This is a genomic window from Pseudomonas huaxiensis (assembly GCF_003231275.1).
Lineage (GTDB): Bacteria > Pseudomonadota > Gammaproteobacteria > Pseudomonadales > Pseudomonadaceae > Aquipseudomonas > Aquipseudomonas huaxiensis.
This window is the reverse complement of record NZ_QKVL01000008.1, coordinates 57362-112968: the sequence shown is the minus strand read 5'-3', so window position 1 is coordinate 112968 and position 55607 is coordinate 57362. Positions and strand designations below refer to the sequence as shown.

General features: G+C 64.3%; 54 protein-coding genes (2 of these 54 running past the window's edge). 29 read left to right on the top strand and 25 right to left on the bottom strand.

Annotated elements, in window-relative coordinates; all coding sequences use genetic code 11:
• From DM374_RS12220 to DM374_RS12205, 4 genes are all read left to right on the top strand, one after another.
• Positions 1-466 carry the 3' portion of a 2-hydroxychromene-2-carboxylate isomerase gene (locus DM374_RS12220; RefSeq protein WP_110970035.1) on the top strand. 134 nt of this gene lie to the left of the window's left edge, so the window shows 466 of its 600 coding nt (coding positions 135-600); its start codon lies off the left edge, out of view; the stop codon is at positions 464-466.
• 2 nt (positions 467-468) lie between these two features.
• Positions 469-1173 (top strand): SDR family NAD(P)-dependent oxidoreductase, encoded by a 705-nt coding sequence (locus tag DM374_RS12215; RefSeq protein WP_110970034.1) that lies wholly within the window; start codon positions 469-471, stop codon positions 1171-1173.
• 67 nt (positions 1174-1240) lie between these two features.
• The gene (locus tag DM374_RS12210) at positions 1241-1828 is read left to right on the top strand and encodes a TetR/AcrR family transcriptional regulator (protein ID WP_110970033.1); all 588 of its coding nucleotides are present in this window, start codon (positions 1241-1243) and stop codon (positions 1826-1828) included.
• Positions 1829-1933: 105 nt separating this feature from the next.
• A complete protein-coding gene (locus DM374_RS12205; protein ID WP_110970032.1) occupies positions 1934-3457 on the top strand; it encodes an FAD-dependent monooxygenase in 1524 nt (507 codons plus the stop codon).
• Here DM374_RS12205 and DM374_RS12200 read toward each other — a convergent pair.
• The gene (locus DM374_RS12200; RefSeq protein WP_110970031.1) at positions 3424-4641 is read right to left on the bottom strand and encodes a sugar transporter; all 1218 of its coding nucleotides are present in this window, start codon (positions 4639-4641) and stop codon (positions 3424-3426) included. The genes DM374_RS12205 and DM374_RS12200 overlap by 34 nt on opposite strands.
• 456 nt (positions 4642-5097) lie before the next feature.
• Here DM374_RS12200 and DM374_RS12195 point away from each other — a divergent pair, with 456 nt between their 5' ends.
• From DM374_RS12195 to dsdC, 3 genes are all read left to right on the top strand, one after another.
• Positions 5098-5790, top strand: a complete 693-nt coding sequence (locus DM374_RS12195; protein ID WP_110970030.1) for a GNAT family N-acetyltransferase — start codon at positions 5098-5100, stop codon at positions 5788-5790.
• A 207-nt stretch (positions 5791-5997) separates the two neighbouring features.
• On the top strand, positions 5998-7335 hold the full coding sequence (gene dsdA / locus DM374_RS12190; protein WP_110970029.1) for a D-serine ammonia-lyase: 1338 nt from the start codon (positions 5998-6000) through the stop codon (positions 7333-7335).
• A complete protein-coding gene (dsdC, locus tag DM374_RS12185; RefSeq protein WP_110970028.1) occupies positions 7335-8264 on the top strand; it encodes a DNA-binding transcriptional regulator DsdC in 930 nt (309 codons plus the stop codon). Before dsdA ends, dsdC begins: the two co-directional genes overlap by 1 nt.
• A 79-nt stretch (positions 8265-8343) precedes the next feature.
• Here the strand turns inward: dsdC and DM374_RS12180 are convergent, their stop codons facing one another.
• Genes DM374_RS12180 through DM374_RS12165 form a run of 4 tightly spaced genes read right to left on the bottom strand, consistent with a single transcriptional unit; the run spans position 8344 to position 12557 of the window.
• Positions 8344-9462, bottom strand: coding sequence for an agmatine deiminase family protein (locus tag DM374_RS12180; RefSeq protein WP_110970027.1), 1119 nt, complete (start codon positions 9460-9462; stop codon positions 8344-8346).
• Positions 9463-9499: 37 nt separating this feature from the next.
• On the bottom strand, positions 9500-10594 hold the full coding sequence (locus tag DM374_RS12175) for an extracellular solute-binding protein (protein WP_110970026.1): 1095 nt from the start codon (positions 10592-10594) through the stop codon (positions 9500-9502).
• Complete coding sequence (gene aguB / locus DM374_RS12170) at positions 10591-11499, bottom strand: N-carbamoylputrescine amidase (protein ID WP_110970025.1); 909 nt, start codon at positions 11497-11499, stop codon at positions 10591-10593. Before aguB ends, DM374_RS12175 begins: the two co-directional genes overlap by 4 nt.
• The gene (locus DM374_RS12165; RefSeq protein WP_110970024.1) at positions 11496-12557 is read right to left on the bottom strand and encodes an agmatine deiminase family protein; all 1062 of its coding nucleotides are present in this window, start codon (positions 12555-12557) and stop codon (positions 11496-11498) included. Before DM374_RS12165 ends, aguB begins: the two co-directional genes overlap by 4 nt.
• Before the next feature lie 135 nt (positions 12558-12692).
• Between DM374_RS12165 and DM374_RS12160 the strand changes: the two genes are divergently transcribed.
• Entirely contained in the window at positions 12693-13562 is an 870-nt protein-coding gene (locus DM374_RS12160) for a LysR substrate-binding domain-containing protein (protein WP_110970023.1), read from the top strand.
• 12 nt (positions 13563-13574) lie between these two features.
• Here the strand turns inward: DM374_RS12160 and DM374_RS12155 are convergent, their stop codons facing one another.
• The 4 genes from DM374_RS12155 to DM374_RS12140 all read right to left on the bottom strand — a co-directional run bounded on the left by DM374_RS12155 (position 13575) and on the right by DM374_RS12140 (position 17607).
• Complete coding sequence (locus DM374_RS12155; RefSeq protein WP_110970022.1) at positions 13575-14306, bottom strand: CPBP family intramembrane glutamic endopeptidase; 732 nt, start codon at positions 14304-14306, stop codon at positions 13575-13577.
• A gap of 335 nt (positions 14307-14641) precedes the next feature.
• Positions 14642-15250: a 3-isopropylmalate dehydratase small subunit gene (gene leuD / locus DM374_RS12150; protein WP_110970021.1), complete on the bottom strand. Its 609-nt coding sequence runs from the start codon at positions 15248-15250 to the stop codon at positions 14642-14644.
• 1 nt (position 15251) lies between these two features.
• Positions 15252-16673 carry a 3-isopropylmalate dehydratase large subunit gene (gene leuC / locus DM374_RS12145; protein WP_110970020.1) on the bottom strand — a complete coding sequence of 474 codons (1422 nt, stop codon included), beginning with the start codon at positions 16671-16673 and terminating at the stop codon, positions 15252-15254.
• Positions 16674-16833: 160 nt separating this feature from the next.
• Positions 16834-17607 (bottom strand): AraC family transcriptional regulator, encoded by a 774-nt coding sequence (locus tag DM374_RS12140; RefSeq protein WP_110970115.1) that lies wholly within the window; start codon positions 17605-17607, stop codon positions 16834-16836.
• A 166-nt stretch (positions 17608-17773) separates the two neighbouring features.
• Between DM374_RS12140 and DM374_RS12135 the strand changes: the two genes are divergently transcribed.
• The gene (locus tag DM374_RS12135; RefSeq protein WP_110970019.1) at positions 17774-18991 is read left to right on the top strand and encodes an MFS transporter; all 1218 of its coding nucleotides are present in this window, start codon (positions 17774-17776) and stop codon (positions 18989-18991) included.
• 55 nt (positions 18992-19046) lie between these two features.
• Here DM374_RS12135 and DM374_RS12130 read toward each other — a convergent pair whose 3' ends face one another.
• The 3 genes from DM374_RS12130 to DM374_RS12120 form a co-directional block, all read right to left on the bottom strand.
• Positions 19047-20717: an MFS transporter gene (locus DM374_RS12130; RefSeq protein ID WP_110970018.1), complete on the bottom strand. Its 1671-nt coding sequence runs from the start codon at positions 20715-20717 to the stop codon at positions 19047-19049.
• A 693-nt stretch (positions 20718-21410) separates the two neighbouring features.
• Complete coding sequence (locus DM374_RS12125; protein WP_110970017.1) at positions 21411-21725, bottom strand: AzlD family protein; 315 nt, start codon at positions 21723-21725, stop codon at positions 21411-21413.
• A complete protein-coding gene (locus DM374_RS12120; RefSeq protein WP_225422484.1) occupies positions 21715-22431 on the bottom strand; it encodes an AzlC family ABC transporter permease in 717 nt (238 codons plus the stop codon). The genes DM374_RS12125 and DM374_RS12120 overlap by 11 nt, the downstream gene beginning before the upstream one ends.
• A gap of 145 nt (positions 22432-22576) precedes the next feature.
• On the opposite strand from DM374_RS12120, the gene DM374_RS12115 reads away from it, so the two are divergent.
• The gene (locus DM374_RS12115; RefSeq protein ID WP_110970016.1) at positions 22577-23440 is read left to right on the top strand and encodes a LysR family transcriptional regulator; all 864 of its coding nucleotides are present in this window, start codon (positions 22577-22579) and stop codon (positions 23438-23440) included.
• 10 nt (positions 23441-23450) lie between these two features.
• Here the strand turns inward: DM374_RS12115 and DM374_RS12110 are convergent, their stop codons facing one another.
• Positions 23451-23906: an NUDIX hydrolase gene (locus DM374_RS12110; RefSeq protein WP_110970015.1), complete on the bottom strand. Its 456-nt coding sequence runs from the start codon at positions 23904-23906 to the stop codon at positions 23451-23453.
• Between the two features lie 133 nt (positions 23907-24039).
• On the opposite strand from DM374_RS12110, the gene DM374_RS12105 reads away from it, so the two are divergent.
• On the top strand, positions 24040-24720 hold the full coding sequence (locus DM374_RS12105) for a B3/B4 domain-containing protein (RefSeq protein ID WP_110970014.1): 681 nt from the start codon (positions 24040-24042) through the stop codon (positions 24718-24720).
• A gap of 175 nt (positions 24721-24895) precedes the next feature.
• Here the strand turns inward: DM374_RS12105 and DM374_RS12100 are convergent, their stop codons facing one another.
• Complete coding sequence (locus DM374_RS12100) at positions 24896-25549, bottom strand: hypothetical protein (protein WP_110970013.1); 654 nt, start codon at positions 25547-25549, stop codon at positions 24896-24898.
• Positions 25550-25657: 108 nt separating this feature from the next.
• Between DM374_RS12100 and DM374_RS12095 the strand changes: the two genes are divergently transcribed.
• On the top strand, positions 25658-26464 hold the full coding sequence (locus DM374_RS12095) for an NYN domain-containing protein (protein WP_110970012.1): 807 nt from the start codon (positions 25658-25660) through the stop codon (positions 26462-26464).
• Between the two features lie 7 nt (positions 26465-26471).
• Here the strand turns inward: DM374_RS12095 and DM374_RS12090 are convergent, their stop codons facing one another.
• Genes DM374_RS12090 through DM374_RS12075 form a run of 4 tightly spaced genes read right to left on the bottom strand, consistent with a single transcriptional unit; the run spans position 26472 to position 29606 of the window.
• On the bottom strand, positions 26472-26780 hold the full coding sequence (locus DM374_RS12090) for a hypothetical protein (RefSeq protein ID WP_110970011.1): 309 nt from the start codon (positions 26778-26780) through the stop codon (positions 26472-26474).
• A 45-nt stretch (positions 26781-26825) separates the two neighbouring features.
• A complete protein-coding gene (locus tag DM374_RS12085) occupies positions 26826-27527 on the bottom strand; it encodes a helix-turn-helix transcriptional regulator (protein ID WP_110970010.1) in 702 nt (233 codons plus the stop codon).
• A 4-nt stretch (positions 27528-27531) separates the two neighbouring features.
• The gene (locus tag DM374_RS12080; RefSeq protein WP_110970009.1) at positions 27532-28389 is read right to left on the bottom strand and encodes a TIGR03915 family putative DNA repair protein; all 858 of its coding nucleotides are present in this window, start codon (positions 28387-28389) and stop codon (positions 27532-27534) included.
• Positions 28386-29606, bottom strand: a complete 1221-nt coding sequence (locus DM374_RS12075) for a putative DNA modification/repair radical SAM protein (protein WP_110970008.1) — start codon at positions 29604-29606, stop codon at positions 28386-28388. The genes DM374_RS12080 and DM374_RS12075 overlap by 4 nt, the downstream gene beginning before the upstream one ends.
• 530 nt (positions 29607-30136) lie before the next feature.
• Here DM374_RS12075 and DM374_RS12070 point away from each other — a divergent pair.
• The gene (locus DM374_RS12070; RefSeq protein WP_110970007.1) at positions 30137-31642 is read left to right on the top strand and encodes a tail fiber protein; all 1506 of its coding nucleotides are present in this window, start codon (positions 30137-30139) and stop codon (positions 31640-31642) included.
• A gap of 74 nt (positions 31643-31716) precedes the next feature.
• Here the strand turns inward: DM374_RS12070 and DM374_RS12065 are convergent, their stop codons facing one another.
• Positions 31717-32493 carry an IclR family transcriptional regulator gene (locus DM374_RS12065; protein WP_110970006.1) on the bottom strand — a complete coding sequence of 259 codons (777 nt, stop codon included), beginning with the start codon at positions 32491-32493 and terminating at the stop codon, positions 31717-31719.
• A 454-nt stretch (positions 32494-32947) separates the two neighbouring features.
• Here DM374_RS12065 and DM374_RS12060 point away from each other — a divergent pair, with 454 nt between their 5' ends.
• The 6 genes from DM374_RS12060 (at position 32948) to DM374_RS12035 (ending at position 40139) form a co-directional block, all read left to right on the top strand.
• A complete protein-coding gene (locus tag DM374_RS12060; RefSeq protein WP_110970005.1) occupies positions 32948-34318 on the top strand; it encodes an aminotransferase in 1371 nt (456 codons plus the stop codon).
• Positions 34315-35469, top strand: a complete 1155-nt coding sequence (locus tag DM374_RS12055; protein WP_110970004.1) for an ABC transporter ATP-binding protein — start codon at positions 34315-34317, stop codon at positions 35467-35469. Before DM374_RS12060 ends, DM374_RS12055 begins: the two co-directional genes overlap by 4 nt.
• A gap of 89 nt (positions 35470-35558) precedes the next feature.
• Positions 35559-36608, top strand: a complete 1050-nt coding sequence (locus DM374_RS12050; RefSeq protein ID WP_110970003.1) for an ABC transporter substrate-binding protein — start codon at positions 35559-35561, stop codon at positions 36606-36608.
• Positions 36609-36626: 18 nt separating this feature from the next.
• On the top strand, positions 36627-37844 hold the full coding sequence (locus DM374_RS12045; RefSeq protein WP_110970002.1) for an ABC transporter permease: 1218 nt from the start codon (positions 36627-36629) through the stop codon (positions 37842-37844).
• The gene (locus DM374_RS12040; RefSeq protein WP_371929280.1) at positions 37844-38641 is read left to right on the top strand and encodes an ABC transporter permease; all 798 of its coding nucleotides are present in this window, start codon (positions 37844-37846) and stop codon (positions 38639-38641) included. The genes DM374_RS12045 and DM374_RS12040 overlap by 1 nt, the downstream gene beginning before the upstream one ends.
• Before the next feature lie 280 nt (positions 38642-38921).
• Positions 38922-40139, top strand: coding sequence for an OprD family porin (locus tag DM374_RS12035; protein WP_177431547.1), 1218 nt, complete (start codon positions 38922-38924; stop codon positions 40137-40139).
• Positions 40140-40320: 181 nt separating this feature from the next.
• Here DM374_RS12035 and DM374_RS12030 read toward each other — a convergent pair whose 3' ends face one another.
• The 4 genes from DM374_RS12030 to DM374_RS12015 all read right to left on the bottom strand — a co-directional run bounded on the left by DM374_RS12030 (position 40321) and on the right by DM374_RS12015 (position 45732).
• Positions 40321-41121, bottom strand: a complete 801-nt coding sequence (locus DM374_RS12030) for an IclR family transcriptional regulator (RefSeq protein WP_095158811.1) — start codon at positions 41119-41121, stop codon at positions 40321-40323.
• Positions 41122-41195: 74 nt separating this feature from the next.
• Positions 41196-42536, bottom strand: coding sequence for an MFS transporter (locus tag DM374_RS12025; RefSeq protein ID WP_110969999.1), 1341 nt, complete (start codon positions 42534-42536; stop codon positions 41196-41198).
• 46 nt (positions 42537-42582) lie between these two features.
• On the bottom strand, positions 42583-44169 hold the full coding sequence (locus DM374_RS12020; RefSeq protein WP_110969998.1) for a GMC family oxidoreductase: 1587 nt from the start codon (positions 44167-44169) through the stop codon (positions 42583-42585).
• 132 nt (positions 44170-44301) lie between these two features.
• Positions 44302-45732, bottom strand: coding sequence for an NAD-dependent succinate-semialdehyde dehydrogenase (locus tag DM374_RS12015; protein ID WP_110969997.1), 1431 nt, complete (start codon positions 45730-45732; stop codon positions 44302-44304).
• A 189-nt stretch (positions 45733-45921) separates the two neighbouring features.
• Here DM374_RS12015 and DM374_RS12010 point away from each other — a divergent pair, with 189 nt between their 5' ends.
• From DM374_RS12010 to DM374_RS11995, 4 genes are read left to right on the top strand one after another with little or no spacing between them, the layout of a single operon-like run.
• Positions 45922-46314, top strand: coding sequence for a cupin domain-containing protein (locus DM374_RS12010; RefSeq protein WP_110969996.1), 393 nt, complete (start codon positions 45922-45924; stop codon positions 46312-46314).
• Positions 46311-47078 (top strand): HpcH/HpaI aldolase family protein, encoded by a 768-nt coding sequence (locus DM374_RS12005; RefSeq protein WP_110969995.1) that lies wholly within the window; start codon positions 46311-46313, stop codon positions 47076-47078. The genes DM374_RS12010 and DM374_RS12005 overlap by 4 nt, the downstream gene beginning before the upstream one ends.
• Before the next feature lie 33 nt (positions 47079-47111).
• Positions 47112-48044 carry a DUF6282 family protein gene (locus DM374_RS12000; protein ID WP_110969994.1) on the top strand — a complete coding sequence of 311 codons (933 nt, stop codon included), beginning with the start codon at positions 47112-47114 and terminating at the stop codon, positions 48042-48044.
• Positions 48045-48055: 11 nt separating this feature from the next.
• The gene (locus DM374_RS11995; protein WP_110969993.1) at positions 48056-49099 is read left to right on the top strand and encodes a beta/alpha barrel domain-containing protein; all 1044 of its coding nucleotides are present in this window, start codon (positions 48056-48058) and stop codon (positions 49097-49099) included.
• Positions 49100-49300: 201 nt separating this feature from the next.
• On the opposite strand, the gene DM374_RS11990 is transcribed toward DM374_RS11995, so the two are convergent.
• Positions 49301-50488 carry an NnrS family protein gene (locus DM374_RS11990; RefSeq protein WP_110969992.1) on the bottom strand — a complete coding sequence of 396 codons (1188 nt, stop codon included), beginning with the start codon at positions 50486-50488 and terminating at the stop codon, positions 49301-49303.
• A 13-nt stretch (positions 50489-50501) separates the two neighbouring features.
• The gene (locus DM374_RS11985) at positions 50502-50945 is read right to left on the bottom strand and encodes a CopD family copper resistance protein (RefSeq protein WP_110969991.1); all 444 of its coding nucleotides are present in this window, start codon (positions 50943-50945) and stop codon (positions 50502-50504) included.
• Between the two features lie 166 nt (positions 50946-51111).
• On the opposite strand from DM374_RS11985, the gene DM374_RS11980 reads away from it, so the two are divergent.
• The 6 genes from DM374_RS11980 to DM374_RS11955 all read left to right on the top strand — a co-directional run.
• Positions 51112-51969: a hypothetical protein gene (locus DM374_RS11980; RefSeq protein ID WP_110969990.1), complete on the top strand. Its 858-nt coding sequence runs from the start codon at positions 51112-51114 to the stop codon at positions 51967-51969.
• Between the two features lie 98 nt (positions 51970-52067).
• Positions 52068-52679, top strand: a complete 612-nt coding sequence (locus DM374_RS11975; protein WP_110969989.1) for an NAD(P)H-binding protein — start codon at positions 52068-52070, stop codon at positions 52677-52679.
• Positions 52680-52683: 4 nt separating this feature from the next.
• Positions 52684-53037, top strand: a complete 354-nt coding sequence (locus DM374_RS11970; protein ID WP_110969988.1) for a hypothetical protein — start codon at positions 52684-52686, stop codon at positions 53035-53037.
• A gap of 113 nt (positions 53038-53150) precedes the next feature.
• Positions 53151-53663, top strand: a complete 513-nt coding sequence (locus DM374_RS11965) for a sigma-70 family RNA polymerase sigma factor (RefSeq protein ID WP_095159685.1) — start codon at positions 53151-53153, stop codon at positions 53661-53663.
• A complete protein-coding gene (locus DM374_RS11960; protein WP_110969987.1) occupies positions 53660-54583 on the top strand; it encodes a FecR family protein in 924 nt (307 codons plus the stop codon). The genes DM374_RS11965 and DM374_RS11960 overlap by 4 nt, the downstream gene beginning before the upstream one ends.
• A gap of 76 nt (positions 54584-54659) precedes the next feature.
• Positions 54660-55607, top strand: partial view of a TonB-dependent siderophore receptor gene (locus DM374_RS11955; RefSeq protein ID WP_110969986.1) — the start only. Its footprint extends 1422 nt past the window's final position; only the first 948 of its 2370 coding nucleotides appear in the window; it begins with the start codon at positions 54660-54662; the stop codon falls past the right edge of the window.

The window sequence follows — 55607 nt, the reverse complement described above, 5'->3', positions numbered from 1 at the left end:
GCCTTCCCCTGCCTGCCCGCCGAAAGCCCGTTATTCGGGCGTCGATGCCGGGCGCTGGGCGGCGCTGTATCAGGTGCCGTTCGCGCCCAACGGCGCGCTGTTCCAGGCGATGCGTGACGGCCAGTTCGACGGCGCGCTGCTGGTTCGGGCCGCGCTCGCCGCCAGCGAAACCGGGGTATTCGATGTGCTGCACCCGGCGTTGTTCAAGGCCGTGTGGGCCGGCAACGACGATCTGGCAAGCGCCCAGGGCCGCACCGATTTCCTCCGTGCCCTGGGCGTGGACGCGGATATCTGGCAGCGCGCCGACAGCGCCGCGATCCGCGAACAATTAGCCGCCAACGATGACGCCGCCGCGCAACGCGGCGTATTCGGGGTGCCCACGTTTTTCTGTGATGACGAAATGTTTTTCGGCAACGACCGCCTAGAGTTCGTTCGCGCCGCCCTCCAACAGGCAACAGGAGCTTGATCATGACCACGAAGAAAACCGCAATCGTCACCGGCGTCGGCCCAGGCACCGGCGCTTCCATCGTGCGCCGCCTGGTGGCGGACGGTTACCAGGTGGCGATGATCGCCCGCGACGCCCAGCGCCTCGACGACCTCGCCCGTGAGCTGCCGGACACCCACGCCTTCCCCCTCGACGTGACCGACATCCCGCAACTGGAGCGGACCCTGGAGCAGATCGAAGCCCGCCTCGGCCACGCCGATGTGCTGGTACACAACGCCGTGGGCGCCACCTTCGGCACCTTCATGGAGATCGATCCGCAGGCGCTCGAGGTCAATTTCCAGACCAACGTCCTCGCGCTGCTGCACCTTGCCCGCAAGCTCTCGCCAGCCATGGTCGAGAAAGGCCAGGGCGCGATCATCATCACCGGCAACACCTCGGCGCTGCGCGGCAAAGGCCACTTCGCCGGCTTCGCCCCGACCAAGGCGGCGCAGCGCATTCTCAGCGAATCGATTGCCCGCGAGCTGGGCCCCAAGGGCGTGCACGTCGCTTATCTGGTCATCGACGCGGTGATCGACGTGGCCTGGACGCGCAAGCTGCACCCCACCGCGCCGGACAGTTTCTTCATCCAGCCGGCGGACATCGCCGCCGAAGTCGGCCACCTCATCCAGCAACCGCGCAGTGCCTGGTCCTTCCTGACCGAAGTCCGCCCATACGGCGAGACCTGGTGAGGTAAGCCGGGCGCCGGGGACGGGTGTTATCATCCCGCCCCCGGATCACGCTTGAAGGACAGCGACAATGGGCCATTCCCAAGCCAGCAAACAGACCACCCATGACCGCATCGTCAGCATCGCGGCCGAACGCTTCTGCGAGCTGGGGATCGACGGCCTGAGCATCTCCAACCTGATGAAGGAAGCCGGCCTCACCCACGGCGGCTTCTACAAGCACTTCGAATCCCGCGATCAACTGGTGGCCGAGGCGCTGACCGCAGCGTTCCAGCGCTCGGAAGACCCGCAACGCAGCCATCGGGCGGACTTCACCAGCCTGGTCGACGAATACCTGAGCCCCGAACACCGCGACGGCGTCGGCACGGGTTGTGCGGTTGGCGCACTGGTCAGCGATATCGGCCGGGTGCAAGGCGAGGCGCGCGAGCTGTACACGCGCAAGCTGCGGGCGAATTTCAGCGGCATCGCCGCCCTGCTGGGCGATACCCAGGACAGCGAAAAGCGCGCGCAAGCGATCGTCGCCTTCAGCGCGATGGTTGGCGCCCTGGGGCTGGCCCGCGGCGTGGCCGACGAGGCACTGTCCCTGGAAATCCTCTCGACCGTGCAACGTTTTCTGCTCGACAGCTTCGGCGGTGACGGCGAGGCACCCGCGCCAGCCTGATCGCGTCGTTTCCTTCCCCTCACAAAGCATCACAACTGCATCGCAACAGCACATTCCCACCGCCCCTCTACACTGAGCTGACGATCCCAGCGCGGAGGGTGTGGCATGAGCAGCACTGAAGTCCTGATCATCGGTGCCGGTCCAACCGGGCTGGCATTGGCCTTGTGGTTGAGCAAGCTGGGCGTGAGCATCCGCATCATCGATCAGGCCAACGGACCCGGCACCACCTCCCGTGCACTGGCGGTGCAGGCGCGGACCCTGGAGCTGTACCGCCAACTCGACCTCGCCGACACGGTGGTCGAACGCGGCCATCAAGTCCCGGCCGCCAACCTCTGGGTCAAGGGCCGGCAGGCTACCCGCCTGTCCTTGCAGGACATCGGCGCCGGCCAGACGCCCTATCCCTTCCTCGAAATCTTCCCCCAGGACGAACATGAACGCCTGCTGATCGAGCGTCTGCAGAGCTTTGGCGTAGAGGTGCAATGGCAGACCGAATTGCTTGCGGTCAGCCAGGATGAGCAGCGGGTCCAGGCCCGCCTGCGCCGGGCCGACGGCAGTGAAGAGGACTGTGAGGCACGTTATCTGGGCGGCTGCGACGGCGCCCGTTCGGCAGTGCGCAAGGCGCTGGGCATCGGCTTTCCCGGCGGCACCTACCAGCAGGTGTTCTATGTCGCCGATGTGCAGGCGTCGGGGCCGGCGATCAATGGCGAGCTGCATGTGGACCTGGACGAAGCGGACTTTCTGGCGGTGTTCCCGCTGGCCGGCGACGGTCGCGCGCGGTTGATCGGCACAGTGCGCGACGAGCGCGCCGAACACCCTGAAGCCCTGCGCTTCGAAGACATCAGCCGCCGCGCCATCGAGCACATGCAAGTCACGGTCGAGCAGGTCAACTGGTTCTCCACCTACCGCGTCCATCACCGCGTCGCCCAACAGTTCCGCCGCCACAACGCCTTTCTGCTCGGCGATGCCGCCCACGTGCACAGCCCGGCCGGCGGCCAGGGCATGAACACCGGCATTGGCGACGCCATCAACCTGGCCTGGAAACTGGCCAGCGTGCTGCACGGCAAGGCCAGCGAGGAATTACTGGCGAGCTACGAGATCGAGCGCAAGGCCTTCGCCGAACGGCTGGTGGCGACCACCGACCAGGTCTTCAACTTCATCACCGCCGACAACCGCCTGGCCAGGCTGTTGCGCACCCGCGTCGCGCCGGCGCTGCTGTCGCGGCTGACCGCCATGGGTACGGTGCGCAATTTCATGTTCCGCACCGTCTCGCAGATCGGCCTGAACTACCGGCTGATGCCGCTGAGCTTCGGCAGCGCCGGCCATGTGCATGGCGGCGACCGCATGCCCTGGGTAAGTAACGAGACGGGAGACAACTTCGCCGAACTGCGGCGGCCATGCTGGCAGGTGCACGTCTACGGACTGGCCAGCAAGGACCTGGTGGGCTGGTGCGCGGCGCGGCAGATTCCCCTGCAGGTGTTCGCCTGGAGCCCGGCGCATGAAGCTGCCGGGCTGGCGCGCAACGCGCTGTACCTGTTGCGTCCGGACAGCTACGTGGCGCTGGCCGAGACGTCATCGTCCACCGCAGTGCTGGAGCGTTACTTCGCCGAGCGCTCGCTCAGGCCCTGCTGAGCCGGCGCGCCCGCCACGACGAAATAACGCCGGGTGGCATACAGGCACAGCAGCAGCCCGGCCACCGCCAGCGCGCCGCCGACCAGGCCGATATCGCCGAGGGCGAGGTGGGTCGCGACAATGCTGCCCAGCAGCGCGCCGCCGCCGATACCGACGTTGAACAGGCCGGAGAACATCGCCATGGCCACGTCGGTGGCATCCGACGCCAACTTCAGCACTTTCGACTGCAACGCCAGGCTGAAGCACATGATGCCCATGCCCCACAGCGCACTCATCGCGCACAACAGCCACGGCACGCCGGCCAGCGGCAGCAGCATCAGCAGGCAGAAACCCAGCGCAGCGATCGAGGCGATCAGGAAGCTGTGGGGGAACCGTTCGCTGAAATGGCTGAACAGGATCGAGCCGAACACACCGGCGCCGCCGAACACCAGCAGCAGAATGGTGGTCATCTCGCCACTCATGCCCGCCACCTGCTGGGTAAACGGCTCGATATAGCTGTAGGCGGTGAACTGCGCGGTGATCACCAGCACCACCAGCGCATACACCGACAACAGCGCCGGACGTTTGAGCAACACCGGCAGGCTGCGCAACGAGCCGGAGTTCTGGCTCGGCAGCAGCGGCAACGAGCGCAGCAGCCAGAGCAGGGTCAGCACCGCCACCCCGGCGATACCAAAGAACGTCGTGCGCCAGCCCAGCGCCTCCCCGACCACCCGCCCCAGCGGAATCCCCAATACCATCGCCAGTGTGGTGCCCGTAGCCAGCAGCCCCAGCGCCTTGGCCTGCTGGCCCGGCGGCGCTACGCGCACTGCCAGCGATGCGGTGATCGACCAGAACACCGCATGCGCCAGGGCAATCCCCACCCGGCTGACCAGCAACAGGCCGAAACTGGTGGCCAGCCCCGACATCACATGGCTGAGGATGAACAACACAAAGAGGAAGCCCAGCAGCCGGCGGCGCTCGATATTGCGGGTCAGCAGCATCATCGGCAGCGACGTCAGCGACACCACCCAGGCATACACCGTGAGCATCAGCCCGACCTGGGCGCTGGGCATGTCGAAACTACGGCCGATATCGCTCAGCAGCGCCACCGGGACAAACTCGGTGGTATTGAAAATAAAGGCACCCAAGGCCAGCGCGAAAACGCTGAGCCAACTGCCGGTACGGGGTTCAACGGGGCTATTCATGCGGTGCCTGGGGCTCCTGAAGGCTGGGCAAAACACGGACGTGACAAAAGCACCCATGAACCGGTGGTTCGGGTGTGCCAAGCGGGCTTTGTAAGGAAAAGTGAATAGGCCGCAGTCTACGTGAGCCGAACCCGCGTCGCAAACGCTTGCACGACGCTTCGCCAGCGGCAGAGAAAAACCGGCGCCAGATTACCGTCAAAAAACCACCATCGTTTTCCGACCATCTGTAGCCTGGACGAAACCCGCAAAATAGAGCGATAAATCATAAATTACACAATTTGAAACAACTACACCGTTGGCTTTTTGACACGATGGCAAAACGCTGCGCTATACCATGAAAAAAGTTTCATCTTCGCCGCGTTCCCTTGCCGGGCCACCGCCAACGCTGACATCCAAGCACGCCGCCATCGCCCGCATCGATACACCCGAGTCGCCCGAATCCGGGCAGGAGGCAACATGCGTGCACTCAACGAAATCCACGATCGAATCAAACGAAAAGGCCTGCGCCGGACTTTCGCCACCCTCTGGCAACGCTACGTGTTTTTCCACTGGGAGTTGTTATGGATGGAACGCGACCTGACCACCCCGGTCGGCCCGCACAACCTCAAAGACCACCCGCCGGTAAGCCTTGCCCTGATCACTGAAGCCAACGCCGACGCCTTTGCCCGTCATTTCGGCGACCGGGTGGAAACCATGCGCGAACTGGCCCGCGAGGGCCATACCGGACATATGTACCTGGACGAAGCCGGCGACGCGGTGGCATTTATCTGGGCCAGCACCCGCGACTACCACGACCGGCATTACTACGGCTGCACCTTCCCCGTGGCGCCGGGGGATTTCTTCGAATTCGGCGGCGAAATGATCCCCGCCTTCTTTGGCAGCCGGCTGTCGGTGGACGCCCAGGTCAACCTGTGGAACGCGCTGCTGGCCAAGGGCTGCACCCGGGTGGTGGATGTGGTGGAAACCCACAATGTGCCAGCGCTCAAGCTGCACCTGCGCATGGGTTACCACGAACAAGGGCGCGTGGTGCATGTGTACGGGCTGTTCGGGCGTTGGAAGCTGTTCCGCCACGGCCAGTACAACGGCTCGCGGGTGAAACCGCTGTGCGCTCCGCGCTCGACGCCGGTGCCGAAGGCGGAGCTGGCCTGAGAGTGATTATGTGGCGGACAGATGATGTGAAATCACCTGTCCGCTGCCGGGATATCCCTTGTTGTCTGGCGGTGCACTGGCGCTAAATGGCAACCACCGTGGGATAGCACCCGATCTGGCAACAGCGTTGTTCCGGCCGGCCTCATCGCCGGCAAGACCGGCTCCCACAAGGTTCCGCGCCTGCCCCAAAGATGAGGCCTTACACCGATGCCCCTGGAAAAAACCGCTCAAGACTGGTGCAACGCTCACCCCTTGCTTGCCGACCTCGTCGCCCTCAAGGAAAGCACCTGGTTAAACCCCGCCATCGCCCCGTGCGCCGAAGCGCTGGGCGATGTGCCGCTGACCCGCGCCGACATGGATGACGCCAGCGCACGTCTGCAACGTTTCGCGCCCTTTATCCAGTCCGCCTTCCCGCAGACCCGCGAAGCCGGCGGCCTGATCGAGTCTCCTCTGCATCCCCTGCCCGCCCTGCAGAAACTGCTGGGTGCCGACCAGGGCCAACTCTGGCTGAAAGCCGATAACGAACTGCCGATCTCCGGCTCGATCAAGGCCCGCGGCGGCATCTACGAGGTGCTGGCCCACGCCGAGCGCCTGGCCCTGGAGGCCGGCTTCCTGCAGCCGGGCGACGACTACGCGGCGCTCGACAGCGACGCCGCTCGGGCGTTCTTCGGTCAGTACCGCATCGCCGTAGGCTCCACCGGCAACCTCGGTCTGTCGATCGGCATCATCAGTGCGCGGCTGGGCTTCCAGGCCACGGTGCACATGTCCGCCGACGCCAGGCAGTGGAAGAAGGACAAACTGCGCGCCCACGGCGTGACGGTGGTGGAGTACCCGACCGACTACAGCGTCGCCGTCGCTGAGGGTCGCCGCCAGGCCGAGGGCGATCCGTATTGCCACTTCGTCGATGACGAGAACTCCCATCAGCTTTTCCTCGGCTATGCCGTGGCCGCCCTGCGCCTGCAGGGGCAACTGCAACAGGCCGGGATCCGCGTCGATGCCGAGCATCCGTTGTTCGTCTACCTGCCGTGCGGGGTTGGCGGTGGTCCTGGCGGCGTGGCGTTCGGTCTCAAGCAGGTGTTCGGCGACGCCGTGCACTGCCTGTTCGCCGAACCGACCCATTCGCCGTGCATGCTGCTGGGGGTCTACACCGGACTGCATGACGCGGTTTCGGTATACGACTTCGGCATCGACAACGTCACCGCCGCCGACGGCCTGGCAGTGGGTCGCCCATCGGGCTTCGTCGGCCGGGCCCTGCAGCGCCTGATCGACGGCTACTACACCGTCAGCGACGAAAACCTCTACCGTCTGCTGGCGCAACTGGACGCCAGCGAAGGCCGGCGCCTGGAACCCTCGGCCCTGGCCGGTGTGCCGGGCATCCTGCGGGTGCTGCACGAGCAACAGGGTTACCGCGAGCGCCTCGGCCTGACCGGGCGCCACCTGGCCAACGCCAGTCACCTGGTCTGGGGCACGGGCGGCAGCATGGTGCCGGAGGCCGAAATGGCCGCCTACCTCGCCACCGGCCGCCAGTACCTGGGCGCGCACTGATGCTCAACCTTCCGCCGCGGCTGGCGACGCGACTGGGCAGCAGCCAGTTCGCCAACCTGCACACCTTCCTCGTCGCCGCCCGGCACCTGAGCTTTGCCCTAGCGGCGGAGGAGCTGTGCCTGACCCCCAGCGCCGTGAGCCACCGCATCGCCCGCCTCGAACAGGCGCTGGAACTGCGTCTGTTCGAGCGCCTGGCCCGGCGCATCCGCCTGACCGCTGAAGGCGAACGGATCTTCGCCATCCTCGATGACGCCATCGAAGCCCTGGACACCGCCCTGCACAGCCGCGACGCGGACCTCAGCGGCCCGCTGGCGCTGTATGCCCGCCCGTCCATCGCCAATGACTGGCTGGTGCCGCGGCTGGCGGATTTCCACCGCCGTTACCCGCGCATCGCCCTGGATGTGCGGGTCGGCAATGACCCGGTGGACTTCCGCACACAGAACCTCGACCTCGCGCTGGTCTACGCCCGCGGCGAGACGGCCGGGCTGGTCAATCATCACCTGATGGACGAAGCCGTCACCCCGGTGTGCAGCCCGCGCTATGCCGAGGAACACCGGTTGCACGACGCCCCGCACAACCTGCGCCAGTGCACCTTGCTGCACGATGCGCTGGCCTGGGAACACGCGCCGTTCGATGCCGAATGGCGCCGCTGGGCCGAGGCCCGCGACCTGGCGCATTGCCTGCCGGAACGGCGCATGACCTTCGACCGTTCCGACCTCTGCGCCAATGCCGCGATCCATCACACCGGCATCGCCATGGGGCGCCAGCGTCTGGTGCAGCGTTATCTGGATGAGGGGTTGCTGGTGACGCCTTTTGGTGGTTTTGCGCAGCCGGGGGCGTTGGGTTATTACCTGCTGCATCCGCCTTGCCGGGTGCTGCCGGCGCGGGTGGGGGTATTGCTGGAGTGGTTGCTGGAGCAAGGTGGATAGCGCATCGCGAGCAAGCTCGCTCCTACAGCACCTGTAGAAGCGAGTTTGTCGGGGCGCCGAACCGTCGCGATAGGTCAATCTATACCCAAGGCATCTGATGCGTCACACAATGAATCCCCCCACCACCCGCCGCGATCGCGTCGATCTCCACCTGCACGATGTCCCGGTCCGGGTACAGCCCCGAGAGCAATTCAAACGCCGCCTTGTCCGCCTCACGATCCCCAAACTGCGGCGCGATCACCGCGCCGTTGATGACGAAGTAGTTGATGTAGCCCGCAGCGAAATCCGGGTTGTTGCGGCTGAACGGGCTCTTGCGCGGTTTCAGCGGTGGCGACACGGTGTGCACGGTGAGCTTGCGGCCCTCCGCATCCGTCGCGTTGCGCAGGATCTCCAGGTGCGCGCGGGTCACCTCATGGTCATAGGACTGCGGATCGGTATCGAGGTTGGCGATCACCACGCCGGGGCTAACGAAGCGGGCGTAGAAATCCACGTGGGCATCGGTGATGTCCTTGCCGCGAATGCCCGGCAGCCAGATGATCTTGCGCAAGCCCAGACAGGCTTTCAGTTCCGCTTCCACGTCGTCCCGGCTCCAGCCGGGGTTGCGGTTGCCGTTGACCCAGCAGCTCTCGGTCATGATCCCGGTGCCGTGGCCGTCCACTTCGATCCCGCCGCCCTCGCCCACCAGCTCGCTGCGCAGATGCCTCGCCCCGCTTTGCCCGGCCAGTAACGCGGCGACCCGCGCGTCCTTGGAATGGCGTTGTTTGTTGCCCCAGCCGTTGAAGTTGAAGTCCAGCGCGGTCAGGCCTCCTTCCTCGGTGGTGAGGAAGTTGGCGCCGATGTCGCGCATCCAGATGTCGTCCAGTTCGGTGACCAGGAACCGGGTGTTGTCGCTGCCACACAGTTCCTCGGCCAGTTCCCGCTCGTCTTCACGGCAGAGCACGGTCACCGGCTGGTAACGGGCGACGGCGCGGGCGATACGGCCGAGGGCCGCCTGCACATCGGCGGTGAAATCTTCCCAGATCGCCTCCTGCGCACCAAAGGCGATGAAGGCGTGGCGCTGACGTTCGCCCTCGTCGGGCATGAACCAGTCGTCGTCTCCTGCGGCAAAGGCCCGCAACGGCAGCAAACCGCTGCTGGCAATCAGGCCCAGGCTGCTGGCCACGGAAACCTGCCGGATGAACTGGCGGCGTGTCGGCATTTCGTTGTCTCTCACTTCGAGTTGGGGGTACGTGGGGCTAACCGCCGCTGGCGGTCTTGAACTTGGTCCAGGTGCGCATCCGTGCACGCATCGCCGACTGCGCGATGTCCTTGCCGGGAATCAGGCGCTGGAAGCCCGCTTCATCAGGATAGATATCCGGGTTGTCGCGCATCGCCGGATCGACCTGCGGTCGCGCCTTGGCGCTGGAGGTCGGGTAGCCGGTGAAGTTGCTGATGGCCGCCATGTTCTCCGGGCGCATGACGAAGTTGATGAAGGCGTAGGCGTATTCCGGGTGTTTGGCATCCACCGGGATCGCCATGTTGTCCATCCACACCGTGGTGCCCTCGCGCGGGATGCGGTACTGGAAACGCACCGGCTTGCCGGCGGCATCGGCGGCGCGCTGGGCCTGGGTCATGTCGCCGCTGTAGCCGAGGGACAGGCACAGGTTGCCGTTGACCAGGTCGGTGACCGGCTGCGACTGGAACTTGCGGATGTAGGGCCGCAGCTTCAGCAACAACTCGCTGGCCGCGGCCAGGTCTTCCGGTTTGGCACTGCGCGGCTCGCGGCCCAGGTAGTTGAGCACCACCGCCAGCACTTCGTCGGGCGAATCGATGATGGAAATCCCGCAGTCGGCGAACTTCGCCGCCAGCTCCGGCTTGAACAGCAGGTCGAGGCTGTTCACCGGCGCGTCGGCGAGGCGCTGGCGGACCATCTCCTCGTTGTAGGTCAGGCCGATGGTGCCCCAGGTGTACGGCACGGTGGCGCCCGCAGAGTGGGGATAGTGCTTGCGCAGTTGCTGCAGGCCCGGTTCGATATCTGCCAGCGCGGTGATCCGCGCAGCGTCCAGGGCCTGCAGGCTGCCGGCGCGCATCAGCCGTTCGGCCACGGTGTCGCCGGGGAAGATCAGGTCGTAACCACTGCCGGCGGTCATCAGCTTGGCCTCCAGCACCTCGCTGCCGTCCATCACGTCGTAGATCACCTTGATCCCGGTTTCGGCGGTGAAGCGCGACAGGGTGTCTTCGGCAAAGTAATCGGCCCAGTTGTACAGGCGCAGGGTCTTGCCCGGGTCGTCAGCCTGGGCAGTGCCAACCACCAGGCCCAGGAATGCGGCGCACAGCCAGTGACGATTCATCGCGCACCTCCCTGACCCCAGACGCTGTTCTGGCGGCCGTCCAGGCCCAGCAAGGAGCCGTACATTTCCGGGCGACGGTCGCGGAAGATGCCCCAGGTCAGCCGCTCGTCGCGCATGGCGGCGAGGTCGAGGGTCTGCACCCAGACACCGGAGGTCTGGCGATCGGCTTCGCTCAGCAGCTTGCCTTTGTGGTCGCTGATAAAGGATGAGCCATAGAAATCCATGTGCAGTTCCGGGTCGCCGGTCGCCACTTCACGCCCGACCCGGTTGGCCGCCACCACCGGCAGCAAGTTGGCCGCCGCGTGGCCGCGCATGGTCATCTGCCAGTGGTCACGGGAGTCCAGCGCTGCGGCGCCGGGCTCGGAACCGATCGCGGTGGGAAACAGCAGCACCTCGGCGCCCATCAGCGCCAGGCAACGCGCGGTTTCGGGGAACCACTGGTCCCAGCAGATGCCCACGCCGAGACGGCCGAAGGCGGTGTCCCACACGCGGAAGCCGGTATCGCCGGGGCTGAAATATTCCTTCTCCTGATAGCCGACGGCGTTGGGGATATGGGTCTTGCGGTAGACCCCCAGCAGGCGGCCATCGGCGTCGGCCACGCTCAGCGAGTTGAAGAAGGCGTTGCCGGCCTTCTCGAACCAGCTCAGCGGCAGCACCACCCCCAACTCGCGGGCCAGCGCGGCGAAGCGCTGGAGCACACGGCTGTCGCGGTACTCCTCGGCCAGGGCGAGGTGCTTGTGATCCTGCTCGATGCAGAAATACGGCGTGGCGAACAGCTCCTGCAACAGGATGACCTGCGCGCCTTGCGCGGCGGCTTCGCGGACCCGTTGCTCGGCGCGGTCGAGGTTGTCCTGGAGGTTCCAGGTGCAGTGCATCTGAGTGGTGGCGACCGTCAACAGGCTCATGGTTTCACCCCCGCTACCGGCCAGGCCGGCTGCTGCTGGGTAATGCAGTGCACCCCGCCGCCGCCGTGGGCCAGGTGGTTGATCTGCACCGGCACCACTTCGCGCCCCGGGAACGCGGCGGCCAGTACCTGGGCGGCTTCGCGGTCGGCGTCGATGCCGTAGGCCGGCATGATGATCGCGCCGTTGGCGATGTAGAAGTTGGTGTACGAGGCGCAGAACACTTCGGCGGACGGGTCCACTGCGGCGCTGGCTTCATACAGTTCGATCAGTTCGAACGAGCGGCCTTTGGCATCCCGCGCCAGCTCCAGGGCACGGCGGTTTTCCCGCACCACTTCGGCGTACACCGAATCCTGCTCGCGGGTCGCGTCTACCAGCAGCACGCCGGGGCGGGCAAAGGCGCAGACGCCATCGACATGACCGTCAGTCATGTCGCCAGTGACGTAGTCGGGATCGCCCGGCAGCCAGATGGTCTTGGTGATCCCCAGCAGGCGGCTGAAAACCTCTTCCATCTCCGCCTTGCTCACCCCCGGGTTGCGGTTGGGGTTGAGCAGCACCGACTCGGTGGTGATCAGGGTGCCTTCGCCATCGACATGAATGGCACCGCCTTCGTTGGCCAGCGGCGTGCCGAAACAGTCCAGGCCGAGCTGATTGAGCACGCGGCGGGCCAGGCTTTCGTCGAGGTCATGTGCCGACTTGCCGCCCCAGGCATTGAAGCGCCAACTGACCCCGGCCAGGCCATGTTTCGGGTGGCAGACGAAGCTTGGCCCGGAGTCTCGGCACCAACTGTCATTGACCGCATGTTCGATCAGTTCGACGTTGGGTCCGCAGAGATCGGCAGCGCTGGCCCGGCCACTCGGGTCAACCAGCAGCTTCACCGGTTCGAAGCGGGCAATGGCATTGGCGACCCGGGCGAAATCCGCCTGCACATCGGCCAGGGTCACACCCCAGATGCCTTCCCACAGCGCCTGGTTGTGCGGCCAGACCATCCAGGTCGCCGCATGAGGAGCCCATTCTGCGGGCATCGTCCAGCCGCTCGATCCAACGCCATTGCACAGCATGTTTTTCACCTTTCAGTTAAGTATTTTTTATGACTGAAATCCGCTGAGTGCGGAATGGGGTTCATGCTATGGCTTCAACTACGGCGCAACAAACGATAGATTTAGCGCACAACTGATTAGCCGAACTTATCGATAATGCTGAAACACTGGCCCCCATTGAACGCCCTGCGCGGCTTCGAAGCCGCAGCCCGCCTCGGCAGCTTCCACAAGGCTGCGGATGAACTGCACCTGACCCAGTCGGCGATCAGCCAGCAGATCCGCAGCCTGGAAACCTTCCTCGAACAACCGCTGTTCTTTCGCACCGGCCGCAGTGTCAGCCTGACCGATGCCGGCCACGACCTGCTCAGCACCACCCAGGCGCTGCTGCAGGACCTGTCGGTGGGTATCCGCCGCCTGGAGCAGTACCGCAAACCCAACCAACTGGTGGTCAACACCACGCCGGCCTTCGCTCGCCACTGGCTGCTACCGCGTCTGGGTGACTTCCATCGCCAGCACCCGGAGGTGGATCTGTGGCTGTTCACCACCTTCGAAGCGCCGGACATGGCCACCCAGACCATCGACCTGAGCCTGCGCGATGACCTCGAACCGCAGGTGGAATGCAGCTATCAGCCGCTGTTCGACGACCGGCTGTATCCGGCCTGCCACCCCGACCTGATCGACCAGCCGCCTGCGCAGCGCACCACCCTGCATGGCGAGCGCAACATGGACTGGAGCCGCTGGCAGGTATTGGGTGGCGAGGATGTCGGCCAACGCGGCAACGGCCTGAACTTCTCCGATCCGGGGCTACTGCTGGATGCCGCCTGCGAGGGTCACGGGATCGCCCTGGTCAGCCAGTTGCTGGCGGCGCGGGCGCGGGAAAAAGGCTTGCTGCAGCCGCTGAGCGAACGCAGCGTGGCCGGGGCGACATGGGCGTGCCTGATTCATCAGGACAGCGAAAAAAGCGCGATGACCCGGGCGTTCAGCCAGTGGTTGCGGGAGGCGTTGGCGGCGACCGTTGCGCCATAAATCTGGGCCGCTTCAGCCCTGGCTCATCGGCACCGCGATCAACAGGATCGCCGTGCCGTGCGCCGCGATGGCCGCGAGGATGCCGTAGCGCATCCGCAGCAGTGCGCAGACCAGGCCCTCGATCAAGGTGAACGCCAGAATTGGCCAGCCCACTTGCGTGACGCTCAGGGCCAGAAACGCGTGGCAGGCGGCGAAAGCGACGGCGCTGCCGAGGGCAGCGCGCAGGGCGCTGGTGTGCTGTTCCAGGTGACCTTGCAGCATCCCGCGACACAGCACTTCTTCCAGTGCGTTGCCGCCGTACGCCAGCATCAGCAAGCCGCCGAACCAGAGGCCGCCGGCTTCGAATCCATTGCCCTGATACAGCCGCAACGGCAGGCCGATGACGAGACCGGCCAACAGGCCGAGGAACAGCCCAAGGCCAGCATTTCCCCTGCGCCAGACCAACAGCGCCCACAACTCCGGCGCCACCCGTGCCAGCAGAGCGACCAGCGCCAGTGACAGCAGGCCCAGCGCGGCCAGCACCAGCGGGTTGGCGATGAAGCCAATCTGGACCTGATCCGACAGCGACCACAGGCCCTGGGGCGTCATCGCGTCGCGAAGCAGCACGAAGGTCAGCAGCAGGACAAGAATACGCATGCCCGCCTGGTGCTTTGGTGTGAGCCAGAACCACAGGGCGCAGAGCAGGAAACCGGGTGTGAGGTAGAGCAGGTAGGCGCTTAGGCGGGAAAGTCCTTCTTCGAGCATTGCGCGGGGTCCGTGGGCGGCGGTGGGGTGGGCAGTTTAGATGAGGTTTGTGGGAGTTAGGGAAGGTGTTTGGGTCGAAGAGATATTGGGCAAAGGCCATGAGTGCCTGTCACCAAGTGTCAGCCGACTGATCTCTAGGTGTACGGTCCCGGAATGAGACCGAACGCCGCTTGCGCGGGGCATCGCTGGCTTGCCAGCGATTCGCCGTATAAACCCTCACCCCGACTCAAATCACCACCTTCGCCACCTGCTCCTGCAACTGCCGCGACAGCTTGGCAGCCAGGAGAGGTTTTCCTACCCGTGGAAGACATTTTTCCTTGGGTCGATATTGAGCGTCACGCCAGCCACGGATTGGCCCGCAAATGCGCCGCCTCGAAGTCCCGGATCTGCGCCGTCCGCTGCAAGGTGCTGCCGATCGCATCCAGTCCCAGCACCAGCGACTCCTTGCGCAGCCGGTCGATCTCGAAACCGATGGTCTGCCCGTTGCGCAGGCGAATCTCCTGCTCCGGCAGATCAATGCAGATTTCAGCCTCCCCCGCCGCTCCCACCATCGCGCCGATCTCCTGCACCTGCGCTTCCGGCAACTGGATCAGCAACACACCATTGCGCTGGCAGTTGTCGAAAAAGATCCCGGCGAAACTGCTGCCGATCAGGGCTCGTATCCCGAGCTGCTTGAGCCCCCACACAGCGTGTTCACGACTCGAACCGCAGCCGAAATTCGGCCCCACCACCAGAAACCGTGACCACTGCCAGGGTGCCTGATTCAGCACGAATGCCGGGTCGGGCTGACCATCAGGGAGGAAGCGCAGGTCGAAGAACACACCACGGTCCAGCCCGGCGCGGTCGATCCCCTTGAGGAACTGCTTGGGCATGATCACATCGGTGTCGACGTTGGCGGCGAGCAAGGGCGCGGCCGTGCCGCAGACGCTATCGAAAGGTTGCATGTCAGGCCTCCAGGGCGAAGTGGCGAACGTCGGTCAGATAGCCGCTGACCGCAGCGGCGGCGACCATGGCCGGGCTCATCAGGTGCGTGCGCGCTCCGGCGCCCTGGCGGCCCTCGAAATTGCGGTTGGTACTTGAGGCACAACGGTCGCCGGCGGCCAGTACGTCGTCATTCATCGCCAGGCACATGGAGCAGCCGGACTGCCGCCACTCGAAGCCGGCCTCGCGGAACACCTGCGCCAAACCCTCGGCTTCCGCCTGGGCACGGACCAGGGTCGAGCCGGGCACGATCATCGCCCGCACCGTGGCCGCGACCTTGCGCCCGCGTACCACCCGCGCAACGTCGCGCAGGTCTTCGATGCGTGCATTGGTGCAGGAACCGATGAAGGCGTGGCTGATCGCAATTTCATTCAACCGCGTCCCCGCCTCCAGCCCCATGTAGCGCAGTGCCCGTTGCAGGTCCTGGCGGCGAATAAGGTCGCTCTCCAGGGTTGGGTCAGGTACTCGCTCGCCGATGGGCGCGGCCTGGTCCGGGCTGGTGCCCCAGGTGACCATCGGTTCCAGTGCCGCGGCATCCACTTCGACCTCGCGGTCGAACACCGCGCCGGGGTCGCTGTACAGCTCGCGCCAGCGCGCCACGGCCCGCTCCCACAGGGCGCCGCGCGGGGCCCGGGGCTTGTCCTTGAGGTAGGCGAACACTTTGTCGTCCGGCGCCATGAAGGCTCCTCGCGCCCCCGCTTCCACCGCCATGTTGCAGATGGTCATGCGTGCTTCAACGCTCAGGGCATCAATGGCCGGCCCGGCGAATTCGATGGCGTAACCAGTGGCCCCGGCGGCGCCGATGCGACGGATCAGGGCCATGATGATGTCCTTGGACGTCACCCCCAGCCCCAGCACGCCGCGCACGGTGACGCGCAGGGTTTTCAGGCGCTTGTAGACCAGGGTCTGGGTCGCCAGCAGGTGTTCGATTTCCGACGTGCCGATGCCGAAGCCAAACGCCCCCAGTGCACCATAGGTGGTGGTGTGGCTGTCGCCGGCCGCGACCACCATGCCCGGCAGGATGAAGCCTTGCTCCGGCGCTACCACATGCTCGATGCCCTGGCGCTTGTCCAGCACATCGAACAGCTCGATACCGAAGTCCCGGCAGTTTTCCGCGAAATATGAAACCTGCCGCGCCCCACCGGCATCCGCCATCGCCGCGCTGCGCTGCGGTGTTGTCGGGTTGACGTGGTCGACCACACACAGCGTCGCCGAAGGTCGCCACACCGAGCGGCCCGCCTCGCGCAAACCGCTGAACGCTTGCGGGCTGGTGTACTCGTTGGCCACCTGGCGGTCGATGTACAGCAGCACATGGCCGTGGTCGTCGAGGGGGCAGACGGTGTGGGAATCGATGTGCTTGTCGTAGAGGGTTCTCGGGCGGTTCATGGCAGCTCTCGCGAGTGATTGTTATGCGTGTCCGCAAACACGGTGCGCGGCCCCGGGTGAAGGGCCGGCCTGCCAGGAAGCATCATTCAATGCGAATAGAGCATCAATGCAACGAATGGAATATCAAGATTCACGAAACGTGCTGAATCAGGTTCTGCGTTTAACGAAAAAACTGACTCGGTGTACGCCCGAAGTGCTTCCTGAACATCGCTGCGAACGCGCTCGGGCTGTCATAGCCCAGCTCACCTGCGACATCGATGATCTTCTCGCCCACCGCAATCCGCTCCAGTGCCAGCAGCAACCGCGCCTGCTGGCGCCACTGGCCGAAGGTCATGCCGGTTTCCTTGCGAAACAGGCGCTGGATGGTTTTCTCGTCGAGGCTCAGGTGCGCGCTCCAGTCCGCCAGGGTAGAACTGTCACCGGGGTTGTGCTGCAGCGCCGCGCAGACCGTGCACAACCGCGGATCGCTGGGTTGCGGCAGGTTCAGTGGCAAGGTCGGAAGTATCTCCAGTTCGTCGAGAATCAGGCGCATCACCCGCGCCTCGCGGGAGTCCGGCGCGTGCGGGTGACGCATGGCCACCGAGACTTTGATCAATTCACTGAGCAAGGGAGAAACGCTCACCGCGCAGGTTTGCGCGGGGAGGTCGAATTGCCCGTCAGGCTGGACGAACACGCTGCGCATCTTCACTGCGCCGACGCAGCGGATCGAGTGCACTTGCCCCTTGGGCATCCAGATGCCGCGGCTTGGCGGCACGGTCCACTGGCTGTGTGCCGAACGCACCACCATCACGCCCTCGATGGCGTAGATCAGTTGATGCTTTTCATGGGCGTGCGGCGGGATCTGCCAGTTTTCCGGGTAGTCGGTGGCGCTGCTGCTGAGCGTCCAGTCGGCCTGGTCGATGGCGCGGAGAAATTCATCCAGTGGTCTGATCATCATGCCCTTTTCTCGACAGTCGTCTCCCGAATCGCGTGAGACAGGCATTCACCCGGCGCCTAGCATAGCCCTCGCGTCACTCGATCCTGAACCCCCGTGAGCGCATTTTTTCGCTGGCCGCAGTGCCGGCAGCGAATGCGCCGCGCCTTGCCCCGGAAGGTCCAGCATGTCCACCAGTACCACCGCGTCATCCTTCTCCACCGCATCGGTCGCGAGCCAGGCCAGCCCCTTGGTCATGCGCGTGATCGGCGCCTGCGCCCTCGCCCACCTGATCAATGACTTGATCCAGGCGGTGCTGCCGTCGATCTACCCGATCCTCAAGGCCAACTACGGCCTGAGCTTCACCCAGATCGGCCTGATCACCCTGACCTTCCAGCTCACTGCCTCGCTACTGCAACCCTGGGTCGGTTACCACACCGACCGTCATCCCAAGCCCTGGCTGCTGCCGACGGGGTCGATCTGCACGCTGATCGGCATCCTGTTGCTGGCCTTCGTCGGCAGTTTCGAGTCGATCCTGCTCGCCTCGGCGCTGGTCGGCATCGGCTCGTCGACCTTCCACCCGGAGGCCTCGCGTATCGCCCGGCTGGCCTCGGGCGGCCGCTACGGCCTGGCGCAATCGACCTTTCAGGTCGGCGGCAATGCCGGCAGCGCCTTCGGCCCGTTGCTGGCAGCGGCGATCATCATTCCTTATGGCCAGGGCCACACTGCCTGGTTCGCTTTGTTCGCGCTGTTCGCCATCGGCGTGCTCTACGGTCTGAGCCGCTGGTACCGCGAGCACCTGACGCTGTTCAAGCTCAAGGCTGGCAGCCAGGCCACCCACGGTCTGTCGAAAGGCCGGGTGACCTTCGCCCTGGTGGTGCTGGCACTGCTGGTGTTCTCCAAATACTTCTACATGACCAGCTTCACCAGCTACTTCACCTTCTACCTGATCGAGAAATTCGACCTGTCGGTGGCCAGTTCGCAGCTCTACCTGTTCCTGTTCCTCGGCGCGGTTGCGGCAGGCACCTTCTTCGGCGGGCCGATCGGTGACCGCATCGGCCGCAAGGCGGTGATCTGGTTCTCGATCCTTGGCGCCGCACCGTTCACCCTGGCGCTGCCCTACGTGGACCTGTTCTGGACCAGCGTGCTGAGCGTGGTGATCGGCTTCATCATGGCCTCGGCGTTCTCGGCCATCGTGGTGTATGCGCAGGAACTGGTGCCGGGCAATGTGGGGATGATTGCGGGGATTTTCTTCGGCCTGATGTTCGGCTTCGGCGGGATTGGCGCGGCGCTGCTCGGGTATCTGGCGGATATCCACGGCATCAATGAGGTGTACACCTTGTGCTCGTACCTGCCGTTGCTGGGGATCCTGACGATTCTGTTGCCGTCGACCAAAGGCGTGTGAAGCTTCCGGGCCTTATCGCTGCAGTTCTGCTGCGATAAGGCCCGAAAACGTCAGTTCAAAGAATCTCTCGATCCTTGGTTTCCGGCAGGAAGAAGGTGCCGAGGATCGCCGTCATCACCGCAATGACGATCGGGTACCACAGCCCGTAGTAGATATCACCGGTCGCCGCAACCATGGCGAAGGCCACGGTCGGCAGGAAACCGCCGAACCAGCCGTTGCCGATGTGGTACGGCAGTGACATCGAGGTGTAGCGGATCCGCGCCGGGAACAGCTCCACCAGCCACGCGGCGATCGGCCCGTAGACCATGGTCACGTACAGCACCAGGATGGTTAGCAGCAACAGCACCATCGGGTAGTTGGTCTTGGCCGGGTCGGCTTTTTCCGGGTAGCCGGCGTCTTTCAGCGCTGTGCCAAGGGTCGCGGTGAAGGCGTCGTTGTTGGTCTTGAAGTCCGCCGCCGGCATACCAGTGCCTTCGAAGCTGGAGATCACCTTGTCGCCAATGCGAATCTGCGCCACCGAGCCCGCCGCGGCTTTCTCGTTCACGTAGGGGATGGCTTTTTTCGCCAGCACGGTCTTGGCCAGGTCGCAGGAACTGGTGAAACGCGCCTTGCCCACCGGGTCGAACTGGAACGAACACTGCGCGGGATCGGCGATCACCGTGACCGGGTTCTGCGCCTGGGCGCGGTAGATGTCGGGGTTACCGAACTCGGTCAGGCCCTTGAAGATCGGGAAGTAGGTCAGCGCCGCGAGGATGCAGCCAGCCATGATGATTTTCTTGCGACCGATGCGGTCCGACAGGCTGCCGAACAGGATGAAAAACGGCGTGCCGATCAGCAGCGAGCCGGCGATCAGCAGGTTGGCGGTCTGCGGGTCGATCTTGAGCATCTGCAGCAGGAAGAACAGCGCATAGAACTGCCCGGTGTACCAGACCACCGCCTGCCCCGCCGTACCGCCGAGCAGCGACATGATCACCACTTTGAGGTTGTCCCAACGGGCGAAGGATTCGGTCAGCGGCGCCTTGGACGCCCTGCCTTCGGCCTTCATCTTGTTGAACACCGGTGACTCGTGAAGCTGCATGCGGATGTACACCGAGACGATCAGCAGCAGGATCGACAGCAGGAACGGAATCCGCCAGCCCCAGTCCTCGAAGGCCTCGGTACCGAGGATAGTGCGGCAGGCGAGGATCACCAGCAGCGAGAGAAACAGGCCGAGGGTCGCGGTGGTCTGAATCCACGAGGTGAAGAAACCGCGTTTGCCGGGGGGTGCGTGCTCCGCCACGTAGGTCGCCGCCCCACCGTACTCGCCACCCAGCGCCAGACCCTGCAACAGGCGCAGGGTGATCAGGATGATCGGCGCCGCCACGCCGATGGTGGAATAGCTGGGCAACAGTCCCACCACGGCGGTGGAGACACCCATGATGACGATGGTGATGAGGAAGGTGTGTTTGCGCCCGATCATGTCGCCCAGGCGGCCGAAGAAGATCGCGCCGAACGGTCGCACGGCAAAGCCGGCGGCGAACGCCATCAGGGCGAAGATGAAGGAGGTGGTTTCATTGACGCCGGCGAAGAAGTGCTTGGCGATGATCGCCGCGAGGGAGCCATAGAGATAAAAGTCGTACCACTCGAACACCGTACCGAGGGACGAGGCGAAGATCACCTTGCGTTCCTCTTTGGTTATACCGCGCCTGGGTTCGCTGCCAGGGGTCGTACTGTCGACTGCCGCCATGATGTTCTCCGTCTTGTTCTGGTAGGCCGGAGCTTCCCGCGATCCATTCGCACGCACTCTGGCCAAGAGAGGCTTATGACTTCGGATCACGGACTGCGCCGGGCCTTTGGAACAGGCGGCGGCCTCGCTTTTTTGCACGCACGCTTGAAGCATAATCAGCCTTGGCGAGATATCCAGTCGCCATCACCGATGAGAGCATGGGAGTTGCGTCTGGGGCTGGGGCTCCCATGGGGTTCCGCGCCAGGCGCTGAAATTGAGTTCCGCTCAACACCCGGTGGGAGCTGGCTTGCCAGCGATAGGCATGGGGATCTACACATCTTTCGGTCATGTGATGGCTGGAAGGCGCCTGTCAAAAGACCGAGTAGTGGCCACCAGGCGCATGCCGGAAGTTCTCTATCGCTCTCAAGACCGAGCGCCGTCCGCGCATCGCGAGCAAGCTCGCTCCTACATTTGTTACAACGCGTCTATGTCTGTCAGGCCATGGCACGTTGCAAACCCATGTAGGAGCGAGCTTGCTCGCGATGCGCGGGCGGCGCTCAATCTTGAGAGCGCTGAAAAACTATCGGCTAGCACTTGGTGGCCATGACCAGATCCTCTGACAGGCAACTCGTGGCCGTCACACAATTCCGAGATGTGCAGATACCCATGCAGCGATAGGGCCAGACCTGCTCCGGCTGGCATCATCTCCGGTTTTCAGCCCGCCAACTGACGAAACAGTGCCGCCGCGACAACCCCGGCAGCAATTGCCGGCAGCGGCTTCTTCACCAGCAGCATCACCAAGGCCGTGCTCGCCAGCGCCACCCGCGCGCCGTTGTCGCCACTCACCGCCAGCGGCGTCAGCACCGCCACCAGCACCGAACCGGACATCGCGCCGATAAACTGCTGCACGCGGTGGCTGATGGGCACAAAGGACATCACGAACACCCCGCCCCAGCGTGTCGCCAGGGTCACCAGCGCCATGACCAAAATGATCAACAGCGGTCCGTTGCCGCTGGTTTCAATGTTCATGTTTCTTCTCCATCCACAACGCCCCGACGATCCCGCCAGCCAGCGCGCCGACTACCACATGACTGTTTTCCGGCAGATACCAATAAGCCAACAGCGCGGAACCAGCAGCGATGGCCCAGATCAGCAGCATGCGCAGGTTCTTCTGCCCGCCCACCACCATCGCCAGCAGGAAGCAGCCCATGACCATGTCCAGGCCCCAGCTCACCGGGTCGCTCACCAGATTGCCGAAATACAGGCCCAGCCAGGTGCCGAGGATCCAGGTGCTCCACAACGCGAGCCCGCCGCCCAGCAGAATGCCCAGCCCCGACTTGCCGGCGGACAGCGCCTGCATCGACATCGCCCAGTTGGCGTCCGACACCACCAGCATCACCCCGTAGCGCCGCGCACGCGGCAGTTCGCGCAGCCACGGATACAGCGTGGCGCCCATTAGCAGGTGGCGGGCATTGATGGCGAACACGGTGACGATCAACGGCACCAGCGGCACCTGATCGCCCCACAAATCCAGCGCGGCGAATTGCGACGCGCCGGCAAACACCAGGGTGCTCATCCACATGATCGAAACACCATCCAGCCCTGTCTGCGCCGCAGCCAGGCCAAAGGCCAGACCGAACACGACGACGAACATGGAAATAGGCAGCAGTTGTTTAAACCCGCCCCAGACTTCATTGAACCCCAGCTCCGTGGAACCCTTGGCAACCGACAACACAACTACCTCCTCTGGCGATCTCTTGGATGGAACGCTACGTTCAAGCGTGTACGGACGCCGCCACTATCCCTCAGACACACTTTCGCGAAAAGCGCATATTATTTGCCGCAGCTATTTGTTAATCGAATACGGGAGGCGGCTTTCCATGCAGGACCTGCAGATCGACTGGCTCAAGTGCTTCGTCGCGGTGGTGGATACCGGCTCGCTGTCCAATGCCGCGCCCGAAGTGCACCGCTCGCAGTCGGCGGTGAGCATGCAGTTGAAGAAGCTCGAAGCCGCAGTGGGCCGGCAACTCCTGGTGCGCGATTCACGCCAGCAGCAACTGACGCCCGACGGCCAGGTGCTGCTGGGCTATGCCCGGCGCATCCTTGACCTGCACAGCGATGCCCAACACGCCTTCAGCGGCAACGAACTGACCGGCCGGATCCGCCTTGGCGTGCCCGACGACTACGCGGCCAGGTACCTGACCCCGGTGCTCAAACGCTTCGCCCTGCGCTATGGCGCGGTGGATATCGAGCTGGACTGCGAACAGTCCACCGCGCTGATTCCCCGGGTGGAGAGCGGTGAGCTTGACCTCGCGCTGATCTCCCGCGATCACCCAAGGCGCGGCACCTTACTGTTTCATGAACCATTGGTGTGGGTCGGCTCGCCGCAATTCGACGTCTGGCGCCGTGACCCGTTGCCCATCGCCACCTACGAGAGCACCAACCTGGCGCGGCGCTGCGCCATTCACTCCCTGGCATTGCAGGGCCGTGATTACCGGGTGGTCTATAACAGCTCCAACCTCGCCGGGCAGATTGCTGCTGTGGAAAGCGGCCTGGCGGTCGCCGTGCTGACCCGCTGCAGCGCGCCGGAGCACCTGGAAATCCTCGGCGCGGAACACAACCTGGGACCGCTGGAGCCGATGGAAGTGGCGGTGTACCGCAGCCGTAACTCGCAGGGATCGCAGCCGGTAGACAGTCTTTATGGGTTGCTGATCAAGACGTTGAGGGCGACGGTGATTTCCTGACGCTGGTCGCTCAGCCGCCACGAGCCTGCGCCAGCGCCATCATTTCCAGCAACCCTTCCGGATAAACCGTCGCCCGAGTCGTGCGCAACTCTTGCTCGGACCACCAATGATGCTCCGCCATCACCCGCGTCTCATGCTCGGTCCAGCCCGCACGGGACAACTGCTGCGAAGACGCCCGCACGACAAAATACTGCTCCACCGAAATCACGTCCTCGCCACTGGGCAGGCGCATGACGAACCGCCGATCACCCACCGGCTCGCCAACCTCGTCGACGTCGATACCGGTTTCCTCGAACAATTCACGGATCGCCGCCTGCCGGAAGCTCTCATCCTGCTCCAGACCGCCCCCGGGCGTAGCCCAGTGGTCCTTGCCGGCCAGAGCATCATCCGTATGCACGAACCTGAACAGCAGCACTTCCTGACCGGGGCTGATCACCAGCAACCGGGCCGACTTTCTTTCACGCATGACGGAATCTTCCTGAATCGTTATTAGAAAAACTGATTTCGCATTCGCGCTATTCATCATGGCTAATGTCGGCCAGTGGTAGAAATACCGACCTGCCCTGCCTTATCAAGCGTTGCCCTGGAGAACCGAATCGATGCTGTGCGTTATCCCTCAGGTGGCCCCCGACGTCACCCGCCTCGCCCCTGGTTTCCGCGCCCTGAGCATCACCGTCGAGGCCGCACCGCTCATCAACCCCAGCGCCGCCGACGCCGCCATGCAGCGCGCCGAGCAGGTACTGGCCGGCAACGGCCCGGCCTGGGCCGACGCCCACCTCACCGCCTGGGCTGAGGTGTTCCGTGGTTTCGGCGCCAAGCCGCAACGCACGCCCTGCTCCGCCGAGGCGCTACGCAAGCGCTTTCAGCGGGACGGCAAACTGCCGAGCATCGACCCGCTTGTCAATCTGTACAACGCCATCAGCCTGGAATACGCCATTCCCGTCGGCGGCGAAAACCTCGCCGCCTACAACGGTACGCCGCAGTTAGTGATCGCCGATGGCAGCGAGTCGTTCGACACGGTGAAGGACGGCCAGCCGTTCAACGAAGCCCCGGAGCCCGGCGAAGTGGTCTGGCGCGATGACAGCGGTGTCACCTGCCGCCGCTGGAACTGGCGTCAGGGTGTGCGCACGCGCCTGGATGAACAGGCCCGGCACATGTGGTTCATCCTCGAAAGCCTGCCGCAAATGCCACTCGACGCCCTGCACGAAGCGGGCGAGCGGCTGGAGGAAGGGCTGCGTTCGATGATGCCGGGCGTGGTGATCGAGCGGGTGATGGTCTGAGCGAAGGACTCAACGGCCCTTGGTGTGCGCGTCGAAATCCTCGAGCACCTTGAAATGCTGGCGAACCCACCGCTGGATACCCCAGCGCACCAAAAGCAGCCGCACAAGCGATTGGCAATCCAACCGCATGGCAAATTGCCAGCAATGCTTATCTTGGGCAACTACCCCGGCAGCTCTAAGGCTTGCAGCGAACCAGCGCCAGATAGATCCCCGAAGGCTCTTTCCCCGGATCGATAAAGTTCGCCGTCGCGGTGTCGCACACAAGTACCGGCGCCATCGCCAGCTCAAGACGTGGAGCACCGCCGTACCAGGGATCTTCGTCGTCCAGCGCTGCCGCGAATGCGGTCAACATGTCTTCGCGAGAATGAAATTCCGGGTGGTAGACATAAGCGCCCGACTGGCCGTCATAGAAGCGCGAAAACACCAGCATGACGATGCCCCAGCGCTCAACGCTGTCATTGCAGGCAATGCGCGGGATAGTCTTGGCGAGGTCGCGGCGAATCTCCAGAACCTTGGTAAAAGCGTTCTTGTTGTTGTGGACCACCTTGAATTCGATGGAAACCGATGGCTCCTCCTCGCGCAGGTCCTGAACCCACAAATCCACCTTGTAGCGTTCCGCAGCGATCAGCCAACGAGGCACATTGCTCCATTCACCCAGCCGCTCGCCCAGCCCGAACCGCTCGCGATTGATATCAAGCAATGCCGCAGACTCCAGACTGACCCAGAGTTCGGGAGCTACAGTGACAGCCAGCGAAGACAACATCCGCCGCCGCTCATCCTGTTGGAAATGGGTGATCAGGTAATCGAAAAACGCGGGAACGAATGGCATCGGCCAACTCCTGTACGGCAAATATCAAACCGCCACTATAGGGCCTCTTCCGAAAAAAATGCAGGCCAGAAAACACGGCACTGAAGACACCAGACCCAAGGATGATCCATGGCCATCACTCACGCTTCCCACACGCAAAAACGCCTGGCTGTCCTGATCGACGCCGACAACGCCGCAGCGAGCATCGTCCAGGGGCTGTTCGAGGAAATCGCCAAATATGGCATTGCCAACGTCAAGCGCATTTATGGCGACTGGACCGGCCCGCAACTGGGCGGCTGGAAAAAGGTGCTGCTCGATCATTCCATCCAGCCTATCCAGCAGTTCGCCTACACCAAGGGCAAGAACGCCACTGACAGTTCGCTGATCATCGATGCCATGGACCTGCTGTACACCCGGCGTTTCGACGGTTTCTGCCTGGTGTCGAGCGACAGCGACTTCACCCGGCTCGCCTCGCGATTGCGTGAGGAGGGCCTGACGGTCTATGGCTTCGGCGAGGAAAAAACACCAAAGCCGTTCGTGGTGGCTTGCGACAAGTTCATCTACACCGAGCTGCTGCATGACAGCGTTCTCGCTGCCACGGGCAACGGCCGGCCCGAGCCGGAACCGCTTGCCACGGTGGAATCGCCGAAAAACGGCGATAAGCCCACCACCAGCAAGCCACCCAAGGCGCCAGTGGGCTTTATCGCCAAAGTGCTGGATGACATTGCCGACGAAGATGGCTGGATACAGTTGGGCGCGCTGGGCACCAATATCAGCAAGCTGCGACCCGCTTTCGACCCGCGCACCCACGGCTACAAGAAGCTCAGCGATCTGATCAGGGCGTACCCCGAGAGCTTCGAGCTGCAAACCCGGACGACCGCGACAACGGGTGGTTCGGTCATCTATGCCCGGCATCGGCAGCCAGACAAAGGCTGAACATCGATTACCGGGCCTCGGGCACGAAGTGACTCATGAATGACAGGCTTTCGATCGCGTTCATATAACCCGCGAAACGCCTGTCGCCGTTATTGAACGCGCTGGCAACGGCAACAGCGCACTCATGGTTTTCCCATTCGGCGATGTCGACGAACATGCGGCCCTGATCCATCGGACAATAACCGCGGTAGGCGATCAGGCCCGGAAAACTCTTCAAGGCTTCGCGCAGGCTATCGCGCAAGTCAGGCATCTGCCCGACGAATTGCGGTTTGACGGTGAAAATGGCGAGCTCGAGAACATGGGTATCGTGAGACATGGATCAGTGCTTCCCTTGGTTTGAGGAAGCCCCAGTATCCGCGGGTCATACTGACAGCGTGCTGTCAGTACGCCAGGCACCGGATTGGTGACGCATATAGGTGCGCAGAGCGATCTGCGGGCTGTCCCGCCAGGGCTCTTCGCTGGTGGTGATGGAAGCGATACGATCGACACGAAAATCACGGTAGGCGGTGCGGGTGTTGCACCAACTGCCCACCGTCCATTTGCCTCCCCAGTAGAACAGGCCGATAGGCTGAATCGACCGTCGCGACACCGCGCCGTCAAGGCTGGTGTAGGAAATGCACAGCACCCGCTTGTGCTCGATGGCCTGGCGCAGCGTGCTCAGATGACCGCGGGTAATGGCACTGGTGGTACCCAGTGCGCGAACGGGGCTCTTTTGCGGGTCGATGGACTGCTGCGGGGAACTGGCCGACACCTTGCTCAACAGCGTCCGCGCAGCGCCGGCCAGCTCGTTGTCGGCGCTGCCGGCGAGCATCTCCATGCCCAGCATCAGCGCGTCGGCCTCGATGCGGCTCAAACGTAATGGCGGCATCTCGAAGCCGGCGTCCAGGGCATACCCGACGCCGGTGGTACCGTAGACCGGCACACCGCTCAGGGACAGGTCGTCGATGTAGCGGTAGACCGAGCGGACCGATACACCGATGCGCTCGGCCAGTCGTTCGGCAGTAATGGGCTGGTGAACACGAATGAGATTGACCAGTTGGAACAGGCGATCGGCCTTGTGCATGGCGTTACCCTCCAGTTCGGGGCCGTTGCGCGCCCCCGCCTACGATTTTCTTGCCACCCTGCGCCGCCACCTCCTGCGCCTGGCCGTCGCGCTGTTTGCCCTGTCGCGCCTGACCCACCAGCCGTGGAATCAGGTCACCTTCCGGCAGGTTGCGCCAGAAGCGCCCGGGCAGGTGCTGGCGCAATGCATCAGGGTTGACCCGGGCCGGGTTGAAGGTGTGTCGGTAGTAGGTCCGCCACAGCTCGGCGTCAGGGTCTTCGGCATGCTGCGCCCACTGGCGCCAGTCTTCGGGACAGTGGCGGCGATAGTCCAGCGCCTCGCCATCGAAGCGGATGCCGTCCCGCGGTGTCGCAATCAGCCAGCGCTGACGACCCAGACGGTCGGCGAAGTGGCCGCTGGCGCTTTCGAGGATGTCGTGGGCCGGCTCGTGCCAGGCCACCAGATCCAGTTGCAGGTGCTCGGCCAGGGTTTCGGGAAGCGGCACGAACCTAACGAACGCATGCAGATGATGGGCCTCGCGAGTGACCTGCTTGATCCGTCGTTGCAGCTCGCTGCCCAGTCGATCGCCGGCCAGCATCGCGGTGCGATCACCATGGGCCACGCGCCAGAGCACCTCGTACAACAGGCTCCAGCGTTGCTCGCCCTGGTAGCGGGCCGCCAGTTGCAGGTGCCCCAGCAGCTCCGCCGGCACCCGCGCCCGGAACGGTCCGGCCCCGGCGGGCAGCGCCTCGGGAGTGGCCAGCAGGTCCTGCATCGGGCCTTGGCTCCAGGTCACCTCGGCAGGATCGATGCCATGGCCAAGCAGATTACGCGCCTGCTCGCGCCAGGTGTCGAAATGGTCGTCGCAATCCAGCGCGATCATCCCCACAGCCCCATCTGCACCGGCGCCTGCGGCTCGCGCAAACGCGCCCGCAGCAGGCCGCTGCGCATCTCTGCCACGGCTGGGCGATAGTCGCTGGTGACGATAAAGGGCCGGGCCTTGTCGAGCACGCATCGTAACTGGATCAGATCGTCGTAGCGCACCCGCCGCTCGCGTCGCAGCGCCACCAACCGCTGCACGCTACGCAGGCCGATCCCGGGAATGCGCGCCAGCAGCGCCGGCTCGGCGCGGTTGATGTCCACCGGAAACACCTCGCGGTTGGACAGCGCCCAGGCCAGCTTGGGATCGATGTCCAGGGCCAGGTTGCTCGACTCGCTGAGCAACTCGCCGGCCTTGTAGCCGTAGCCACGCATAAGGAAATCGGCCTGGTACAGACGGTGCTCGCGCAGCAGTGGCGGCGCGGCCAGGGGCACGCTGTCGGGGCTGTCGGGGATCGGGCTGAACGCCGAGTAATAGACGCGCCGCAGGCCATAGCCCTGATACAGCGACTCGGCGTTGCTCAGAATGGTGCGGTCGTCCGAGGCGTCGGCGCCGACGATCATCTGGGTACTCTGTCCCCCCGGCGTGAAGCGCGGCGCCCTCGCCTCACCCGCCACCGCCAGTTGCCCCTGGTGAATGGTACCCATGGCCTGGCGAATGGTGGCGATCTGTTTTTCCGGTGCCAGGCGCTTGAGGCTGGCGTCGCTGGGCAGCTCGATATTGACGCTGAGCCGGTCAGCCAGGCGCCCGGCTTCCTCGATCAACAGCGGGTCGGCATCGGGGATGGTCTTGAGGTGGATATAGCCGCGAAAGTTGTGCTCTTCCCGCAGCAGCCGCGCCACCCGTACCAGTTGCTCCATGGTGTAGTCCGCCGAGCGGATGATCCCGGAACTGAGAAAAAGCCCGCTGACGCAGTTGCGCCGGTAGAAATCCAGGGTCAGGCGCACCACCTCCTCGGGCGTGAAACGCGCCCGCGGCACATTGCTGGAGCGGCGGTTGATGCAGTATTGGCAGTCGTAGAGACAGAAGTTGGTCAACAGCACCTTGAGCAGCGATACGCAGCGCCCGTCCGGCGTGTAGCTGTGGCAGATGCCCATGCCGTCGGTGGCGCCGATCCCGTCGCGGCCCTTCGAACTGCGCTTGGGCGCACCGCTGCTGGCACAGGAGGCGTCGTACTTGGCGGCGTCGGCGAGGATGCCGAGCTTGGCGATGAGTTGCATGGGCCCGCTCTCGAAACACTGAATATCCATACAGTATTTCGAGGCCGACCGAGATGCAAGCCTCACCTGACGATTCAGCGGTTTTGGGTATCGATATACCTGATTTTGGTGATATTCAAACGCCACTACCGCGTGCCAGACTGACCTCGTTCAATCAGGCCATGGAGTGCCGATATATCAAGTCATGCAGAGCACGGCATTACTCGACAGTGTCGTTATTACCACGACGTCTGAACAAGTAACCATATTCAGCAAAAGCGAACACTTGGACACCTTGAACTCAAGTAGTCAACCCACAATCCTGTTGGCCTGAACGTTGGGCGATAAATACGTTATCGGTTATACCCAAGACATTACTTCTCCATTTATCGCGCATACGCCAAGCGTTATTTTTTATTGAATCTGCATGATCCGGAAAACTAGCTTTCAACAGCTCGGTACTCATCAGGCGCGCCCACTCGAACTTGAAACTTCAAGTGTCTCGCTTTGACGCAACGGATGGCCAGTGCCGTCCTCAATAGGAGAAACGCATGAACAACCAGGGACTTTCCGTGCCGGTCGGCGCAGTTTTGCCGTATGCAGGCAACTTGAACAACACTCAACTCCTCTCGGCAGGCTGGTCAATTTGCGATGGCAGTGAGCTAGCAATTTCACTCTATTCTGATCTATTTTCGGTGATCGGTACTTGCAATGGCGGAGATGGTAACAGCTACTTCAATATCCCGGACTATCAGGGGTATTTTCTGCGCGGCGTCGATCAAAGCGGCACGGTCGACAAGAACGCTGCCACCCGGACAGCGCCTCGCAGTGGCGCAGCAACAGGCGCGCGCGTCGGTAGTGTCCAGGCGTTTGCCACGGCCACACCGACCGTTCCGTTCAATGCCCTGATACCCCACGTTCCAACGGATGACCACTGTGCCTACAGCGGCACCAACGCGGATATGCTCGAACCGAGCAGCGCCCAGACGTTTTCGTCAACCGGAGGTGGAGACGCCGAAACCCGTCCGCTCAATGCCTACGTCAATTACATTATCAAGCTCTTCGGCACGGCTGCCCTGCCTACCGGGGTTATTGCAGCCTTCGCAGGTCCGAACCAGTCGGGCAGCGCCAATCTGGCATCATCATTCCTTTTATGTAATGGACAGATCTTGTTCAATTCCATGTATGCGGAACTGTACAACGCTATCGGGACTACTCACGGAGGCGATGCTAGAGGGTTTAACGTGCCTGATTATCGGGGGCGCTTCCTGCGAGGCGTAGACAACGGAACAGGGCGCGACCCGGATGCGCAATCGCGAATTGCAATGGACGAAGGAGGTGCAACAGGCGACTCCGTGGGATCGGTGCAGGATTGGGCGACGGCAGCGCCGGTCAATCCTTTCACGGTAGCTGTGAATATCGGCGATTCGGAAAAGACCTCGGATCACTGTGCAGGACACGACAATTCCGAATGGAACCAGAACTCCAGCAGTGTATCTTTCACCGCCAGTGGCGGTGATGAGGAGTCGCGTCCGGTCAACGTCGCCGTAGACTTCTATGTGCTGAGCGTTGAAGACTCAGACACCTGCGACTTGTTCCCTATTGGCGCAATCATCGGATTCCCGGGGAATGTGCCACCCTCTGCTTCGCAGTGGCTTCTGTGTGACGGGTCCACTTACCCGAGCTCTGGTCAATATCAAGAACTCGAACTTGCCATCACCGGAGGCCTGAATGACACGTTCAGTATTCCTGATTACCGGGGTTATTTCCTCAGGGGCACCGATCACAATGCGAACCGCGACCCGGAGGGCGGCTCGCGCACAGTAGGCTCACTGCAGGATGACGCCACCGGCCGACCCAAGACCGGCGATATTACCGGCCCTATCAATCACATGCCGACGGACGATGCGGATAACGCCGCGGCCATCTGCTGCAGCAGCGTGGCGGAATGGGATGGTGCCCAGGCGCCCACGGTAGGCGGCGGAGATGCCGAAACGCGGCCAATCAACGCGAACATTCTGTACTACATCAAGTACGCGCCAACGCCTTCGGCCTGATCCTTCCCCGAACCTGGCATCGGACCGTGGCGGACTTCGCCGCTGTCCGATGCCATATCCCAACCCATCCTGTATCAGAACTCGCCTTTGAAGCCCATGTTCCACGAGGTCCGTAGCGCCGCCTTCTTCAGCGCCCGCACCTGCTCCGGATCGATCTCGCGATGGATGTCCTGCACCGTGGCCACCAGCGCGAGGGTGCCGATCAGTTCGCCATTGATGCCCATGATCGGTGCAGCGATAGCCGAGATGCCCCGGGTTTCTTCCTCGATTGCTGCTGCCCAGCCCTGATTGCGGGCCTGTTCCACCTGCTGGATCAGGGTCGGCAGGTCGGTGATGGTGAAGGGTGTGACGGCCGGTAATTGCGCGCCGAGCTGTTCCACCTTCAAGTGCCGGGCAAAAGCCAGCGCGACCTTGCCCTGGGCGTTGCAATGCAACTGCAGCTCGGTGCCATGGCGCACGCCGATTTCCAGGGTGGATTTGCCCAACTGGGTTTCCACCACCATCAGCCGACGCCCCTGCAGCACCGACAGCACCACCGACAGCCCGAGTTCGTCGCGCAGGTCACGGATGGCGTCGGCCGAGGCGCTGAGCACATCGACTCCGCTCGCCGCCACCCGGCCCAGCACATACGCCTGGATGCCCAGCCGATACCGCGAGTTCTGCGGGTTCTGGCTCAGGTAGCCGCGATCGACCAGGGTTTTCAGGTGACGGAACACCGAGCCCTTGGTGGTCCCCAATTGCACGGCCAGCTCGCTGACGCCGATTTCGCCATCGGCCCCGGCCACCCGTTCGAGCACGTCTAGCGCCAGTTGCACCGATCTGACGCCACCTTGTTTCGCTTCTTCGCTCATCGAAGATCCTTGCTGCCTGGTTCAAGTGCATGAGAGTAGCGGTAAGCGGTGTTGAGATAAAGTAGCTGTTCGCACAGGCGAAACGACTTTATGAAAAGGCTTGGTTCTTGCAGGTTTTGGTTTTTAGCGTTTTTACGGTCTTGAAGTCGAGTTGCCGCATCGCGAGCAAGCTCGCTCCTACGTTGGTGGCAACGTGTATATATCTGCCAGACCATACATGCCGCATCGCAAACCACCGTAGGAGCGAGCTTATCGGAGCCCGAACCGTCGCGATGCGCCGTGACAACGGCGCTCGATCTCATGGGCACTGCAACTCAAACGGCATACCCGAGAACACCACAAAGAAACACTGTTCCTCTCAACGAAACACAAAACATTTGACGCCGACAAAAAATGCTCGTAAAAATGAAACCACGTAACGCATACGCATACAGCTCAACAAGAGGATGACGTCATGACTGCTCGTGGTTCGGATCTGGCACAACGAGATATCGCCCACCATCTCCACCCCCAGACCAACCTTCGCCTGCACGAACAGGTGGGCCCGCTGGTAATGGAACGTGGCGAGGGGATCTACGTGTTCGATGAGCACGGCCAGCGTTTCATCGAGGGGATGTCGGGCCTGTGGTGCGCGACGCTGGGCTTCAGCCAGCCGCGCCTGGCGCAGGCGGGCTACGAGCAGTTGCTCAAACTGCCCTATCAACAGACTTTCGCCCACCGCAGCCACGGTCCGGCCGCAGACCTGGCGCAGGCCCTGGCCGAGCGCGCCCCCGCCGGACTGAACAAGGTGGTGTTCCAGAGCTCCGGTTCGGAAGCCGTCGATACCGCGATCAAGTTCGTGCGCTACTACCACACGGCAATCGGCAAACCCGGCAAGACCCGCCTGATCGCCCGCCAGCGCAGCTACCACGGCACCACTCTGGCCGCCGCCAGCCTGACCGGTCTGCCGAACATGCACACCGGCTGGGGCGAGCCGCTGGCCGACGTGATCCATGTCCGTTGCCCGCATCTGTATCGCCAGGGCCTGCCCGGCGAAAGCGAAGAAGCCTTCGCCACGCGCCTGGCCGAAGAACTGGAGCAGAGCATTCTCGAAGCCGGCCCGGAGACCATCGGCGCCTTCTTCGCCGAGCCGGTGATGGGCACCGGCGGCGTCATCCTTCCGCCTGCGGGCTATTTCGCCAAGGTCCAGGCGGTACTACGCAAGTACGACATCCTGATGGTCGCCGATGAAGTGATCTGCGGCTTCGGTCGCACAGGCCATTACTGGGGTTGCCAGACCATGGGCATCGAGCCGGACATGCTGACCTGCGCCAAGGGACTGTCCGCCGCTTTCCAGCCGATTTCCGCGCTGCTGATCAGCGACCGCATTTATCAGGTGATCGCCGACCAGAGCCAGGCCCTCGGCGGCCTCGGCCATGGCTACACCTACGGCGGTCATCCAGTGGCGGCGGCGGTGGCGCTGGAAACCCTGCGCCTGTATGACGACCTGGATATCATCGCCCACGTCCGCGAAGTCGCCCCGGCATTCCAGGCCGGCATCCAGGCGCTGGCCAGTCACCCGCTGGTGGGCGAGGCCCGCGGCATCGGCCTGATGGCGGCACTGGAGTTCGTCGCCGACAAGGACACCCGCCAGCCCTTCGCCCCTACGCTGAAAATCGCCCAGCAGGTGAGCAACGTCCTGCAACGCAACGGCATCCTGCTGCGGGCCCTGGGCGACACCCTGGTCATGGCGCCGCCGCTGATCGTCGATGCCGACCAGATCCAGACTATTCTCAAAGCGCTGTCCCAGGCGCTGGACGAAGTGCTGGCAGGTATTCGTCCATGAACCTCCAGCCCCTTCGTCCATTGCCCAAGGCCGATATGCCCCCGCCACCCACCGTTGAATCCGCCCTGTCCAACGCCCCGGTGCTGGTGCGTTTCGAGCAGGTACACAAGACCTACGACGAGCGCTCCTGGGTAGTTAACGACCTGCACCTGGACATCCGCCAGGGCGAGTTTCTTTCCCTGCTCGGCCCCAGCGGTTCAGGCAAGACCACCACGCTGATGATGCTGGCCGGGTTCGATGCCCCGGATCGCGGGCGCATCCTCATGGACGGCAACGACATCAGCAAGCTGCCGGCCTACAAGCGTGACATGGGCGTGGTGTTCCAGAGCTACGCGCTGTTCCCGCACATGAGCGTGGCGCAGAACGTCGCCTTCCCGCTGAACCTGCGCAAGGTGTCCGCCGCCGAATCCCGCACCCGGGTCGAGGTAGCCCTGGCTCTGGCGCGTCTCGAAGGTTTCGAGGACCGCCGCCCCGGCCAGTTGTCCGGCGGCCAGCAACAGCGCGTGGCACTGGCCCGCGCCCTGGTCTATCGGCCACGCATTCTGCTGATGGACGAACCCTTGGGCGCGCTGGACAAAGCCCTGCGCGAGCACATGCAGCTGGAACTCAAGGCCATCCATAAACAGTTGGGCATCACCTTTGTCTACGTCACCCATGACCAGGACGAAGCAATGACCATGTCCGACCGGGTGGCAGTGTTCAACGAAGGCAAGATCGCCCAGATCGACCGCCCCGAAACCCTCTACAGCCGCCCGGCCACGCGCTTTGTCGCCAACTTCCTGGGCGAGACCAACCTGCTCGAAGGCACGCTGGTGTCCCGCTCCGGCAACCTGGCGCAGGTGCGCCTCGAAGAAAGCGGCACGCTGCACGAAGCCCATTGCAGTGAGGAAGGCCTGGCCGTCGGTGACGCTGCCGCACTGGCGATCCGCCCGGAAAACCTGCGCCTGGCGACGCCGGGTGAGCCGGCGATCAACGCCTTCGTGATCGACAGCATCTTCCATGGCGCGCACTGCAAGTTGCGCCTGCGCATGGACCGCGGCACGGAGCTGGCGATGACCTACAACCCCGGCAGCCTCGGGCGCGCCGCGCCGCTGCCCGGCGAGAAGGTCGCCCTGGCCCTGCCCTCGTCTCAGGCAATGATCCTGCGTTAACGCCAAAGCATAAAAACAAGCGCATCGAGACGATGAGTTTCTCTTTCACTGCCAACGAACAATCATTCCAAAAGGCTGGGAGTCACATCATGAATACACCCCGTACCGTCCGCAGCTTCACCCTTGCATTGTGCGGTCTGGCCCTGCTCGCCGGCACTGCGCAAGCCCGTGACCTGACCGTCGCCTCCTGGGGCGGCGCCTATCAGGATGTACAACGCAAGATCTTCTTCCAGCCCTACAGCCAGGCCAGCGGCAGCAAGGTGGTAGAAGACAGTTGGGAAGGCGGCATCGGCCTGCTGCGCACCCGCGCCGAAGGCGCCGACAGCGGTTGGGACCTGGTCCAGGTCGAGGCCGAAGACCTGCAACTGGGGTGCGGCGAAGGGCTGTTCGTCGCCCTGGACTACAAGCGCATCGGCGGCAAAGACAACTACATTCCCAGCGCGGTGAGCGAGTGCGGGGTCGGTAACGCGGTCTATAACTTCGTCCTCGGCTACGACACCAGCAAAGTCTCCCGCGCCCCCAACGGCTGGGCCGATTTCTTCGACACCAAGACCTTCCCCGGCAAGCGCGCCTTGCGCCAGGGCCCCAAGGGCAACCTGGAAATCGCTCTGATGGCCGACGGCGTCGCCCCCGCCGATGTCTACAAAACCCTCAACACGCCGGGCGGCGTGGAACGCGCCTTCAAGAAACTCGACAGCCTCAAGGGCCAGTTGCTGTTCTGGAAAGCCGGCGGCCAGCCCATGCAGTTGCTGGCCTCGGGCGAAGTCGCCATGACCACCTCGTACAACGGCCGGGTGACCAACGCCATCCGCCAGGACCACAAGCCGTTCGGGCTGGTCTGGAACCAGTCGCTGCAGACCATGGACAGTTGGGTGATCCTGGCCAACTCGCCCAACGTCGACCAGGCCTACGCCCTGCTCGACGTGATGGGTAAAGGCGAGCACCAGAAAGCCTGGCCGGCGCTGCAACCCACCGGCATCACCTCGGTTCAGGGCATTGCCGACACCGATCCCGCCGCCATGGTCGACTCGCCGAGCGCGCCGCAGAACAGCGCCAACGTGCTGGTGCTCAACGACGGCTTCTGGGTGGACCGTATCGACGAACTGAACGCCAAGTGGACCGCCTGGTCCGCCCGCTGATCCGATCGAGGATTCGACATGAGTGCAATCGCCCTCGACACCGCCCTGCCCGTGGTCGCGCGCAAGGACCGCGCCGCCCTGTGGCGGGCCTACGGCCTGCTGGCGCCGCTGGTGGTGTTTCTGCTGCTGACGTTCGTCGGCCCCATCGGCACGCTGTTGTGGCGGGCCGTCGCCGACGGCGAACTGCCGCAGGCCCTGCCGGCCACCGCGCAAGCCGTTGCCGACTGGGATGGCACCTCGGCGCCGGACGAGCGCCTGTTCAAGCCGCTGGTCGAAGACCTGCGCGCGGTCAGCCCGCGCGACCTCGCGGCGGCGGCCCGGCGCCTGGCCTACGAGGCACCGGCCTTGCGCGCCCTGCTGATGACCGCCAAGCGCGAAGCCGAGCGGCTGGATGGCAGCGCTGCATCACTCCAGGCCCTGGACCCGCGCTGGCTGGAAAACAGCACCTGGCAGACCTTCAAGCGCGCCGCCGGACCTGTCGGCAGCTATCACCTGTTGTCGGCGGTGGACGTCAAGTACGACTACCAGCAAGGGCTGGTGGCCAAGGATGAAGCCGGCCTGTACCGCTCGATTCTCGGCCGCACCTTCGGCATCGCCGCGATGACCACACTCTTCTGCGTGCTGCTGGCCTTCCCTCTGTGCGCCTTCCTCGACCGGCGCACGCCGCGCACCCGCAATGTGTTGCTGCTGATGATCCTGCTGCCGTTCTGGACCTCGATCCTGGTGCGCACCACCGCCTGGATGGTGCTGCTGCAGGACGAAGGCATCGTCAACGCGTTGCTGTTGCGCCTCGGCCTGATCGACAGCCCGGTGCACCTGCTCTACAACCGCTTCGGGGTGATCCTGGCGCTGGTCCATGTGATGTTGCCGTTCATGGTGTTCCCGCTGCTGGCGGCCATGGCCGGCTGCAACCGGCTGCTGGTCCAGGCTGCCTATTCGATGGGCGCACGGCCGTTGCGGGTGTTCTTCCAGGTCTACCTGCCGCAGGTGTTGCCGGGGCTGGCGGCGGGTGCGCTGATGGTGTTCATCGTCACCCTCGGCTTCTACATCACGCCCGCGCTGCTGGGCGGCCCGGCCGACCAGATGATCAGCTTCTACATCGCCCAGTTCACCACTGGCACCCTCAACTGGGGCCTGGCCTCGGCGCTGGGCCTGGTGCTGCTGGTGGCGACCACCCTGCTCTACCTGATCCAGGCCTGGCTGGCCCGCCGCGGCAGCGAAGGAGTGAACCGATGATTCGCAATCCCAATAGCGGGCCGCTGGCCTGGTTCGGCAACCTTGGCCTGTCCCTGAGCGGTTGGCTGGTGCTGGCGTTCCTGTTGCTGCCGATCCTGGTGGTGCTGCCACTCTCGTTCAGCGACAGCCGCTACATGTCGCTGCCCCTCGGGCAGTTCACCCTGCACTGGTACGAGGAGTTCTTCGCCTCGCCGCAATGGCTCGGCGCGCTGTTCAACAGCTTCGCCATCGCCCTGACCAGCACCGTGCTCGCGGTGGTGCTCGGCGGGCTGGCGGCGCTGGGGCTGCGTCACCCGGCGATGCCCGGCAAACGGGTGATCGAAGTGCTGCTGATCGCGCCGATGATCGTGCCCGCAGTCATCGTCGGGGTGGGCATGTACTTCGTGTTCTCCAGCGCGGGCATCACCCGCACCTTCGCCGGCCTGGTGCTGGCGCATACCACCCTGGCGGTGCCGTTCGTGGTGGTCAACGTCGGTTCGGCGCTGGGCGGCCTCAACCAGCGCCTGCTGTGGGCGGCGGCGAGCATGGGCGCGACGCCGTGGATGACCCTGCGCAAAGTGACCTTGCCGCTGATTTCGCCGGGGCTGATTTCCGGTGGGTTGTTCGCCTTCGCCACCTCCCTCGACGAGGTGGTGGTCACCCTGTTCCTCGCCGGCCCCGACCAACGCACCCTGCCTCGGGAGATGTTCACCACCGCCCGCGAAGCGCTGAGCCCGGTGCTGCTGTCGGCGGCGACGATCATGGTGGTGTTCGCCTCACTGCTGTTGCTGCTGTCGCGCTCCCTCACCCGTCGCTGACCGCGACTGCCACGGCCCCGGCCGCATGACCCGCAGTGCGGGTCGTGCGGTCGGGGCTTTCGCATGCCTGCGATTCCTGCCCTGAAGAAAAGCCGCAAGCACCGCTCAAGCGGCTTGACAGCACGCCGGCAGGATCAATAGCATCAGCCATCCAGAGAAACAGTGTTTCTATCAAAAGAACAAATAGCTGATTCTTCGGATACCCATGGTCACGCCCTTGAAGCCACGTCCTCGTTTCGCAACAGGGCTGTGACTCGCGCACCTGCATGGAAAAACAATAATGAAAATCAAAAACCTGCTTGCATTGGCTTGTGCTGTTCCGTTCACCGCCCAGGCCGACACGGGGGGCTTTGTCGAAGACGCACACCTGTCTATAAAAGCGCGCAACTTTTATATGAACCGCAACTTCCTCGATGACCGCACGGCGCAGAACTACTCCGAAGAATGGGCGCAGGGTTTCATCGCCACCTTCGAGTCGGGATTCACCCAGGGCACGGTCGGCTTCGGCGTCGACGCCATCGGCCTGCTCGGGATCAAGCTGGACACCGGCAATGGCCGCAAGGGCGGCGGCACCCTGCTGCTGGAGGAAGACAGCAACGGCGCCAAGGACAGCTATTCGAAAGGCGGCGCGGCGCTCAAGGCGCGGCTGTCGAAAACCGAACTGAAGGTCGGCGAGCAGTTAGTCAACCTGCCGGTGCTGGCCACCACCGACAACCGCCTGTTGCCCGAGACCACCCAAGGCTGGCTGCTGACCAGCAAGGAGCTGGACGGCCTGACGATGCATGCCGGCCACTTCACCGCCATGCGCAGCCGCGACCAGAGCGAGCACGACAGCGGCCGCCTGTCGTCGCTGGACCTGATTGGCGCGGACTACCAGCTCAACCGCAACCTCAACCTGCGCGCCTACCACTCGGATGTCGATGACTACTGGCGCAAGTACTACGTCGGCGCCACCGCCGTGCTGCCGCTGTCCGACGGCTACGCCTTCAAGCTCGACTTCAACGGCTACGATACCCGCAGCCAGGGTCAGGCCCGCGCTGGCGAACTGGACAACCGCATCTGGAGCCTGGCGGCCTCGCTGACGGCCGGCCCGCACGGGTTCCTGATCGCTCATCAACGGGTCAGCGGGACCGGCAACTACACCTACGGCGTGGACGGCAACAGCACGGTGTTCCTGGCCAACTCGGTGCAGTATTCGGACTTCAACTACGAGAACGAACGCTCGTGGCAAGCGCGCTACGACTTCAACTTCGCGGCGCTGGGTGTGCCGGGGCTGACCTTCATGACCCGTTATCTGCGTGGCACTGATTTCCATACGGCAAGGACCGACAACGGCCGCGCGTGGGAACGGGATATCGACGTGAAGTACGTGGTGCAGTCGGGTAGCGCGAAAGACCTGTCGTTCCGCGTACGGCAGGCGAGCTTCAGAAGCCCGGACCGGGGGGTGAATTTCAATGAGGTGCGGTTGATTACCGAGTATCCGTTGAATCTGTTCTGATCCTGCCGCAATAACCCTCAACAAAACCTGAAAACCTGAAAACCTGTAAACCCGTAGACCCGTAGACCCGAGCTTGCTCGCGATGGAGCGTCTAAGCAGCACATCGCGAGCAAGCTCGCTCCTACAGAGGGCGGGGCGGGGTTGGGGTTGGGGTTGGGCCCGGGGTTAGGTCTTTCCTCTGCTACAACCGCTGATACGTCCCCGCATGCAGCCGCTCGCTGATCTCCGCCGCCGCCGATTGCAACTCGCGCAGCATCGCCGCAGGCGGTGGTGACGGGATTGCCGCGCTCGGGCCCACAATGCCGATAGTCCCTACGATCTGATCGTTTTCCCTGAACAGCGGACAGCACAACGCATTGATACCCAGGGTCACTTCGCCGTCCGCATCGTCGTACAGACGCTGGCGGATCAGCTCCAGGCGCTGCGCCAGTTGCTCGGGGTCGTGCAGGGTGTTCGGGGTCAGTTGCGGCATCTTGCGGCGCATTACCCGTTGCTGGCTGGCGGCATCGGCGAAAGCCAGCACCGTGCGGCCCTGGGCCGAACAGTACGGCAGCACGCGGTTACCCGGCTTGACCGAGATGCACACGTTGGCCTTGGATTCGACGCACGACACCACCAGCGCGGTGTCATGGGTGGCGACCGCCAGCAAGGCCGTCTGGCCAGTGGCGTCGCGAATGCGGGTGAGATAGGGATCGGCGATGGCGCGCAGGTCGAACTGCTCGCCAGCGGCTTCGCCGTAGGCCACCAGCCGTGCGCCGAGCATGTATTTCTCGGTGGCCGGGTCCTGTTCGAGGATGCCCAACTGGCGCATCGATGCCAGGTGGCGGTAGGTGCGCGGCTTGGCAGTCTGCAGTTGCTGGGCCAGCTCCGTCACCCCCAGCGGGCGACGGGCAGCGGTGAGTTCATCGAGGAGACGAAAGACCATCTCCACCGATTCCAGCAGCGCCGGGCCGCTGCTGGGTTTTTCGTCTTCCTGGTCCAAGCGATCACCTCATGTCGAGCTGTGGAAAGCCCCGATTGTATCGCTCGACGAAACGCTTGTATTGCTCCACGACATCAGGCGTTGGCAGTTTTCGCCATGATCTGCGGTTGCCGCGCGCTGGGTGGTTTGACCGAGAACATCGCCCAGGCGCCCAGCACGGTCATCACCGCCAGCACATACAGGCCATATTCCAGGTGCCCGCTGCTCTGCTTGATCCAGCCCATCATGAACGGGCTGGCATAACCGCCGAGGTTACCCACGGTGGCGATCAACGCGATGCCCGCCGCAGCGGCGGTGCCGGTCAGCAGCACACCAGGCAGCGCCCAGAGCACGCAGAAACCCGCCAGCCCGCCCGACATCGCCAGGCTCAGGCCGGCCAGCGACAACACCGGCTGATCGTGGAAAAACGCCGCGATCGCCAAGCCCAGCGCGGACGCCAGGTTACACAGGGTGCCGTGCCAGCGCCGTTCGCGGGTGCGGTCCGAATGGCGGCTGACCCACAGCATGCACACCGACGCCACGGCGAACGGAATGGCCGCCACCAGACCGGTCTGCGCCAGGCTCTTGACCCCCAGGCTCTGGACGATCTGCGGCAACCAGAACGACACACCGTAAGTGCCGCACAGCAAAGCGAAGTTCACGTAGATCAGCAACCACAGGTCCTTGTTGACGAAGGCCGCGCGGAAATTGTGTCCGGCCCCCGCCTGCTCCTGCGCCTCGCGCTGCGCCGCAAGCTGCTTGACCACCCGCGCATTCTGTTCCGGCGTCAGCCAGTGCACCTTGCCGGGACGGTCATCCAGGTAGAAGAACACCACCACGCCGAGGATCACCGCCGGCATGCCCTCGATCAGGAACAGCCATTGCCAGCCGGCCATGCCGTGAACGCCGGCGAAGGTCTGCATGATCCAGCCCGACAGCGGGCTGCCGATCACCCCGGCCATGGCAATACCGAGGTTGAACCAGGCCATGCCCTGGGAACGGGCGTAGGACGGGAACCAGTACGTCATGTACAGCACCACCCCGGGGTAGAACCCGGCCTCGGCCATGCCCAGCAAAAAGCGCAGCACGTAGAACTGGTTGGGCGTGGTAACGAACAGCATCGACACCGAGAGAATGCCCCACACCACCATGATCCGGGCGATCCAGAAACGCGCCCCGACCCGCTGCAGCATCATGTTGCTGGGGATCTCGCACAGGCAGTAGCCGATGAAGAACACCCCGGCACCGAAACCGAAAGCCATGTCGCTGAGGCCGATATCCGCCGCCATCTGCAGCTTGGCGAAGCCGACGTTGACCCGGTCGAGAAACGCCACGATGTAAAGCACGAACAGAAACGGCAACAGACGCCAGGCAATGCGGTTGTAGAGGGTGCTGTCCTGCTCGTTGTCGAAGGTACTACGGGCTATGAGATTCATCGCTGCACTCTTGTAATTGTTGTATTGGCGAAGATTCGGTGACCGGTCAGCCGGCGGCGAGGATGAAGTCCGCGCAGCGCTCACCGATCATGATGCTGGGTGCGTTGGTATTGCCACTGACAATCGTCGGCATGATGGAAGCGTCGGCCACTCTCAGACCTTCCACGCCGTGCACTTTCAGGTCCGGACCGACCACGGCGCCGGGGTCCTGACCCATCCGGCAGGTGCCGGCCGGGTGGAACACGGTCTTGGCCACGGTGCGCACATAGTCCTCGAACACCGAGTCGGGCACACCGTCGTGGTCCGGCAGCAGCAGCATTTTTTCGACCACGCTGGCCAGCGCCGGCGAGCGCAGGATGCGCCGCGCCACTTTCACCCCGGCAACCATGGTGCGCATGTCCTCAGGGTCACTCAGGTAATTGGCATTGATCGCTACCTCCTGCATCGGGTCGGCGCTCTTCAGGCGCAGCCGGCCACGGGAGCGCGGACGCAGCGCGCACGGGTTGATGGAAATACCGTGGCCGCTGGGCGGCAGCCGGTCCATGTCGCCCACCAGCGCCGGCACGACGTGGAACTGCACGTCCGGCCGGCCGCAGCCAGTGGCATCGACGAACGCCCCGCTCTCCACCACGTTGGAACTGAGCAGGCCCCGCCGCGTGGCCAGGTACTTGAGCCCGTGACCGATCGCCCGCAGGCCGCGGTCATGCCCCAGCAGACTGGCCGGTTGGCGGGTCTGGGCGTAGACCGAGGCGCTGAGGTGGTCCTGGAAGTTCTCGCCGACGCCCGGCGCGTCGACGCGGGTATGGATGCCCAGCGACTGCAAATGCTCACCCGGGCCAATCCCCGACAGCATCAACAGCTTCGGCGAGGCGATCGCCCCGGCGCTGACGATCACTTCGGCGCGAGCCTTGAACTGCAGCTCGTTGCCCTGCTGCCCCGTGGCCCGCACGCCGACTACGCGCCGGCCCTCGAACAGCAGCTCGGTGACATGGGTGTTGCTCAGCACTTTGAGCCGCGGGTCATGCCGTAGCGGGCGCAGGTACGACACCGCAGAACTGGCGCGGCGGCCATCGGTGGTGGTGGTCTGGTAGAAGCCGGCGCCCTCCTGTTTCGCACCGTTAAAATCGTCGTTGGCCGGCACGCCCGCTTCCACCGCCGCCTGCACAAAGGCCTCGCTCAAGGCATGGCGGTGACGCGGATCGCTGACTTTCAGCGGACCGTCCTGACCGTGCAACTGGCCGCCCAGACGGGCATTGGCCTCGCAGCGGCGAAACACCGGCAGCACGTCCGCCCAGCCCCAGCCGGGGCAGCCGTTGGCTTGCCACTCGTCGTAGTCCTCGGCCTGGCCGCGGATATAGATCATCGCGTTGACCGAGCTACCGCCGCCGAGGGTGCGGCCCTGGGGGATGAAGACGCGACGCTGGTTGACGAAGGGTTCGGGTTCGGTGCGGTACATCCAGGTGCGCTGGGTGCCGTGGACACGAATGAAAGTGCCGGGGATATGGATATAGGGATGGTTGTCGGCGGGACCGGCTTCCAGCAGCAGCACCTGCTTGCCGGCCGCCGCCAGCCGCGCGCTGAGTGCACAGCCAGCCGAACCCGCTCCGATGACGATGTAGTCGAAACTCTGCATTGTTTTTATTCTCGACGCTGGCCCCTGTGGGAGCTGGCTTGCCAGCGATTGCGACCGTTATCGCTACGGTTCGGCGCCCCGACAAGCCAGCGCCCACAGGGCCTGTGTTAGTTCAGTGAGTGGTGTGCTGGCTCAGCCAATCTGGCTGACGAACTTGGTGGTGAAGTAGGCATCCAGGCCTTCACTGCCACCCTCACTGCCGTAACCGCTGTCCTTCACCCCGCCAAACGGCGTTTCCGGCGCCGCCAGGCCGAAGTGGTTGATCGACACCATCCCCGACTCCAACTCGTCGGCCAGCAGCGTGGCGCGCTGGATCGAGCGGGTGAAGGCAAACGCCGCCAAGCCGAATGGCAGGCTGTTGGCTTTCTCGATCACTTCATCAAGGCTGTCGAAACGCACGATCGAGGCGATCGGGCCGAAGGGCTCTTCGCTCATCACCCGGGCGTTTTCAGGTACGTCGGTCAGCACCGTGGCCGGATAGAAGAAGCCACCACCGTCGACCCCTTCGCCGCCCAGCACCAACTGCGCACCCACCGCGAGGGCGTCGTCCACGTATTCCTGCACCGCCGCCACCCGACGCGGGTTGGCCAGCGGGCCAAGCTGGCTGGACGGGTCGTGGCCATCGCCCATCTTCAAGCTGGCGCCGGCTCGACAGAAGGCAGCGACAAACTGCTCGTACACCGCCGACTGCACATAGAAGCGGGTCGGTGAGGCGCAGATCTGCCCGCCGTTGCGGAATTTCAAACCGGCGCCCAGCGCCGCAACGGCTTCGACATCGACGTCGTCGCAGACAATAAAGGGTGCGTGCCCGCCCAGTTCCAGGGTGCAACGCTTGAGGTACTGGCCGGACAACGCACCAAGGGCGCGACCGACCGGCACGGAACCGGTGAACGACACCTTGCGGATCACTTCGGAGCGGATCAGGTAGTCGGACACCTCCGCCGGCACGCCGAATACCAGGTTCAACACCCCGGCCGGTACGCCGGCATCCTGGAAGGCGCGGCACAGTTCAATGCATGAGGACGGCGTTTCTTCCGGGCCCTTGGCGATGATCGAACAGCCCGCCGCCAGCGCGCCGGCGATCTTGCGCACCAGTTGGCTGACCGGGAAGTTCCACGGGCTGAACGCCGCTACCGGACCGATCGGTTCGCGCAGCACGGTTTGTCGAACACCGCGAGCGCGCGGCGGAATCACCCGGCCATAGGCGCGACGGCCTTCTTCGGCGTACCAGTCGATATGGTCACCGGCACCGAAGGCTTCCATCTTGGCTTCTGCCAACGGCTTGCCCTGCTCCAGGGTGATCAGCGCGGCGATCTCGTCCGAGCGCTCGCGTACCAGATCGGCCGCCTTGCGCAGGACTTTCGAGCGCTCATAGGCCGAGGTCCTGCGCCACACCTGAAAGCCCCGCTGGGCGGCGGCCAGGGCGCGATCCAGATCGGCCGTCGAGGCCAGGCCGAGATGGGCGATCAGCTCGCCAGTGGCGGGGTTGAAGACATCCGCCTGGCGCTCGTGGGTGCCAGCCGACCACTGGCCGTCAATCAGAAGAGACTCGATTACACGCATCTGTGGATTCCTTGAGGCTAATATTTCTTACAAAGAAATGTTGTTCTTTTGAACGACACAATCCTAGAGCCGTTCAAAAGCCGCTGTCAAGGTTGAAAAAGGGGCTTGACCGCCTGGATACGGCAGGCGTAGGTTTATCTCACAGCGAAACACTGTTCCCCTAAAAGAAAACAAAAAGGAGATTCGCCGATGAGCCTCGCCCAGGCACTGCTGCATAACTGGAATGACCTGCCACGGGAAGTCGTGCGCAAGGGAGTGGAACGGGTGGCCTTTCGTGGCGACGACACGTTGTGCGTCATGAACTGGCTGAGTCCCGGCATGGATGTCTTCCCCCACAGCCACACCTTCGAACAACTCGTGATAATCGTTCAGGGCCGCGTGCGTTTTCACCTCGGCGACGAGGTGGTCGAAGGCGGTCCCGGCAGCATGATCCGCATCCCGCCGCACGTGGTGCATTACGCCGAACCGCTCGGCACTGAAGTGGTGATGAACCTGGATGTGTTCTCGCCGATCCGTGACGACTACCGCCACTTGATCGAATACCAGGCCGGCGAGTTCGCCGACGCAGCGGTCCCGGCATGAGCACCGCCACCTTCGCCACCCGGCTGCGCGCCGGCGAGCCGCTGCTCAGCAGTTTCATCAAGACACCCAGCCATGCGGTGGTGGAAATAGCCGGGGACGCCGGCCTCGACGCGGTGGTGCTCGATGCCGAACATGCGCCCTTCGATCAGGGCAGCCTCGACCTCGGCCTGCTGGCCTGTCGCGCAGCGTCCGTCAGTGGCCTGGTGCGGGTCGCCGACGCGCGTCCGGCGACCTTGCTGCAAGCCCTCGACCTCGGTGCCGACGGGCTGGTGCTGCCGCACATCATCGACGCCGGCCAGGCCCGGCAAATACTGCAAGGCACCCGCTATCGCGACGGCAACCGCGGTTTCTCCAATTCGCCCCGGGCCGGCGGCTACGGCCGCGCCAACCTGGCCGAACACCTCGCCGCCGAAGACGGCCGCCACGCGATCGTCGCCCAGATCGAAGACCGCGAAGCGCTGGACAACCTCGCCGCCATCGCCAGCGTCGAGCAAATCGATTGCCTGTTGGTCGGGCGCGCCGACCTCGCCGTGTCACTGGGCGCCGAGCGCCTCGACGACCCCCGGGTCGAAGCCGCCGTCAACCGCGTGCTCGACGCCGCCGCGCGCGCCGGCAAGGCCAGCGGCATCTTCGTCGCCGGCCTCGAAGACCTCGACCGCTTCGCCGCCTGCGGCGTGAGCTTTTTCATTCTCGGCTCGGACCAGGCGCTGCTGCGCGCCGGCTGGAGCCAGCACGCCCGACATTTCCGCGGTTCCGCTCACTGAGCCGCCACCTGACAAGAACAAAGAGGTTGCCCCATGAACGCCATTCTCACCCCCACCGCCAACGACGAACGCCAGGCCCGCATCAATGAGCTGCTGGTCGGCGCCATCGACCTGCACTGCCACAGCGGCCCGTCGGTGATGCCGCGCTATTGCGACCATATCGAAGCCATGCGCGAAGCCTCCGAAGCGGGCCTGAAAGCGGTGCTGCTCAAGGACCACTATTACAGCTGCACACCAGTCACCACCCTGCTCAACAAGCACTTCAGCGAACTGAACGTGCACATGCTGTCGGGGGTACCGCTGAACAACTCGGTGGGCGGCCTCAACGTCCACGCGGTGGAGCACGGCCTGAACCTCGGCGCCAAGCTGGTGTGGATGCCGACCTTCTCCTCGGCCAACCACATCGCCCATCACCACCAGGACGTGAAGTTCGTCGACAAATTCCCGCAGACCACCCAGCGCATGCTGCAGCCCATTCCGCTGACCGTGCTGGACGATGACGGCAAGCTCAAGGAAGAGGTCAAAGCCATCCTCGACCTGATCGCCGCCCAGGACGTGGTGCTCTCCGCCGGCCACCTGAACATCCGCGAGATCTGGCCGCTGTTCGAGGAAGCGCGCCACCGCGGGGTCAAGCGCCTGCTGGTCAACCACCCGACCTACGTGGTCGACGCCACCCTCGACGACATGCGCCAACTGGCCCGCGAAGGCGTGTTCATGGAGCACTCGATGTGCATGTGGGTGCCGGGTTCGAAGTTCAAATTCTATGACGACACCTTCCTGCGCGAAGTGATCGAGGCCGGCACCATCGAGCTCACCATCCTCGGCTCCGACCTCGGCCAGCAAGGCAACCCGAGCATCGCCGACGGTTTCCGCAACGTCATCGGCCAGCTTCTGGACCTGGAATACAGCGACGCCGACATCCGCAAAATGATCTCGGGCAACGCCGCCCGCCTGATGAACCTGTGAGTAGCGCGCCCATGACCCGACTGACCACCACCCTCGGCCAGCTCACCTTGAAAAACCCGGTGATCTGCGGCGCGGGTGAACAGACCATGACCGCCGCGGCGATCCGTGCCGCGCTGGACACCGGTGCCGGCGCGGTGGTGGCCAAGTCCACCAACGAATCTGCGGCGGCCAAGGCGCAACTGGACAAGACCGACTACGTGCTGCTCGACGCCCAGTGGAATCCCCTGCCCTGGGACTTCAATCCGCCGGCCGACGCCAGCCTGTTCGGCCGCTCGGGCCTGGTGCAGCGCGACTTCGGCGACTGGCTCGACGAACTGGTCCAGCTCGACCACTACGCCCGCACCCTCGACGCGTATGTGATCCCGAGCCTGATCCTCAGCGACCTGGAGCAATGCGCCGACTATGCCCGGCAGATCGAACAGGCCGGATTGCGGGTGCTGGAACTGAACATCGGTGCGCCCCACGGCGAAGAAGCGGCCAAGGGCGCGATCGTTCTGGAACGCGGTGCCGAGCGCATCGAAGCGATCGTCCGACGCATCCGCCAGGCGACCACCTTGCCGTTGTGGATCAAGCTCACCGGCCAGAGCGAAGACGTGGTTGGCCTGGCCCAGGCCGCGCGGCGTGGTGGCGCCGACAGCGTGGTGATGATGGGCCGTTTCATGGGCTTCTTGCCGGACCTGGACAGCGGCCTGCCGCTGCTCGGCACCAGCGCCGCGATTGGTGGTTCCTGGGCACTGCCGCTAACGGCGCGCTGGCTGATGCTGACCCGCAAGGCCATGGCCGACGACTACCCGCTGATCGCTACCAACGGCGCCCGCACCGGGCTGGACGTCGCGCGTTTCCTGCTGGCCGGCGCCAGCGCCACGGAAATGACCTCGGCGGTGTTTACCGGTGGCTATGGGGTGCTGGAAAAAGCCATCGCCGAACTGGATGACTACGTGGCCAGGCGCGGCTCGACCGTTGCGCAACTGCTGGGCAGCGCGGCCGATCAGGTGCAGACCTATCAACAACAAACCAGCCGGCCCGGCTGGTGGGAGCGGTTCGCCCCAAAGTGAGTGAGGGTTCCCGGCTGAGGCGGTTGGGTCGGGAGCTCACTGAGAGTTGGCGGATGTTGGCGCCTTGAGACCGAGCGTCACTGGCGGCCTCATCGCCGGCAAGCCGGCTCCCACAGGGTTGGTGGAGGCAGTTCAACCTGTGGGGGCAACTGTCTTTGAGGATTTTTTCAAACAATTCCTGCAGGCATGGCTACGCCAGCCCTACCCCGGATGCCCATCCACCTGCGCCCGCATCAACATTGGCCCATAACCCCAAACGAACAACCCAAACGCCAGCGCCCAGCACAATGCCGCCAGCCCCAACCCGGCATGGGTATTGAGCGGCACCAGGAAGACCCGGGCGAGCCCGGCGACATTCAACAGCACAAACGCCACACTCATCCCCGCCGGCGGCTGCAATGGCCGGCCGGTATGGCCAAGGCTGACCCGGGCGATCATCGCCAGGATCAGCCCGGCCATGGCACCCACCGTCAGGCAGTGCACTGCGAGGCTCGGATTCAGCGTCACGCCGAGATGCCACAGAGTCATGCTCAGGCACGCCAGCACCAGCCAGCCATACGCCAGGTGCAGCGACCAGAGCAGCGGCACCTGCCACAACCCGCGATCATGCCAGCGCAGCAGACGAATGCCGTGGCCCAGGGTCAACCCGGCGAACAGCAGGCCGAGCCACCACGACGGCGTCAACGCCGGCCCTGCGGCATACAGCAACGCCACCAGCGCCGAAACGCCGAGCAACAGCCAGTCCAGCCACGGCCAGGGCGCGACCGCCGCGGTGCGACCAAGGCCGCGCTGGGTGAAGAAGGGAATTACCCGGCCGCCGATCAGCCCCATCATCGCCGCCACCAGCCACAACCCGCCGAGCACGCCCTGGCGTTGCAAACCGTCGTCGCCGTTGAGCAACCCGGTCACGGCGATGGCATCCACCAACGTCAGCAGCAACAGCAACGCCACCACCGGGTAATTGCGCTGCTGCTTGACCCGCCACAGGCTGCGGCCCATCAGCAGCGCCAGCAGCAGTGGAAAGCCCAGCTCCAGCAAGGCCAGCAAAGGCAGCGGCAGATTGGCCAGCCAGGCGACCCGCCCCGCCAGCCACAACAAAGCCAGCGCCGCCAGCGGTTTGCCGCTCACCCCCGGCTGGCCGGTCCAGGTCTGCACGGCGGTGAGCAGAAAACCGGCGACGATTGCCAGACCGAAGCCGAACAGCAACTCGTGTCGGTGCCAGGCCAGCCAGCCGCCCGCCGGCTGCCAGTCGAGGCTGCCGCCCAGGGCGATCAGCCACAGCGGCACGGCAATCAGCGCCAGCAGACTGCCACCGAGGAAGAACGGGCGAAACGCCAGGCGCAGCAGCGGCGTGACAGCCAGCGCCTTGTTGCGGTCGATCACTTGCATCGCGGCCTCCGGCTTACCACGTCAGAAAGAACATGCTCTTCGCCAGCAGCACGATCACCAGCAAATGAGTGAAGACGCTGGCATGAATGAACGTCACTGCCCGCGCCGTCATGCGGCCACTGCGGAACAACCACAGTGCCGTGAGGAAGTGGCCGAGCACGCTGACGCCGGCAACGATCTTCAGCGCCAGCAAGGTGCCGAACGACGATTCCCACGGCGCCGCCAGCAACGGCAGATAACGTTCGCGGACCATCCCCACCCCAGCGCCGAACAACACCAGCAACACCCACGGCATCACTTGCCGGGCGCGCTGACCGATGGCGTGTTCGAGCATCATCATCAGCCGGTCGGGCAATTGCCGGCGAATGCTGCCGAGAAACAGCACCTCGAAGAACACGGTGCCGATAAAGATCAGCGCGGCAAACAGGTGCAGGGTCAACAGGTAGGGATAGGTCATGAAGGGGCCTCGTCGTGCGCGCCAGACTAGCGCGGCGCGGGCGCTGGCCGGTTGACGCCAGTCAAGGCCGCAGGAAAAGTGATCGCGCACCCTTATCGGCAGTCGCCACAGCCCGTCTATCCATGCACTATCGGCACTCCTTCCCTATTTCCGGCACGGTGTACACATGGCAGTGACCTACAAGATCGGTGGTTTGAACATCATCGCGATCAATGACATCGCGCCAGCGGGGCTGCAGAAACTCAGCGAGGCAATGCGCCAGGCGCGGCAGTTGGTCAAGAAGGCTACGGAAACCACAGTGATCGCCCTGCATGTGGTCAGGAGCGCGAGAGAAACCGGCTTCGACGCAGAAGAAGCCGTGAGCTTGCTGGAAACCAGCTTCTTCCGGCACCTGATCGTCCATTTCCGCCTGCAAGACCCAGAAGATATCTTCAAGGCCCTGGAAGGCCTGACCCAGAAGCTGCAGCGGCTGATGACCGGCCTGCTCTCCCCGGACCTGCGCCTGGCCGAATATGGTTATCACTGGTTCCGGCCAGCGAGTGCAGTCGCTTACGTACAGATGCCGCTGTCCCACGCGTTGTTCGGCGGCCCGTCGGTTCACGGCTGCCTGAACAAGGACCCTGCGGGCTATCACAACCCACATGATGTCAACATCCGCTTCAGCACCCTCGCGACGGTCGGCAATAACACCCTGACCAATACCCTGATCCACGAATGCACCCACAAGTACCTGGCGACCGATGACGTGTGCGTGTCCGGCCTGCCCTTTACCGTGCTGGCGGACTTCGAAGCGTTGTACCAGAACCTGGGCGCGCCGCCCCAATTGGGTCAGTTGGCGACGCTCACGCCCATCCAGGCGATCAATGAAGCCTACGTCATGACCAACTACATCCAGCACATGCCGGACGTCGACCTGCGTGCCGCGGCGGCGATCAAGACTGCGGAAATCCGCATTGACCAGACCATCGGTCCGCGTGACAGCAACCTGCGTATTTTCAATTCCATCGGCAACGACGACCTGTAGCCCTAGACCCCGCCGGGTGTCATGCGTCACACCGGCGGAACTCGAGCGATGGACGGCCTTCGATATGCATATCCGCCGTCCACCTTCGGGAGGCCCCCATGCACAACCTTGAAACCCCGCGCCTGAAACTGGGCGTGTTCCTGCCCCACGACAGCTTCGGCCAGGCGCTGATCGCCGCCGCGCTGCACCGCCAGCACGAAGTCACCGCCGTGCTCGACGACCTCAATCAACTGACCGCCCGCCCCGGCCTGCGCTGCAAGCTCGGCAGCCTCGATTCGGTGCCGACGGTGAACCGCGCCATCGCCGGCCTCGATGTGGTCTTTGCCTGCCTCGGCGGCGAGTTGCAGGACGACCTGCCGGTGCAATGCGGTCACCTGATCGACGGCGCCCTGAGCCTGGGCCGCGCCGGCGTGCCAAGGCTGCTCCTGATCGGTCACTGGCAATGGCTGGTGGACGCCGACACCGCCGATGACGAAGCCCTCGGCGCCGACCTGCGTCGCAGCCTGGAGGCCAGCGGCCTGGACTGGACGCTGGTGGAAGCGCCAGCGCTGATCGACGGCTTGCGGGTCGATGACTTCAGCGGCACAGCGGCCGCTGACAACCCCGAGGCACAGCGCGCCTTCGACTGCGCCGAAGCGCTGATGGACGAAGTGCGCCTCGGCCTGCACCGTCACCAATGCCTGCGTCTACGCGCCGGCAACGGAGGTTAATCCCATGTCCGGACCCGACGCGCTTAGCCAGACCTTCGGCACCGTGCTGCTGGCCATGGCCTTCAGCGCCTTCATCCTGTTCGTGCGCGGCTATCGCCCGGCGGGCGTCAACGGTCTCTGGTACGACCTGGTGCTGGGCTTCATCGCCTTGTGGCTGGCGCTGTGGCCGGAAGTGATCACCTGGGTTCAGGCCATGACCCTGGTCAGCGGGCTCGGCTTGTTGCTGCAGATCATCGCCACCGCGGCCGGCTGCATTCTCGGCGCGTTGCTGGCCAAGGCCCTGCGGCTGGTGCTGCTGGAACGGCGACGGCCGCGTCCATCCGCCAGCAAGACGAGCAACCGCCGCCCGCAACGCTGACTGGCAGCCAGCCACGCTTATGATAGTGATTCGTATTTGCGCAAAACCTGTCGGATCATTATCCTCCCGTCACCCGCCGGAGCCCCGGCGGGCTGTAGGGATTGTCGGGCAGCATGAACTGGAATCGAATCGATCTGCGCTGGGCCTATACCGATCTGCTGCTGAGCCTCGGGCGGCGGACCGGTTGCATGCAACTGGCCTATGACGTGCTGCATGACGCGTTCATCCGCTACCTGCTGGCCGACCGCCAGACCCGTATCGACCAACCCAACGCTTACCTGCGCCGCGTCGCGCAGACGGTGCTGATCGACCATTTCCGGGTGAGTGGGCGTTTCTGCTCGCTGGACGAATCCGAGGGCCTGGCTGCGGCCTACGAGTCCGACGGCGAACATTTCGCCCCGTCCGCCGAACACCTGGCCGACATGCAGCAGCGCCTGGAAGCCCTGCAACGGGTCATCAATTGCCTGCCCGCCCGCTGCCGAGAGGTGTTCTGGCTGGCGCGGATCGAAGGCCATCGCCAACCGGACATCGCGCGCATGCTCGGCATCAGCCTCAGCGCCGTCGAACGCCACCTGATCCGCGCCCTGCTCGACTTGCGTGCCGCCCGCGAGAGGCTGATGCCATGAGCAGCGTTCGCGAACAGGCCGCCCGTTGGTTCACCCGGCTGATGCACCTGCCGGACGATCACCCCGAGCGCCAGCGCTTGCGCCAGTGGCTCGACGCTGACCCGCGACATGCCGCCGAGTACCAGGCGTTCTGCGACCTGTGGGGCGACTTTTCTTCCACCGCCAGCACCCAGGCGCTGGCCGGGGAACTGGAGCGTCAGCACGGCCGGCGTACGGTGCTGCGTCGCGGGGCCTTGGGCCTGCTGGGGTTGCTGGCGGTCGGCCTGACCTGGCGTCTGTTCGGCGGGCGCGGCGAATTCGCGCAGACTTATGTCACGGCAATCGGCGAGCGCCGTCGCGAGCGCCTGCCCGACGGCAGCGAGCTGTACCTGGATGCCGATACCCGCCTGCGCGTGCAGTTCGACCAGGGCCGACGTCAGGTCTGGCTACTGCAGGGCCAGGCGATTTTCGATGTCGCCCACGACGCCGCCCGAACCTTCGCGGTGGACGCCGGGCTCGCCCGGGTCAGCGTGCTGGGCACCCGCTTCGTGGTGGCGCGGGACGCACGGGAGCTGCGCGTCAGCGTCGAGCGCGGCTCGGTGCGGGTCGACAACGCACAAGGCGCGCTGGTGCTGAAGGCCGGCCAGGTCGCCAGCACCCTGCTCGACCGCGGGCCGACGTTGCTGCCGATCACCGCCAGTAATGCCTTTGCCTTCGCCCAAGGCCGGCTGGTGCTGGAACAGGCCAGCGTCGAGGAAATCGCCAGCAGCCTGTCGCGCTATCGCCGCCAACCAGTACAGGTGCGCCCCGGCAAAGGCCGGCCGGCAATCAACGCGGTGGTACAACTGGACGACATCGAAGGCTTCCTCCAGGCATTGCCATCCATCGCGCCCATCGAGGTCAGCCACGCCGAGGACGTGACCTGGCTGCGGGCGCTGTGATTTTTTTGCAACGGCACATCAGGGATTTCACCCGCCCCTCCGTCAGTGGGTATCCAACACTGACATGAGACCTTCCATGCCCCACGCAACCTTGAGAACCCTGGCGCTGGCCGTCGCCCTGAGCATCGCCAGCCAGGCCTGGGCCACTCCGATGGATATCGACTTGCCGCGCCAGCCGCTGGCCACATCGCTGCGCCAACTGGCGGAAACCGCGCAACTGACCCTGGCGGTGGACAACAGCATCATCCCCGACAACCTGGCCCCGGCCGTGCGCGGCCGGCTCGAACCGCTCAGTGCCCTGGCGCAACTGCTCCAGGGCAGCGGCCTGAATTTCCGTCAGCAAGGCAACACCCTGGTGATCCGCCGCGTCGACGACAGCGCCCTGGAACTGGACGCCACCAACGTCAACGGCCTCGGCGCGACAGAGGCCAGTGAAGGTTCTCACGCCTACATCAACGGCCCCGCGCGCACCGCCACGAAAATGGCCCTGGCGCCCCGCGAGACGCCGCAGTCGGTCTCGGTGATCACCCGCCAGCGCATGGATGACCAGAACCTGCAGAGCCTCGACGAAGTGGCGCGCACCACCACCGGCATTACCTACACCAAACTCGGCACCGACCGTTCGACCTATTACGCCCGCGGCTTCGAGGTCAACGACCTGCAGTTCGACGGCATCCCGAGCAACATCTCGGAAAACTACTCGATGGACGTCATGTCCACCGCCAATATGGCGCTCTACGACCGGGTCGAAGTGGTGCGCGGCGCCAACGGCCTGATGCAGGGCACCGGCAACCCGTCGGCGGCAATCAACCTGGTGCGCAAGCGCCCCACCGCCGACTTCCGCCTCGGCGCCGAACTGGGCGCCGGCTCCTGGGACAACTACCGCGGCCAGGTGGACGTGTCCGGCCCGCTGGACGACGGCGGCCACCTGCGCGGCCGCGCCGTCGCCTACTACAACAGTGCCGACAGTTACCGCGACGGTGCCGGCAAGGACAACCAACTGCTCTACCTGATCGGCGAAATG

What these genes read in the sequence shown, in the direction of transcription:
- DM374_RS12215 (WP_110970034.1), top strand. Translation starts at nt 469, where the DNA reads ATGACCACGAAGAAAACCGCAATCGTCACCGGCGTCGGCCCAGGCACC.
- DM374_RS12210 (WP_110970033.1), top strand. Translation starts at nt 1,241, where the DNA reads ATGGGCCATTCCCAAGCCAGCAAACAGACCACCCATGACCGCATCGTC.
- DM374_RS12205 (WP_110970032.1), top strand. Translation starts at nt 1,934, where the DNA reads ATGAGCAGCACTGAAGTCCTGATCATCGGTGCCGGTCCAACCGGGCTG.
- DM374_RS12200 (WP_110970031.1), bottom strand. Translation starts at nt 4,641, where the DNA reads ATGAATAGCCCCGTTGAACCCCGTACCGGCAGTTGGCTCAGCGTTTTC.
- DM374_RS12195 (WP_110970030.1), top strand. Translation starts at nt 5,098, where the DNA reads ATGCGTGCACTCAACGAAATCCACGATCGAATCAAACGAAAAGGCCTG.
- dsdA (WP_110970029.1), top strand. Translation starts at nt 5,998, where the DNA reads ATGCCCCTGGAAAAAACCGCTCAAGACTGGTGCAACGCTCACCCCTTG.
- dsdC (WP_110970028.1), top strand. Translation starts at nt 7,335, where the DNA reads ATGCTCAACCTTCCGCCGCGGCTGGCGACGCGACTGGGCAGCAGCCAG.
- DM374_RS12180 (WP_110970027.1), bottom strand. Translation starts at nt 9,462, where the DNA reads ATGCCGACACGCCGCCAGTTCATCCGGCAGGTTTCCGTGGCCAGCAGC.
- DM374_RS12175 (WP_110970026.1), bottom strand. Translation starts at nt 10,594, where the DNA reads ATGAATCGTCACTGGCTGTGCGCCGCATTCCTGGGCCTGGTGGTTGGC.
- aguB (WP_110970025.1), bottom strand. Translation starts at nt 11,499, where the DNA reads ATGAGCCTGTTGACGGTCGCCACCACTCAGATGCACTGCACCTGGAAC.
- DM374_RS12165 (WP_110970024.1), bottom strand. Translation starts at nt 12,557, where the DNA reads ATGCTGTGCAATGGCGTTGGATCGAGCGGCTGGACGATGCCCGCAGAA.
- DM374_RS12160 (WP_110970023.1), top strand. Translation starts at nt 12,693, where the DNA reads ATGCTGAAACACTGGCCCCCATTGAACGCCCTGCGCGGCTTCGAAGCC.
- DM374_RS12155 (WP_110970022.1), bottom strand. Translation starts at nt 14,306, where the DNA reads ATGCTCGAAGAAGGACTTTCCCGCCTAAGCGCCTACCTGCTCTACCTC.
- leuD (WP_110970021.1), bottom strand. Translation starts at nt 15,250, where the DNA reads ATGCAACCTTTCGATAGCGTCTGCGGCACGGCCGCGCCCTTGCTCGCC.
- leuC (WP_110970020.1), bottom strand. Translation starts at nt 16,673, where the DNA reads ATGAACCGCCCGAGAACCCTCTACGACAAGCACATCGATTCCCACACC.
- DM374_RS12140 (WP_110970115.1), bottom strand. Translation starts at nt 17,607, where the DNA reads ATGATCAGACCACTGGATGAATTTCTCCGCGCCATCGACCAGGCCGAC.
- DM374_RS12135 (WP_110970019.1), top strand. Translation starts at nt 17,774, where the DNA reads ATGTCCACCAGTACCACCGCGTCATCCTTCTCCACCGCATCGGTCGCG.
- DM374_RS12130 (WP_110970018.1), bottom strand. Translation starts at nt 20,717, where the DNA reads ATGGCGGCAGTCGACAGTACGACCCCTGGCAGCGAACCCAGGCGCGGT.
- DM374_RS12125 (WP_110970017.1), bottom strand. Translation starts at nt 21,725, where the DNA reads ATGAACATTGAAACCAGCGGCAACGGACCGCTGTTGATCATTTTGGTC.
- DM374_RS12115 (WP_110970016.1), top strand. Translation starts at nt 22,577, where the DNA reads ATGCAGGACCTGCAGATCGACTGGCTCAAGTGCTTCGTCGCGGTGGTG.
- DM374_RS12110 (WP_110970015.1), bottom strand. Translation starts at nt 23,906, where the DNA reads ATGCGTGAAAGAAAGTCGGCCCGGTTGCTGGTGATCAGCCCCGGTCAG.
- DM374_RS12105 (WP_110970014.1), top strand. Translation starts at nt 24,040, where the DNA reads ATGCTGTGCGTTATCCCTCAGGTGGCCCCCGACGTCACCCGCCTCGCC.
- DM374_RS12100 (WP_110970013.1), bottom strand. Translation starts at nt 25,549, where the DNA reads ATGCCATTCGTTCCCGCGTTTTTCGATTACCTGATCACCCATTTCCAA.
- DM374_RS12095 (WP_110970012.1), top strand. Translation starts at nt 25,658, where the DNA reads ATGGCCATCACTCACGCTTCCCACACGCAAAAACGCCTGGCTGTCCTG.
- DM374_RS12090 (WP_110970011.1), bottom strand. Translation starts at nt 26,780, where the DNA reads ATGTCTCACGATACCCATGTTCTCGAGCTCGCCATTTTCACCGTCAAA.
- DM374_RS12085 (WP_110970010.1), bottom strand. Translation starts at nt 27,527, where the DNA reads ATGCACAAGGCCGATCGCCTGTTCCAACTGGTCAATCTCATTCGTGTT.
- DM374_RS12080 (WP_110970009.1), bottom strand. Translation starts at nt 28,389, where the DNA reads ATGATCGCGCTGGATTGCGACGACCATTTCGACACCTGGCGCGAGCAG.
- DM374_RS12075 (WP_110970008.1), bottom strand. Translation starts at nt 29,606, where the DNA reads ATGCAACTCATCGCCAAGCTCGGCATCCTCGCCGACGCCGCCAAGTAC.
- DM374_RS12070 (WP_110970007.1), top strand. Translation starts at nt 30,137, where the DNA reads ATGAACAACCAGGGACTTTCCGTGCCGGTCGGCGCAGTTTTGCCGTAT.
- DM374_RS12065 (WP_110970006.1), bottom strand. Translation starts at nt 32,493, where the DNA reads ATGAGCGAAGAAGCGAAACAAGGTGGCGTCAGATCGGTGCAACTGGCG.
- DM374_RS12060 (WP_110970005.1), top strand. Translation starts at nt 32,948, where the DNA reads ATGACTGCTCGTGGTTCGGATCTGGCACAACGAGATATCGCCCACCAT.
- DM374_RS12055 (WP_110970004.1), top strand. Translation starts at nt 34,315, where the DNA reads ATGAACCTCCAGCCCCTTCGTCCATTGCCCAAGGCCGATATGCCCCCG.
- DM374_RS12050 (WP_110970003.1), top strand. Translation starts at nt 35,559, where the DNA reads ATGAATACACCCCGTACCGTCCGCAGCTTCACCCTTGCATTGTGCGGT.
- DM374_RS12045 (WP_110970002.1), top strand. Translation starts at nt 36,627, where the DNA reads ATGAGTGCAATCGCCCTCGACACCGCCCTGCCCGTGGTCGCGCGCAAG.
- DM374_RS12035 (WP_177431547.1), top strand. Translation starts at nt 38,922, where the DNA reads ATGAAAATCAAAAACCTGCTTGCATTGGCTTGTGCTGTTCCGTTCACC.
- DM374_RS12025 (WP_110969999.1), bottom strand. Translation starts at nt 42,536, where the DNA reads ATGAATCTCATAGCCCGTAGTACCTTCGACAACGAGCAGGACAGCACC.
- DM374_RS12020 (WP_110969998.1), bottom strand. Translation starts at nt 44,169, where the DNA reads ATGCAGAGTTTCGACTACATCGTCATCGGAGCGGGTTCGGCTGGCTGT.
- DM374_RS12015 (WP_110969997.1), bottom strand. Translation starts at nt 45,732, where the DNA reads ATGCGTGTAATCGAGTCTCTTCTGATTGACGGCCAGTGGTCGGCTGGC.
- DM374_RS12010 (WP_110969996.1), top strand. Translation starts at nt 45,922, where the DNA reads ATGAGCCTCGCCCAGGCACTGCTGCATAACTGGAATGACCTGCCACGG.
- DM374_RS12005 (WP_110969995.1), top strand. Translation starts at nt 46,311, where the DNA reads ATGAGCACCGCCACCTTCGCCACCCGGCTGCGCGCCGGCGAGCCGCTG.
- DM374_RS12000 (WP_110969994.1), top strand. Translation starts at nt 47,112, where the DNA reads ATGAACGCCATTCTCACCCCCACCGCCAACGACGAACGCCAGGCCCGC.
- DM374_RS11995 (WP_110969993.1), top strand. Translation starts at nt 48,056, where the DNA reads ATGACCCGACTGACCACCACCCTCGGCCAGCTCACCTTGAAAAACCCG.
- DM374_RS11990 (WP_110969992.1), bottom strand. Translation starts at nt 50,488, where the DNA reads ATGCAAGTGATCGACCGCAACAAGGCGCTGGCTGTCACGCCGCTGCTG.
- DM374_RS11985 (WP_110969991.1), bottom strand. Translation starts at nt 50,945, where the DNA reads ATGACCTATCCCTACCTGTTGACCCTGCACCTGTTTGCCGCGCTGATC.
- DM374_RS11980 (WP_110969990.1), top strand. Translation starts at nt 51,112, where the DNA reads ATGGCAGTGACCTACAAGATCGGTGGTTTGAACATCATCGCGATCAAT.
- DM374_RS11975 (WP_110969989.1), top strand. Translation starts at nt 52,068, where the DNA reads ATGCACAACCTTGAAACCCCGCGCCTGAAACTGGGCGTGTTCCTGCCC.
- DM374_RS11970 (WP_110969988.1), top strand. Translation starts at nt 52,684, where the DNA reads ATGTCCGGACCCGACGCGCTTAGCCAGACCTTCGGCACCGTGCTGCTG.
- DM374_RS11965 (WP_095159685.1), top strand. Translation starts at nt 53,151, where the DNA reads ATGAACTGGAATCGAATCGATCTGCGCTGGGCCTATACCGATCTGCTG.
- DM374_RS11960 (WP_110969987.1), top strand. Translation starts at nt 53,660, where the DNA reads ATGAGCAGCGTTCGCGAACAGGCCGCCCGTTGGTTCACCCGGCTGATG.